Source organism: Streptomyces sp. NPDC050535 (genome assembly GCF_044457665.1).
In the GTDB taxonomy this organism is placed as follows: Bacteria; Actinomycetota; Actinomycetes; order Streptomycetales; family Streptomycetaceae; genus Streptomyces.
On record NZ_JBITHE010000001.1, the window covers coordinates 515491 to 571729 of the forward strand.

The window sequence follows — 56239 nt, forward strand, 5'->3', positions numbered from 1 at the left end:
AACAGAACGGGATGACCGCGCACCCCCTCATAGGCGGCCGAAACCAGCGACCCCGCATCCTGATACGCGGCTAGCACCCGGCCCACCGCCTCGGGGCCGATCCCCGGCTGGTCGACGAGCGACACCAGCACGGCCCGCACCCCCGTGCCCGCCAGCGAGGCGAGCCCCGCGCGCAGCGAGGAGCCCATGCCCTCCTCCCACTCCGGGTTGTCGACCAGCACGCAGCCGGGCAGTGACGTCCGCTCCCGTACGACCTCGGCCTGGGCCCCCAGGACCACATGGACGCGGGTGCAGCCGCCCGCACGCAACACTCCGGCCGCGTGTTCGACAAGCGGTCGCCCCCGATGGGGCAGGAGCGCCTTCGGGCGCCCTCCGAGGCGCCGCCCGCCGCCCGCCGCCAGGAGCAGCCCGGCCACCTGGTCTTTGCTCTCCGTCATGTCCCCTGCATACCCGAACCGGCCGGGTCGCGCTCCGGCCGGGTCGGGGAGGCCGTCCGGTTTTTCTGGACTGAATTTCAGTCCACAGAGTGGCGCCCACCGCGTCGGGTGGCGTTTACTTGCCCGCGTCCCTCGGCGCCCGACCATCGCCACGGGGGCGTCGGAGCGATGTACGAGGGACGCGGGCACGAGGACGTGCGAGGGGGTAGAGCTGTGTTGCGGAGCTTGGGGCAGAGGCCAGTGACCGGCAGGGACGAGGACCCGAGAGTGGCGGAGCTGAGTACCGCCGTCGCTCGGCTGCGCCGTCAACTCGCCGCGCACCCGGTCGAGTTCCCGGACCGGGGCATCGCGGAGGACGAGCTCGCGGCACTTGCCGCGATGGCGGTCAGCGGCATCCCCGAGATCCCGCGCCTGCGTCGCTCCCTGCTGCTGGTCGCGAGCTCGATCGGTTCGGTCAGCGCGCTGGCCGCGAGCCTCGCGGAGGTCCGCAGCGCGGTGGAGCTGTTCGGCCAACCCCCGCGCCGCTGAGCCGGGTCGGCACTCGAACTCCCGCGCCGCTGAGCTGAGCCGGGTCGGCGCTCACGCCACCCAGTGCGGCCGGCCGTTGTCGAGGTGTGCCGAGTCGAGCCCCACGTCCAGAGCGGTCGCCACCCGGCGAACGGCGTCGTCGAGGATCTCCGGCGACAGCACGTAGGGGAAGCGCAACCGCTGTTCGTGTGTGCCGGGATCGGCGCCGAAGCGGGCGCCGCCCTCGATGCGTACCCCCTGGGCCGCCGCCGCGCGAGCCAGCGCCGAAGCGACAGGACGGCCCAGGTCGATCCACAGGGTCAGTCCACCGGACGGCAACTGCCAGCGCCAGTCAGGGAGATGACGGCTCAGCGACTCGGCGAGCGCGTCCCGCTGGGCCCGCAACCGGGGCAGCCGCTCACGCAGTACGTCGTCGGTGCGCGCCAGCAGACCGAGCGCGACCAACTGGTCGAGAACCGGGCCGCCCATGTCGGTGGGGACCCGGGCCGTCGCCAGCTCCGTGATCAGCCGGGAACCCGCCCGCACCCAGCCGACCCGCAGCCCGCCCCAGTGCGTCTTGCTCAACGAGCCCACGGTCACGATCTGTTCGGCCATCCCGCGCGGCGCGAGTGACGCGAAGGGCGCGGGCGCCGGAACGTCCAGCGCGATCTCCGACATCGTCTCGTCGATCAACAGCCAGGTGCCCGTCGCCCGCGCCGACTCCAATACGGCCACGCGCTGTTCGGGCGGCATCAGACGCCCCGTCGGGTTGTGGAAGTCGGGGATCAGATAGGCGATCCGGGGCGCCGCCTGCCGCAGCGCGCAGTCGATCAGGCCCGAGTCCCAGCCGGCCTCCGTGACAGGTACGGGAGTTGTCCGCAGCCCGGCGCGGCGGATCGCGTCGAGGGCGTTCGGATAGGAGGGGTTCTCGACCAGCACCCGGTCGCCGGGCCGCCCGAGCAGACCCAGTGTCAGGGACAGGGCCTGCTGCGCCCCGGCCGTGATGAGGATCTGGTCGGGCAGCGTCGGCAGCCCGCGCCGGGTGAACCGCTCGGCGACCGCGGCCCTCAACTCCGGGATTCCGTAGGGGTGATAGCCCGGGGTCGGCGCGTGCCGGGCCAGCATCGTGCCCGCCGCGGCGACCGCCTCCGCGAGCTCGGCCTCGGGCGCCCCCGGTGCCGCGAAGGCCAGGTTGATCACGCCGTCCTCGGCCGGCAGCCAGGCCACGTTGGTCGGGCGGTGCCCCTCGGGCAGCTCCGTCCAGGTGCCGGCGCCCCGTCGGCTGTGCGCGAACCCGCTCTCGCGAAGCAGGTCGTACGCCGCTGTCACCGTGGCCCGGCTGATCCCCAGTGCCGAGGCCAGCTCACGCTCGGCGGGCAGCCGGATGTGCAGCGCGATCCGGCCGTCGAGGAGCAGCTTGCGTACGCCGTCCGCGAGTGCGCGATAGCCGGGGCGCCCCTCGGTGTGGGGCGCGCTGGTCAGCAGCCCCGCCAGCTGACGGCTGCCCAACGTCCTGTCCACGGAGTGGACCACCTGTCCGTTCGCCATGCCAACTCCCTCGTATTGGCCCTGTAGGGCAGGCCAATCAGCATACAGACTTCACGAGGGCAGCGAATTCGGCCTGGCTGATTGGTCTGGGAAGGGGAGCAGAGTGATGAAAACCGGGAACACCCGAGTCCACGGGGTCTACGGGGTCCATGGGAGAGAACCCGTCGACGTCACCGACCGCCTCGAGCGCGAGCTGCAACGCCGCCAGGAGGAGGGCATGCCCGGCCTGCCCCTGCGGGTCTGGACGCGAGGCCTGCTGGTCAGAGCGCTGAGGCGAGGGGGCGAGCACTGATGGCCGCCGGGAGCGCCGGTGCCGGCGATGGGCGCGTCGTCGTCGGGGTCAGCGGCTCGCTCGCGAGTCTCGCCGCACTCCGGGCCGCCGCCCACACGGCCCGCGAGAGCGGTCGTACGCTCGTCGCCGTCCTGGCCTGGGAGCCGCCCGAGGGCGAGGTCCTGCACGCCAGGAACCCGGACAGCGCCTGGGCCGCCGCCTGCGAAAGCGAGGCCCGTGCCCGGCTCGACCGGGCCTTCGACCAGGCGTTCGGCGGTACGCCCTCGGGAGTCACCGTCCGCCGACGGCTGATCCGCGACCGCCCGGACCGGGCGCTGTGCGCACTGGCCCCTGACCCGGCCGACCTGCTCGTCCTCGGCGCCCGCGCCGCCACCCGTATCGGCATGCGGCGGGCGGCCGTCCGCCGACGGGTCCTGGGGCATGCCCGCTGCCCGGTCCTGACAGTCCCGGCGCCGGTGTTTCCCAGGCGCGAGCGCCGCGCGCTGCGCCACGCCGTGGCGGGGGACTTCGTCGCGTCGGCCTGATGTCCGGTCAGGCCTGCGGGCCCGAACTCGCCAGTGCGGCCGACAGTTCCACCGCGACCTGTTGCAGCACGGGGACGATCCTCTCGGTGGCCGCCTCGGTGACCCGGCCCGCCGGGCCGGAGATCGAAATGGCGGCGGCGGTGGGGGAGTTGGGCACGGAGACGGCGAGGCAGCGGACCCCGATCTCCTGCTCGTTGTCGTCGATCGCGTAGCCGAGCCTGCGCACCTCCTCGAGTGCGGTCAGGAAACCGTCCGGCGTGGTGATGGTCTTCTCCGTCGCGGCGGGCATACCGGTACGGGCGAGGAGCGAGCGCACCTCGTCGGCGGGAGTGTGCGCGAGCAGAGCCTTGCCCACGCCCGTGGAGTGCGGCAGCACGCGGCGGCCCACCTCGGTGAACATGCGCATCGAGTGCTTGGACGGCACCTGGGCGACGTAGACGATCTCGTCCCCGTCGAGCAGTGCCATGTTCGCGGTCTCGCCGGTCTCCTCGACCAGCCGGGCCAGGTAGGGGCGGGCCCAGGTGCCCAGCAGCCGGGCGGCGGATTCGCCGAGCCGGATCAGGCGGGGACCGAGGGCGTACCGTCGGTTGGGCTGCTGGCGCACGTAGCCGCAGGACACCAGCGTGCGCATCAGGCGGTGGATGGTGGGCAGCGGCAGTCCGCTGCTCGCGGCGAGCTCGCTCAGCCCGACCTCGCCCCCGGCGTCCGCCATCCGCTCGAGCAGATCGAAGGCGCGCTCGAGAGACTGGACACCACCGCTCGGCGAGGATGACTTGGCGGCGTCGGTGGTGCTGGCGCTGGACGACGGCACGGGCGTGGTCCTTTCGGGGCTGGCAGACAGTGATGCAGCCTACCGGGCAGTCGGTCGACTCCCTGGTGGTGCATAGTTACGTTCTGCTGGGCGGAATTCTAATTCCACTTTGTGGAAACGTCCAGAGTGGGTGCGAGGAGGCCGGAGTGGGGCGATGTGCCCTTGACGGCGCGTGGGTCGAAGTGAAGACTCTTTCAACAGAACGTTGAATTTCGTTACGCGGAAGTAAACAGCCGCGTCGGGAGTCAACAGGGCAGAGAGAGGGGTCCGGGTGTCCGACGTCGAACTGGTGCTGCGCTCGACACGAGTCATCACTCCCGAAGGGACGCGCGCCGCCTCGGTCGCGGTCTCCGGGGGAAAGATCACGGCCGTACTCGCGCACGACGCGGAGGCCCCGGACGGTGCCCGTGTCGAGGACTTCGGCGACGACGTCCTGCTGCCCGGCCTCGTCGACACCCATGTGCATGTCAATGATCCCGGGCGCACGGAGTGGGAGGGCTTCTGGACGGCCACGCGCGCGGCGGCCGCCGGCGGCATCACCACCCTGATCGACATGCCGCTCAACTCCCTCCCCCCGACGACGACGGTCGACAACCTCCGTACGAAGAAGGACGTCGCCCGCGCCAACGCGCACATCGACGTCGGGTTCTGGGGCGGCGCGCTGCCCGACAACGTCAAGGACCTGCGGCCGTTGCACGACGCGGGCGTGTTCGGCTTCAAGGCCTTCCTGTCGCCGTCGGGCGTCGACGAGTTCCCGGAGCTCGATCAGGAGCAACTAGCCCACTCACTGGCCGAGATCGCCGGCTTCGGCGGCCTGTTGATCGCCCACGCCGAGGACCCGCACCACCTCGCCGCCGCGCCGCAGCGGGGCGGCCGGAAGTACGCCGACTTCCTCGCCTCACGCCCCCGTGACGCCGAGGACACCGCCATCGCGAACCTCATCGCCCAGGCGCAACGCCTCAACGCGCGCGTGCACGTGCTGCACCTGTCGTCGAGCGACGCGCTGCCGATGATCGCCGCGGCGAAGGCGCGGGGCGTACGGCTCACGGTCGAGACCTGTCCCCACTACCTCACACTCACCGCCGAGGAAGTCCCGGACGGCGCCAGCGAGTTCAAGTGCTGCCCGCCCATCCGGGAGGCGGCCAACCAGGACCTGCTGTGGCAGGCCCTCGCCGACGGCACCATCGACTGCGTGGTCACCGACCACTCGCCCTCCACCGCCGATCTGAAGACCGACGACTTCGCGACCGCCTGGGGCGGCATCTCCGGCCTCCAGTTGAGTCTGTCCGCGGTCTGGACGGAGGCCCGCGCGCGCGGGTACGGCCTGGAGGACGTGGTGCGCTGGATGTCGACGCGTACGGCGGAGCTCGCCGGCCTCGGCGACCGCAAGGGTGCCATCGCGGCCGGCCACGACGCCGACTTCGCCGTCCTCGCACCGGACGAGACCTTCACCGTCGACCCGGCCGCGCTCCAGCACCGCAACCGCGTCACGGCGTACGCGGGCAGGACTCTCAGCGGTGTCGTCAGGTCCACCTGGCTGCGGGGCAAACGCATCGTGGCCGACGGCGAGTTCACCGAGCCGACGGGACTCCTGCTGACCCGCCACCCCTAGCGGCACCAGCACGCACCCGCACCACTACGCACCCGCACCGCACCCGCAGCGGCCGACCCCGAAAGGCAGACCTGATCATCGTGACGGCGCAGCAGCCATCCGCCCGTTTCACCGGCGACGCGAACCCCTACGGAGGCGGCGACCCGTACGCGGACTACCGCACCGCCGACTTCCCCTTCACCCAGTACGCCAACCTCGCCGACCGGCAGCTCGGCGCCGGTGTCATCGCCGCCAACGACGAGTTCTTCGCCCAGCGAGAGAACCTTCTGGTGCCAGGTCCCGCCGAGTTCGACCCCGAGCACTTCGGTCACAAGGGCAAGGTCATGGACGGCTGGGAGACCCGCCGCCGGCGCGGTGCCTCCGCCGAGCACCCGTGGCCGACCGCCGAGGACCACGACTGGGCCCTCGTCCGCCTGGGCGCGCCCGGCGTCGTCCGCGGCATCGTCGTCGACACGGCACACTTCCGCGGGAACTACCCGCAGGCGGTGTCGGTCGAGGGCGCGTCCGTCCCCGGCTCACCCTCCCCCGAGGACCTGTTGGCGGACGACGTGAAGTGGACGACGCTCGTCCCGCGCACGGCGGTCGGCGGCCACGCGGCCAACGGGTTCGCGGTGTCGGTGGAGCAGCGCTTCACCCACCTGCGCGTCAACCAGCACCCCGACGGCGGCATCGCGCGCCTGCGCGTCCACGGCGAGGTCGTACCGGACCCCAGGTGGCTGTCCGTGCTCGGCACCTTCGACGTCGTCGCGCTGGAGAACGGCGGCCACGCCGAGAGCGCCTCGAACCTCTTCTATTCGCCTGCCTCGAACACCATCCAGCCGGGCCGCTCCCGCAAGATGGACGACGGCTGGGAGACCCGTCGCCGCCGTGACCATGGCAACGACTGGATCAGCTACCAGCTGGCCGGCCAGTCCCGGATCCGCGCGATCGAGATCGACACGGCCTACCTGAAGGGCAACAGCGCGGGCTGGGCGGCGGTGTCGGTGAAGGACGGCGAGGACGGGGAGTGGCGGGAGATCCTGCCCCGTACCCGCCTCCAGCCCGACACGAACCACCGCTTCGTCCTCGACACCGCCGCGGTGGGCACCCACGCGCGCGTGGACATCTTCCCGGACGGCGGGATCTCGCGCCTGCGGCTCTTCGGCTCCCTGACGGAGGAGGGCACCGCACGACTGGCGGCCCGCCACCAGGAGCTGGGCGGCTGACGGGGGTGCCTCCAGCTTTCAGCCCGTCCGACGTTTGAGGACGAGCGCGAAGCGCGAAAGGGGGGTCTGGGGGCGCAGCCCTCAGATACGGGACGGGAAGGGGCGGAGGGGGCGAGAAAACCCCGCACCTACGCCGCGTGCCCCCCGTCCACGGAGAACTCCGCCCCCGTGACGTACGTGCCCTCGGCTCCCGCCAGATACGCGATCATCGACGCCACCTCCGCCGCCGCACCGAAACGCCCCAGGGCGGTCATCGCCGCCTGGCTCGCCGCGTACGGCCCGTCGGCCGGGTTCATATCGGTGTCGATCGGGCCGGGGTGCACGATGTTCGCTGTGATCCCACGATCACCAAGCTCTCGTGCGAGCGCCTTCGTCAGGCCGATCAGCGCCGACTTGCTCATCGCGTACAGGGTCCCGCCCGGCCCTGGTACCCGCTGGCTCATGCACGTGCCGATGGTGACGATCCGGCCTCCACGCTCCATGCGTGCCGCCGCGGCCTGGGAGGCCAGGAACACCCCGCGGACGTTGACGGAAAGGACCCGGTCGACGTCCGCGAGGGACAGCGAGTCCAGCGGACCCAGCAGCCCGACGCCCACGTTGTTGACCAGCACGTCCAGCCGTCCGAACACCTCGGCGGTCCTGCGCACCGACTCGACGGCCTCCGCGGGGTCCGCCGAGTCCGCCCGCAGAGCGAGACCACGCCTGCCGAGCGCCTCGATCCGCCGTACGACCTCCTCGGCGGCCTCCTTCTCCCGTACATAGGTGATGGCCACATCGGCGCCCTCCTGGGCGAGCCGCAGGGCTGTCGCGGCTCCGATGCCCCGGCTGCCACCGGTCACCAGGGCCGCCGCGCCGGTCATGTTCTCTCGTGAACTCATGGATCCATCCCACCGGACGCGGCGCCCGGTTGCTGGCGGTAAACAGACGACGCGTTTGGCGGCTACCGACCCCGGGGGGCAGGCCGGGAACCCGTCTCTCGTCCGCCACCGTCCGCCACCCAGAACGGTGTAGCCCTCACGCACCTGCGCCGGTACGGTGATCGTTCCCTGTGGGAGCCGCCGACGTCTCCACGCCCGCCGGTCTTCCGAAGACCGCCGAAGTCCGCCGGAGACCGCTGCCATGACGTCGATCGCCCTACCCGGCGCGCTCGTGCCCCGCCGAGCCTGGCTCACCGACCTGCCCGTGCTGTTCGTGGCGGTCGTCTGGGGCGCCAGCTATCTCGCGGCCAAGGACATCACCACCGCGCGGACGGTGATCGCCGTGCTGGTGCTGCGTTTCGCCGTCGTGCTGCCGGTGCTGGTGGTCGCCGGGCGGCGTTCGCTCCGGGCCCTGACCGCCGCGCAGTGGCGGGGCGCCGCCCTGCTCGGACTGATCCTGAGCGGGATCTTCCTGCTGGAGACGTACGGCGTCGTCCACACCTCGGCGACCAACGCGGGCCTCATCATCAGCCTCACCATGGTCTTCACGCCGCTCGCCGAGGCGGCCGTGACCCGCGTCCGGCCGCCCCGGGCCTTCCTCGCCGCGGCCGGGATCTCCGTGCTCGGCGTCGTCCTGCTCACCCAGAGCGGCGGCTTCACCAGCCTCTCGTCCGGCGACCTGCTGATGCTGCTCGCGGCCCTCGCCCGCACCGTTCACGTGCTCGCCATGTCACGCGTCAAGTCCGTCCGGGGCGCGGACGCACTCCCGCTCACCACCGTCCAACTGGGCTCCGCCGTCGCGGTGTTCGCAGTGCTCGCGGTGTTCGCGGGAGGGTCCGGCAGCACACCGTGGCACGCGGCGACCGACTTCGGCGCGCGGGAGTGGGCGGGGCTGCTGTTCCTCTCCGTGTTCTGCACCCTCTTCGCCTTCTTCGTGCAGATGTGGGCCGTACGCCGGACCTCGCCGTCCCGGGTCAGCCTGCTGCTCGGCACCGAGCCGCTGTGGGCCGCCGCGGCGGGAATCGCCCTCGGCGGCGAACGCCTCGGCGCGCTGGGTCTGCTGGGCGGCGCCCTGGTACTCGCAGGGACCGGATGGGGACGCCGGGCGGCGGGCTGATGCCCGGAGAAGTCGTCCTCGGACGTGAAGTGGTCAGGCGGCACTCCAGCGTTGGTTGTCACGGCCGTTGCATTCCCAGAGCACTACCCGGGTGCCGCTCGCGCCGCCGAAGAGGTCCAGGCATTTGCTGTCCGGCCCGGAGACCAACGCCTTGCCGGAGAGGGCGATTCGCTGGGCGGAGGACTGATCGCAGGTGGACAGGACGACCGGGGTCCGGTCCTCGGCTCCGGTGACGGTCGCGCAGAGGCCGCCCTGCCGCAGGCTTCCGGCGGCTCCGGGACTCCAGGACTGGCCTGCCGAACCGTCGCAGGCGGAGGCCACGAGTTCCGATCCCGGTCCCGAGCCGGTCAGACACTTGCCCGCGGCCTCGACGACCAGAGCGACGCCATTCCCCGAGGCCGAGCCGCTGTCATCGCCGCCGCCCGGTCCGGAACCGTCCGATGTCGGCGACGCGCCGGACTTGGCCGAGGCGGCGGCCTCGCTCGGCCGGGGCGAGTCCTGGGCGTTATTGCCCGGTGACGAAGTGGGGACGGCGGAGGGAGGCGTCACCAACGCCGCGTCCGGAACTCCCGGTCGCGGCGACTGGCTGCCGACTCCGCTGTCCCCGCTGTCGGACCCTGGGAGTCCTTCGGCGGGGGCTTCCGCCCGACTGCTGGAGCTGTCGGGGCCCCCGCCGGTCGTTCTGGCCACCCCCGCGACGATGACGCCGACTGCCGCGCCGACCGCCGCGGCCAGGATCCAGTTCCGGCGTCCTGAGAACGCCCAGCGGGGGGAAGCGGCCGGCGACAGCCCGTCAGCCGGCTCCTCGGGTGACCGCGGGAGTCCTGCGCCCGCGAGACGCTGCTCCGACGCGTCGTTGCTTCGTCCGGGTCCGAGTGGCTGTGAGCCGAGGTGCCCGGTGACATCCCGCTCCGGCAGCTCTGACATGCGGTTGTGCTCCTTGAACGTGAGGCGAGCCCGGAGGGCATGCTCCGGAACGAGAGGGCGGCCAACGGATCAGTCCCTATTGAATGGCCGCCCGCGCTGCCAAGGAAGGCGAACACGCCGTAGAGGGAGGCTGGTTGGCGGGCTTGGTTCGCGGAGCGGGTCGCACAGGCCGACGACCTCGATGGGGACGCCGATGGCGAAGTTAACTCCCGGAAAACTCATCGGACTCGGCGGGAGAAATTACTTGACGTGTCCTTGACATGCCTAGGTCTACGCGCGTCATCCTAGGTCCATGAGATTCCCCCCACGCACCACCCGCAAGGGCGCGGTCGTCGCCCTCATGTCCGCCCTGCTGGTCGGCGGTGCCGCCGCGGTACCGGCCGACGCGGCGGCCACCGCCGTGGGCAGCGTCTGCTACGGAGCGCTGCCGTCGCAGGCCTACACCACGCTCCGCCTGATCGACTCGGGAGGACCCTTCCCGTACTCGCAGGACGGAGCCGTCTTCCAGAACCGGGAAGGCATCCTGCCCTCGCAGTCCACCGGCTACTACCACGAGTACACGGTCGTCACGCCCGGCTCCTCGACACGCGGTGCCCGCCGCGTCGTCACCGGCAACAAGACGAACGAGGACTACTACACCGCGGACCACTACGTCACGTTCAGGCTGATCAACTACAACTGCTGAACCGAGGACGATCCGGGGTGACCCGGATGACCCGGATGACCCGGATGACCCGGATGACCCGGATGGCCCGGGTGATCCGGTTCGCCCTCGCCGGAGGTCCGGTCGGTGCTCAGCCGGGCTTCCGGCTCTCCGCGGCGGCGAACAGCGCGAACGACAGCACGAGCAGAGTGACACTCACGTAGATCTCGGAACCGTCGAAAACACCGAGCCGCTGCACGAGGCCCCACCCCCGTGGCCAGCCGGTGATCGTGTGCAACAGGCCCAGAGCGCCCTGGACCAGGGCGACAAAGCCGAGAACCTCCAGAAACTGCTTCATGGAGAAGATCCTCGCCCCGCGGACCCCCCGAGCTCATCGGCCGCGGGGCGAGGCATGCCCGACCTAAGTGCGGGCCGCGCGGGCGGGCGCGGGACCAAAGTCTGAAGCGGTACGACTTTGGTCGGTGATCCCGGTCGCTGGGAGGTGGGCGGAGGCATGGCTGCGTAGATTTGTCGACCATGAGTGGTGACGGTCCGGCGCGTGCGCCAGGAGATCTTTCCCGATCGGCGGCGGCGCCGCAGACGCGGGCGCCCGCCGGGTCGGCGGCGGCCGTGTCCGGAGCCTCCGGCGGGTCGAGCGCGGGGGTGTCCGAAGGCCTGGGCGCCAGTGTGGGTACGGCGGTGTCGGGGAACCTGGGCGTCGGTGAGGCCCCGGCCGGGGCGCGGTGGCTGCCGGGGCGGCCCTGGTTGCTGCCGTCGGCGGTCGCGACGGAGTTCGGTCAGGTGCGGGTCGACGGGAAGGGGCGCCCGCGGCGCACCGCACGCGACTGGGCCGTGGACTTCAGCTGCTTTGTGATCGCCGTCGTGATCGGCCTGCTCGGCGCGGACGCGACGTCCGGCGACCCGAACATCCCGCACGTCCTTCAGGTCGCCGACCAGTGGATCGGCGCCTTCGCCTGTGCTGCCGTGTGGCTCCGCCGGCGCTGGCCGGTCGGCCTCGCGGTGGCGATGGTCCCCGTCGGTTTCATCTCGAACACCGCCGGTGGCGCCGTTCTGGTCGCCCTCTTCACGGTCGCAGTGCACCGGCCCTTCAAGTACGCGGCCTGGACCGGCGGCGCCTCCGCCGCGCTGAGCTTCGTCTTCTTCTGGCTGCGCCCCGACCCCGACCTGCCGTACGGCTGGGTCGTCGCCCTCACCGTGCTGCTCAGCGGCTGCGTGGTCGGCTGGGGCATGTTCGTACGGTCCCAGCGGCAGCTCATGCTGAGTCTGCGGGACCGGGCGCGGCGGGCCGAGACGGAGGCGGCGCTGCGGGCCGAGCAGGCGCAGCGGCTCGCCCGCGAGGAGATCGCGCGCGAGATGCACGACGTGCTCGCGCACCGGCTCACCCTGCTGAGCGTGCACGCGGGGGCGCTGGAGTTCCGGCCGGACGCGCCCCGCGAGGCTGTGGCACGGGCGGCCGGGGTGATCCGGGAGAGCGCGCACGAGGCCCTGCAGGATCTGCGGGAGATCATCGGGGTGCTGCGGACGGGGGACTCCGACGAGGCGGGGCGGCCGCAGCCCACCCTCGCCGCGCTGGACGGGCTGGTCTCCGAGTCCCGCTCGGCGGGCATGAAGGTCGCCCTCGACAACCGGGTCGGTGATCCGGCGACCGTCCCCGCGTCCGTCGGCCGCACCGCGTACCGGATCGCCCAGGAGGGACTGACGAACGCGCGCAAGCACGCGCCGGGCGCGGAGGTGACGGTGTCTCTCTCGGGCGTTCAGGGGGAGGGCCTCACAGTGGTCGTGCACAATCCGGCGCCGCCGGGGGAGGTTCCTCATGTTCCCGGATCGGGGCAGGGGCTGATCGGACTGACCGAGCGGGCGACGCTCGCGGGTGGGCGGCTTTCGCACGGGGGTGTGGGGCGTGGGGGGTTCGAGGTGCGGGCGTGGTTGCCGTGGGCGGCCTGACGCTGGGTGGGCCTGCCGGTGGGCGCCCGCCCGGCCGGTGGTGTGGCGGGGGCGTGCCGGTAAGTCCCCACCCGTCGCCGCCGGATCAGACGTCGGGCGAGCACGAGGGCCGTCCGGTGACGCGAACGTACGCGACGGGCATGTGGACGTACCGGCACGCCCCCTTCCGCCGTCGTGCGGTCGCGGGCGTTGAACTGCCCTGCCGCGTCACTACGGTTGGGCCATGACTGTGATCCGACTGGTTCTTGTCGACGACGATCCGCTGGTGAGGGCCGGGCTGTCCTTCATGATGGGGGGCGCCGACGACATCGAGATCGTCGGCGAGGCCGCTGACGGGAGTGAGGTGGCGGCGGTCGTCGACCGCTGTCGGCCGGACGTCGTCCTCATGGACATCCGGATGCCGAAGGTGGACGGACTCACCGCCACCGAGGAGTTGCGCGCCCGCGAGGACGCTCCCCAGATCATCGTGCTCACCACCTTCCACGCCGATGAGCAGGTACTCCGGGCGCTGCGCGCGGGTGCGGCCGGGTTCGTTCTGAAGGACACCCCGCCGACGGAGATCCTCGCGGCGGTACGACGGGTCGCGGCCGGCGATCCCGTGCTGTCGCCCACCGTCACCCGCCAGTTGATGGCCCACGCCGCCGGATCCTCCCTCGACACCCGCCGTTCCGGGGCCCGCACGAGGATCGCCGCGCTGAACGACCGCGAGCGCGAGGTCGCCGTGGCGGTCGGGCAGGGCAGGGCGAACGCCGAGATCGCCACCGGGCTCTTCATGAGCGTCGCCACCGTCAAGACCCACGTCTCGCGCATTCTGGCCAAGCTCGGCCTCAACAACCGTGTGCAGATCGCCCTGTTGACGTACGACGCCGGGTTGCTCGACGAGGAGGAGGAAAGGGGCGGGCACTAGCCGGGCGGCCGGGGCGTTGCAGGAGTGGAGGGGGAGACTTATGGCGGAAGTGATCGATCTGGGGGAGTACGGGGCGCGGTTCAGGGAGGATCCGCATCCGGTGTACGCCGAGTTGCGGGCGCTCGGACCGGTGCACCGGGTGCGGTTGCCGGTCCTCGACGCGCACCACGAGACCTGGCTCGTCGTCGGCTATGAGGAGGCGCGCGCCGCGCTCGCCGATCCGCGACTGGCCAAGGACGGGGAGAAGATCGGGGCCAGGTTCCTCGACGAGGAGCTGATCGGGAAGTACCTGCTGGTCGCGGACCCGCCGCAGCACACGCGGCTGCGGGCACTCATCGCGCGCGAGTTCACCATGCGCCGCGTGGAGACACTGCGGCCGCGCGTCCAGGAGATCACCGACGAACTGCTGGACGCGATGCTGCCGCGCGGGGGCGCCGACCTCGTGGACTCGCTCGCCTATCCGCTGCCGCTCACCGTCATCTGCGAGTTGCTGGGCGTCCCCGAGGTCGACCGGGCAGCGTTCCGCGCGCTGTCGTCCGAAGCGGTCGCGCCCACCAGCGCGAGTGGTGAGTACGAGGCCTTCGTCCAACTGGCCGCGTATCTGACCGACTTGATCGAGGACAAGAGGTGTTCCGCCCCGGCCGACGATCTGCTCAGCAGTCTCATCCGCACGACCGCGGAGGACGGCGACCGGCTCTCGCCGCAGGAGTTGCGAGGCATGGCCTTCGTGCTGCTCGTCGCCGGACACGAGACGACCGTCAACCTCATATCGAGCGGCGTCCACGCGCTGCTCACCCACCCCGGCCAACTGGCCGACCTGCGCGCCGACATGACGCTCCTGGACGGCGCGGTGGAGGAGACGCTCCGCTACGAGGGCCCGGTGGAGAACGCGACGTTCCGGTATGCCGCCGAGCCCTTCGACATCGGCGGCACCGTCATCGGAGCGGGCGACGCGGTGATGATCGGCCTCACCGCCGCCGACCGCGACGGGGTGCGGTATCCGGCGCCGGACCGCTTCGACATCCGGCGCGACACCCGCGGTCACCTCGCCTTCGGGCACGGCATCCACTACTGCCTGGGCGCGCCGCTGGCCCGCCTGGAAGGCCGTGTCGCCCTTCGCTCCCTGCTGGAGCGCTGCCCGGACCTCGCACTCGACGGTCCGCCCGGCGACTGGCTGCCCGGCATGCTGATGCGGGGCGTGCGCAGCCTCCCCGTGCGCTGGTGAGCCCAAGGGGTGCCCGCCCCTCGGTGCGGCTGCCTACGCCCGAGGGACCCGCGGTCAGTCCCGTCCGCCGGGAATCTCCGCCAGCCGCACCATGCGCCGTTCGGCCCGTGAGAGCTCGCACGCCTCGGCGATGCGCAGGGCGTGCAGGGCCTCACGGCCGTCGCACGGGTTGGAGCGTTCGCCGCGGACGACCTCCACGAAAGCGGCGAGTTCGGCCTCGTAGGCGGGGCCGAAGCGCTCCAGGAAGCCCATCCACGGCTTGTCGGCGGCCGGCGGCCCGTCCGGTTCCGTGGAGGTGATCGGCGTACGGTCGTCCAGGCCGACGCCGATCTGGTCCAGCTCGCCGGCGAGCTCCATGCGCACGTCGTACCCCGCGCCGTTCAACCGGGTCGCCGTGGCCGTGGCGAGGGTGCCGTCGTCGAGGGTGAGGACGGCGGCGGCGGTGTCGATGTCCCGGGCCTCGCGGAACATCGCGGGTCCGGCGTCCGACCCGGTCGCGTACACCTCGACGACCTCCCGGCCGGTGACCCAGCGCAGTATGTCGAAGTCGTGGACGAGGCAGTCCCGGTAGAGGCCGCCGGAGAGCGGGAGATAGTCGGCCGGTGGAGGTGACTGGTCGGACGTCATCGCCCGGACGGTGTGCAGCCGCCCAAGCTGTCCGGACCGCACCGCCTCGCGCGCCGCCGCGTAGCCCGAGTCGAAGCGACGCTGGAAGCCGAGCTGGAGTACGGTTCCGGCCGCGTCGACCTCGGCGAGCGCGGCCAGCGTGCCCGGCAGGTCCAGGGCGATGGGCTTCTCGCAGAAGACCGGCAGTCCGGAGCGTGCCGCCCGGCCGATCAGTTCGGCGTGTGCGGAGGTCGCCGCGGTGATGACCACGGCGTCCACCCCCCAGGTGAAGATCTCGTCGACGCTGGGGGCCGCTGTGGCACCCAGACGATCCGCGAGCTCCTGAGCCCGTGCGGAGTCCGCGTCCGTGACGATGAGAGAGCCGACCTCGCGGTGGCGGCTCAGGGCGGTCGCGTGGAATGTACCGATACGACCCGTTCCGATGAGTCCGATGCGCATGGCTACAAACTGACGGTGGACCCGGCATGCTGTCAATGGTTTGTCCGGACAATCGAACTTCACAACTTCCCGTCAACATCTCACGGAGCTACGCTCGGGCCGTGCCGAAACCAGATGTGGATCCGACCGTGTCGCTCCAGCTCAGCGTCGACCGCAGCAGCCCCGTTCCGCTCTACTTCCAGCTGTCCCAGCAGCTCGAAGCGGCGATCGAGCACGGAAAGCTGACCCCGGGCAGTCTGCTGGGCAATGAGATCGAGCTCGCCGGACGCCTCGGGCTGTCCCGGCCCACGGTCCGCCAGGCCATCCAGTCCCTCGTCGACAAGGGCCTGCTCGTGCGGCGCCGAGGCGTCGGTACCCAGGTCGTACACAGCCAGGTCAAGCGCCCCCTGGAACTGAGCAGCCTGTACGACGACCTGGAGGCCGCCGGGCAGCGTCCGGCGACCCGGGTGCTCGTCAACATCGTCGAACCGGCGTCCGCCGAGGTCGCGGGCGCTCTGGCGGTGGCCGAGGGCAGCGACGTGCACCGCGTCGAGCGGCTGCGGCTCGCACACGGGGAGCCGATGGCGTACCTCTGCAACCATCTGCCGCCGGGGCTGCTGAAGCTCGACTCCGCCCAGCTGGAGGCCACCGGCCTGTACCGCATGATGCGGGCCACCGGCATCACCCTGCACAGTGCCCGCCAGTCCATCGGTGCCCGCGCGGCCACCGCGGTGGAGGGCGAGCGGCTCGGCGAACCCGCCGGGGCGCCGCTGCTCACCATGCAGCGCACCACCTTCGACGACACCGGCCGCACGGTCGAGTTCGGGTCCCACACCTACCGGGCCTCGCGCTACTCGTTCGAGTTCCAGCTCCTCGTACGACCGTGACCCGCGGCCGGGACGCGGGGCCGGGACGCGGGGCGGGCGGGGAATCCCGGGACTCGCTTCGGCCAAGAGCCAATCTCAATCGTAAGAATGTTCTGACAATTTCATTGACTGGTGCGCTGACCCGGAGCTAGAACTCCCCACAGCCGCAAAGGGGCGGCGGGAGAGAGGGTGGTCCCACCATGCGTACAGCCCGAACAGCAGCAGCGCTGATAGCTGTGATCGCGCTCGCGGCCGGGTGCAGCAGCTCCGGCGGCAAGGACTCCGAGGACTCGGCGAGCGGCAGCTCCGGCGGCAAGGCCGCGGGCACGCCCCGCCTGAAGATCGCCATGGTCACTCACTCCGGTGAGGGCGACACCTTCTGGGACATCGTCCAGAGCGGTGCCAAGCAGGCGGCGAGCAAGGACAACGTCGAGTTCCTGTACTCGAACGACAAGGAGGCCAACGGGCAGGCCCAGCTCGTCCAGGCCGCGATCGACAAGAAGGTCGACGGCATCGTCGTCACCCTGGCCAAGCCCGAGGCCATGAAGGACGTCCTCGCCAAGGCCGCGCAGGCGGGCATCCCGGTCGTCACGATCAACTCCGGCGCGGAGTACTCGAAGGAGTACGGGGCGCTCGTGCACTTCGGCCAGGACGAGTCGGTCGCCGGCGAGGCCGTGGGCGAGGAGCTGAACGGGCGCGGTCTGAAGAAGGCCGTCTGCGTCATCCACGAGCAGGGCAACGTCTCCCTCGAGCAGCGCTGCGCGGGCGTGAAGAAGACCTTCAAGGGTTCCCTGGAGAACCTGAACGTCGACGGCACCAACGCCCCCGCCTCCCAGTCCTCCATCGAGGCCAAGCTCCAGGCCACCGCCGACATCGACGCCGTCGTCACACTGGGCGCGCCGGTCGCCGCCATCGCGGTGAAGGCCAAGGAGGACGCCGGCAGCAAGGCAGAGATCGCGACCTTCGACCTCAACGCCGAGGTGGTCAAGCGTCTGAAGGCCAAGGAGGTCGGCTTCGCCGTCGACCAGCAGCCCTACCTCCAGGGCTACGAGGCCATCGACGAGCTGTGGCTCTACCAGACCAACGGCAACGTGCTCGGCGGCGGCCAGACCGTCCTCACCGGGCCGGCGATCGTCACCGAGAAGGACGTACCGCAACTGGAGAAGTACACCGCGCGCGGGACCCGCTGATGGGGTGCATGATCCCCGTGGTCGATACTTGGTCGTTCGGTGCCGGCGACATGCCGGCCCCCGGGGCCTACGGGACGGCCCGCCGGGCCGCTCCGCGGGCCCCGGCGCACCAAGCGGCACAGCAAGAAGGGCACGGCCTCGTGGCACGGACTCGGACCTGGGTAGGCATCGCGCTCGCAGGGGCACTGGGAGTGTCCCTCGCGGGATGCAGCAGCACCGGCGGCAAGCGGGCCGAGAACGCCCGCGAGGCGGCGTCGGCCCAGGGCAAGGCCGCGGTGAACACGCCCGAGTGGACCTTCGCGATGATCACCCACTCGGGTGATGGCGACACCTTCTGGGACATCGTCCAGAGCGGTGCGAAGCAGGCCGCCGTCAAGGACAACATCAACTTCCTGTACTCGCACGACGACGAGGCACAGCAGCAGGCGCAGCTCGTCGACGCCGCGGTCGACAAGAAGGTCGACGGCATCATCGTCACGCTCGCCAAGCCCGACGCCATGAAGGCGGCACTCGCGCGAGCCGAGAAGGCCGGCATCCCCGTGATCACGGTGAACTCCGGCTCCGAGGAGTCCAAGGAGTTCGGCGCGCTCACCCACATCGGCCAGGACGAGACCATCGCCGGTGAAGCGGTGGGCGACGAGCTCAACGAGCGGGGCAGGAAGAAAGCCCTGTGCATCCTGCACGAGCAGGGCAACGTCGGCCACGAGCAGCGCTGCGCGGGCATCAAGAAGACCTTCGAGGGCACCATCGAGAACCTCTACGTCACCGGCACGAGCATGCCCGACGTGCAGTCCTCCGTCGGCGCCAAGCTCCAGGCCGACAAGTCCATCGACACCGTCGTCACGCTCGGCGCCCCCTACGCGGACACCGCGGTCAAGGCCAAGGCGGACGCGGGCAGCAAGGCCGAGATCGACACCTTCGACCTGAACGCGAAGGTGGCGACGGAGCTCAAGGACGGCACCCTCGGCTTCGCCGTCGACCAGCAGCCCTACCTCCAGGGCTACGAGGCCGTGGACCTGCTCTGGCTCTACAAGTACAACGCCAACGTCCTCGGCGGCGGCCGGCCGGTCCTCACCGGACCGCAGATCATCACCAAGGACCAGGCCGCCGAGCTGGAGGAATACACCGAGCGGGGAACCCGATGACCGCTACAGCACCCGCGCCCACGCCGTCGCCCGGCGCGAAGACCGACGAACGCCTCCTCAAGAGCTCGCCGCTGCGCAAACTCATGGGCCGCCCCGAGCTGGGCTCGGTGGTCGGCGCGATCGCGGTCTTCCTCTTCTTCGCGATCTTCGCGGACAGCTTCGTACGGGCCGCCAGCCTCAGCACGGTCCTGTACGCCTCCTCGACCATCGGCATCATGGCCGTACCGGTCGCACTGCTGATGATCGGCGGCGAGTTCGACCTGTCCGCGGGCGTCATGGTGACGTCCTCCGCACTCGTCTCCTCGATGTTCAGCTACCAGATGACCACCAACGTCTGGGTCGGCGTCTTCGTCTCGCTGGTCGTCACCCTGGCGATCGGCGTCTTCAACGGCGTCCTGCTGACCCGCACCGACCCGCCCAGCTTCATCATCACGCTCGGCACCTTCCTGATGCTGACCGGCATGAACCTCGGCTTCACCAAGCTGATCAGCGGCACGGTCTCCACCAAGTCGATCTCCGACATGGAGGGCTTCTCCTCCGCCAAGGACGTCTTCGCCTCGACGATCACCATCGGAGGCGTCGACTTCAAGGTCACCATCCTGTGGTGGCTGGCCCTGATCGTCGTCGCCACCTGGATCCTGCTGCGTACCCGCATCGGCAACTGGATCTACGCGGTCGGCGGCGGCGAGGAAGCGGCCCGCGCGGTCGGCGTGCCGGTCAACAAGACGAAGATCGGCCTCTACATGGGCGTCGCCTTCGGCGCCTGGATCTCCGGCCAGCACCTGCTGTTCTCGTTCGACGTCGTACAGTCCGGCGAGGGCGTCGGCAACGAACTGACGTACATCATCGCGGCCGTCATCGGCGGTTGCCTGATCACCGGCGGCTACGGGTCCGCGGTCGGCGCGGCGGTCGGTGCCCTGATCTTCGGCATGGTCAGCAAGGGCATCGTGTTCGCCGAGTGGAACCCGGACTGGTTCAAGTTCTTCCTGGGAGTGATGCTGCTCCTGGCGACCCTGCTCAACCACTGGGTCCGCAAGCGCGCGGAGGCGACGAAATGACGACGGACGCGGAAAAGAAGACGGACGCGGCCGCCACGGAACGTGCGGCACTCGTCGAGCTCGACGACGTCAGTAAGTACTACGGCAACATCCGCGCCCTCGAAGGCGTCTCCCTGGAAGTCCACGCGGGCGAGATCACCTGCGTGCTCGGCGACAACGGCGCGGGCAAGTCGACACTCATCAAGATCATCGCGGGTCTGCACCAGCACGACGCGGGCACGCTGCGCATCGAGGGCGAGGAGACGCGTCTCTCGTCCCCGCGCGAGGCCCTGGACCGCGGTATCGCCACGGTCTACCAGGACCTCGCCGTCGTCCCGCTGATGCCGGTCTGGCGGAACTTCTTCCTCGGCTCCGAGCCGTCCAAGGGCGTCGGCCCCCTCAAGCGCATGGACGTCGAGTTCATGCGCCGGACGACCCACGCGGAACTCCTGCGCATGGGCATCGACCTGCGCGACGTCGACCAGGCCATCGGCACTCTTTCCGGCGGCGAACGCCAGTGCGTGGCGATCGCCCGCGCCGTCTACTTCGGCGCCAAGGTCCTCGTCCTCGACGAGCCCACCGCTGCCCTCGGTGTGAAGCAGTCCGGGGTGGTCCTCAAATACGTGGCCGCCGCACGGGACGCCGGCCTGGGTGTCGTCCTGATCACCCACAACCCGCACCACGCGTACCTCGTGGGTGACCGCTTCGTGCTGCTGAAGCGGGGCGCGATGTCCGGCAGTCACCTGCGTGACGAGATCACACTCGACGAACTGACCCGCCAGATGGCGGGCGGGAACGAGCTGGACGACCTGCGTCACGAGCTGGAACGCACCACCTAGGGAGGCACGGGGGCCGCGCGACCGGCCGCAGCGGGCCCGCGGTGTACGGATCGGCCCAACGCCTCCACGGTCTCCCACCGTGCAGGCCAGCGCGAGCGTAGGGCAGAATCGGCGCGATGAGCACCTACCGCGACCTCGCACACCGCGGCTCCGCGCGGGCCACCGTCCTGCGGACCGTGGGAACGCGCGAGCGCCGTTCCCACCTGACGGCCCCCCGCGTTCCCACCGTCGGCATCGACATCGGCGGCACGAAGGTGATGGCCGGTGTCGTCGACGCCGACGGCAACATCCTGGAGAAGCTCCGCGCCGAGACGCCGGACAAGTCCAAGAGCCCCAAGGTCGTCGAGGACACCATCGTCGAGCTGGTCCTGGACCTCTCCGACCGGCACGACGTGCACGCGGTCGGCATCGGCGCGGCCGGCTGGGTCGACGCCGACCGCAACCGCGTTCTGTTCGCCCCGCACCTGTCCTGGCGCAACGAGCCCCTCCGGGACCGTATCTCCAGCCGCCTCGCCGTCCCCGTGCTGGTCGACAACGACGCCAACGCCGCCGCCTGGGCCGAGTGGCGCTTCGGCGCGGGCCGCGGCGAGGACCACCTCGTCATGATCACGCTGGGCACCGGCATCGGCGGCGCGATCCTGGAGGACGGCCAGGTCAAGCGCGGCAAGTTCGGCGTGGCGGGCGAGTTCGGCCATATGCAGGTCGTGCCCGGCGGACACCGCTGCCCGTGCGGCAACCGCGGCTGCTGGGAGCAGTACAGCTCCGGCAACGCGCTGGTCCGCGAGGCCCGCGAGCTCGCCGCCGCCGACTCCCCGGTGGCGTACGGAATCATCGAGCACGTCAAGGGCAGCATCGGCGACATCACCGGACCGATGATCACCGAACTGGCCCGCGAGGGCGACGCCATGTGCATCGAGCTGCTCCAGGACATCGGACAGTGGCTGGGCATCGGCATCGCCAACCTGGCCGCCGCCCTGGACCCCTCCTGCTTCGTGATCGGCGGCGGTGTCAGCGCGGCCGACGACCTGCTGATCGTCCCGGCGCGGGACGCGTTCCGCAGGCACCTCACCGGTCGCGGCTACCGCCCCGAGGCCCGCATCGCCCGCGCCCAGCTCGGCCCCGAGGCCGGCATGGTCGGCGCCGCCGACCTCGCCCGGCTCGTCGCCCGCCGCTTCCGCCGCGCCAACCGCCGCAGAGTGGAGCGCTACGAACGGTACGAGCGTTACGTGGACTCCCTCCGTACGTCGCAGGACTCGCTGTGACGGCCTCCCTGCCGCGCCAGGCCTCGCCGCCCGACGAGCCCGGACGTCCGCCGGAGGACCCGCGCCACAAGTTCCGCCGCCGCGCGCTCACCCTGCTCATCATCGGGCTGCTCATCGGCGTCCCGGCCGGCTATCTGGTGATCTCCGCCAACCAGAGCCGCGACGCGGGCAAGCAGAAGGAGAAGAAGTACTCGGCGACCGGCCTCACCATGGGCTGGCCGTCGCGCGTCCAGCGCCGCCTCTACCAGGTCACCATCCCGGGGAAGTCGACCGACGTCGCCTACTACGAGACGAACAACTGGAAGACCAGCCGCCTGTACGTCCAGTTCGGCACCACCAGCGCGGGCCTGGACAGGTTCCTGGGCTACGTCGGTACCACCCGCGCCGCCCTCCAGACGGACGAACTCACCATCAACGCCCGCGACCAGGAGGTCGTCGGCTGGAAGTTCACCGGCCCCGGCCCGTGGTCGAGTCTCGTCCACAAGCAGAAGGCCCCGGCACCCACCCAGGACATCGTCGTGAACCTGGCCAACCCCGAGCACCCCATGGTGTACGTGGTCTCGCGCACCACTCCCTGACGGGTGCCGCCGCTCACCGGCGCTGTCGCCGAGGCCGACTGTCAGACCCCGCCCGTAGAGTCGAAGACAGCTGATTCGACCGAAGGGCGGGAGGTGACCGGGCGTATGAGGGACGGAACGGACACGGCTGCCCAGCGGGCCGTCCCGGTGCGGCTCGCCGCCGTCTTCCTGCCCGCGCCGCTGCCGCGCGAGGGGCGGGTCGCCTTCTGGGATCCGGAGGGTGAGCCGCTGCCGGCCGGCGCGGGCGCCGACGGACGGCCGTCGTACGCCGGAAGCACCGAGTGGGGAGCGTCCGGCGAGCCGGCCGAGCTGACGGTCGTACGGGCGCACGGCTCCGGAGCCCGCAGAGGCACCGTCCCCGCCCTTACCCTGCCGATCGCCGACGCCCTGCCGCTGCTCGCAGGGGCGCGCCGCCACCCCGCCGCGCATCCCGCCACGGCCTGCTGGGGTGCGGCCGCGCTGCACGCCCTGCGGCTCGTCGCGCGCGGGCGGCTGCTGCCGGGCCTGACCGCCGACGGCTTCGACGCCTGGCGCGCGGGCCCGCTGGACCCGGACGACATCGCCCACCTGAGGGCGGTGGCCGCGGCCCTGCCCCACGAAGGGCATGCCGTCCCCCTCCCCGGCAAGGGCCCACTCCGGCTGCCGGAACCGGAAGCGCTGATGCGGTCCTTCCTGGACGCGGTCGCCGACACCCTGCCGCGCACCCCGGCCGCGCAGTACACCTCGGGCAAACCGTTCGCGGCCATGGCACCGCAGCGGCTGCCCGGCGGCCACGACTGGGCGGCGGAGGTCGCCGCCGGCATGGACGCGGGCGTGCGGATCTCGCTGCGCCTGGACCTGTCCGCGTACCAGCTCTTCGACGACGGCGAGGGAGCGCGCCGCGCGGGTGCCGCCGTCGTGCAGGTGCACAGCCTCGCCGACCCCACCCTCGTCGTCGACGCCGCGGCACTGTGGGCGGGCGAGGCGGACGCGGTGTTCGGCGCCCGCGCGCGCGTCGACGCCGCCCTGGCCGTCCGTCGGGCGGCCCGCGTCTGGCCGCCTCTCGACCGGCTGTCCGAGCAGGACGTACCCGACGTACTCGCCCTCTCCGAAGAGGAGTTGTCCGACCTGCTCGGCGTCGCCGCTAACCGGCTCGGTGCGGCCGGAGTCGCCGTGCACTGGCCCAGGGACCTCGCCCACGACCTGAGCGCGGCGGCCGTGGTGCGCTCGGCACCCGGATCGGCCACGGACGGCACCGGGTTCTTCGAGAGCGAGGAACTGCTCCAGTTCCGCTGGCAGTTGGCCCTCGGCGGCGACCCGCTCACCGAGGCCGAGATGGACACACTGGCCGAGGCCCACCGTCCTGTCGTACGACTGCGGGACCAGTGGGTGCTGGTCGACCCGGCCCTCGTCCGTAAGGCCCGCAAACGTGAACTGGGCCTGCTCGACCCGGTCGACGCGCTCTCCGTCGCGCTCAGCGGCACCGCCGAGGTGGACGGCGAGACGGTCGAGGCGGTGCCGGTAGGCGCACTGGCCGTGTTGCGCGACCGTCTCACCGCCGGCGTGACCCCCGTCGAGCCACCCCCCGGTCTCAACGCGCGGCTCCGGGACTACCAACTCCGGGGCCTCGGCTGGCTGGACCTCATGACCTCCCTCGGCCTCGGCGGCTGCCTCGCCGACGACATGGGGCTCGGCAAGACCGTCACGCTCATCGCGCTGCATCTGCGCCGGGCCCGCAGCGCACCGACCCTGGTCGTCTGTCCGGCCTCGCTGCTGGGCAACTGGCAGCGGGAGATCACCCGTTTCGCGCCAGGTGTCCCCGTCCGCCGTTTCCACGGACCCGACCGCACCCTGGAGGACCTCGACGGCGGCTTCGTCCTCACCACCTACGGCACGATGCGGTCGGCCGCCGCCCACCTCGCCCAGCAGAGCTGGGGCATGGTCGTCGCGGACGAGGCCCAGCACGTCAAGAACCCCTACTCGGCGACGGCGAAGGCGCTCCGGACCATCCCGGCCCCCGCGCGCGTGGCGCTGACGGGCACCCCCGTGGAGAACAACCTCTCCGAACTCTGGGCCCTGCTCGACTGGACGACCCCCGGTCTGCTCGGTCCCCTCAAGTCCTTCCGCGCCAGGCACGCGCGTGCCGTGGAGAACGGCGAGGACGCGGAGGCGGTGACCCGTCTGGCCCGGCTGGTCCGTCCCTTCCTGCTCCGCCGCAAGAAGTCGGACCCCGGCATCGTCCCCGAACTCCCGCCCAAGACGGAGACGGACCACCCGGTCCCGCTGACCCGCGAACAGGCCTCGCTCTACGAGGCGGTGGTCCGCGAGTCGCTGCTCGCCATCGAGACCGCCGACGGCATCGCGCGACGGGGCCTGGTCCTGAAACTCCTCACCTCCCTCAAGCAGATCTGCAACCACCCGGCGCTGTATCTGAAGGAGGACGCCCGCGCGGCCGCTCACGGACCCGCCGCCCGCTCAGGCAAACTCGCCCTGCTCGACGAGCTGTTGGACACACTGCTCGCCGAGGACGGCTCGGCACTCGTCTTCACGCAGTACGTGGGCATGGCTCGCCTGATCACCGCCCACCTGGCCGCCCGCGCGGTCCCCGTGGAACTCCTGCACGGCGGAACCGCGATCCCCGAGCGCGAGCACATGGTGGACCGTTTCCAGAGCGGTTCGACACCGATCCTGGTGCTCTCCCTCAAGGCCGCGGGCACCGGCCTGAACCTCACCCGGGCCGGCCATGTCGTCCACTTCGACCGCTGGTGGAATCCGGCCGTCGAGGAACAGGCCACCGACCGCGCCTACCGCATCGGCCAGACCCAGCCCGTCCAGGTCCACCGGCTCATCACCGAGGGCACGGTGGAGGACCGCATCGCCGAGATGCTCGAAGCGAAGCGGGCCCTCGCGGACGCGATCCTCGGGTCCGGCGAGGCGACTCTCACCGAGCTGACCGACCGCGAGCTGTCGGACCTGGTGTCCCTTCGGAGGTCCGAGTGAACGCCGACGAGGAGGAGACGACCCCGGGGGCCGAGGCCGCGGGCACGGATCAGTCGCCCCCCGCGGAGGGGACACGCCCTGCCGACGCGGCCCGCCGGGCTCTGCGGGCCGCGCGGGAGCGTGAGGTTCGGGGGGAGGGGTCGGCCGACGCTGAGCAGGGGCGACCGGGCCGGCCGGAGGAGTCGGATGAGGTGGTTGGGCGGGGCCCGGTCGATCCGCGCCCTTCACAGGTGTCCTCCCCGGGGGCTCGACCGGGGGATGTGGCACGTGAGGCTCTGCGGCGGGCCACGGCGGCGGCGACGCCGGCAGGGAGGCGTATGGGTGCGGATGAGGTGGCGGGATCCGAGGGAGCCACTGCGGACTCCGGCCAGATGCCGCCTCCCGCCGACGGGCCTTCTGCCGGGGCAGGGACCGACACCGGGACCGGGACCGGGACCGGGATCGGGACCGAGGCCGGGGGAGAGGCCGGGGGAGAGGTCGATGCGGGGGCAGAGGTCACCCCGACGGGTGGTCCTGCCGCAGGGGGGTCGCGTCCGGGAGACGTCGCGCGTGAGGCGTTGCGCGCCGCGCGGGGTGCGACCGCGGCGAGGCAGGCGCGGGCAGGCGCGGCCGGATCGAAGAGAGTAACCAGCCCTGACAGCAGCGGAGTTGAGGCAAGGCGCCGGTCCACCGACCCCACGACCGCCCCCTCCAGGGCTGGGCGGAACACTCGCGATCAGAACCGCCGAACCCAGGCGCAGGACCTACGCGATCTACTCGCCGGAGCCTTCCAACTGCCCTCCGACGCGGACCTGTCCGACGTGGCACCGCTCGACGCGGCAGGGTCCGAAGCGGCATGGTCCGACGAAGCACGGCCCGACCCGGCATCACCCGACGCGCCGGCCACCGACGCATTCGCCCTCGACGCCGGCCAGGCGGCGAGACGCCCTGGAGTGCCGGCGCATGACCAGCCCGAGGCAGGCTCAAGTCCAGGCGCGGCGGAGCTCGATGCCGGAGCCGCCGTGCCCCCGGAGACGTGGCCGCCGTCCGAGCGGGGAACAGCGGACCGGCGTTCGGCTCGATCGGGGGAGGCGTCGGTCGGGCTCCCGGACGCGTCGCCACTGCCCGTGCGGGGAGTTGTCGCGGACCGGCGTCCGGCCCAGCCCGGGGACGCGTCCGGCGCCCACCCGGATTCGCCGCCCCCACCCGACCGCGAAACGCTTCCGGACCGGGCCCCGGCGCAACCCGGAGACGCGGCCGGCGTCTCCTCGGGCGCACCGGCCTCGCCCGCGCGGGCGGCGACGCCGGACCCGTATGCCGCACAGGCCGCCTCGCCCGAGCGGCCCGCGGGCATCGCCACTCGGCTCCCGCGGTCCATGGGATCCCCGGGCCGCGACGGCGAGTTGCGGCGTACGTTCGAGGCCTTTCCGGCGCGGGCGTCGGATGCTGACGGCTTCGCGGAGACGTGGTGGGGGAACGCGTGGGTGCGCTCGCTGGAGGAGGGAGCGCTCGATGCCGCGCGGCTCGCGCGGGGGAGGACGTACGCCGGGCGCGGACACGTGGACGCGATCACGGTGACGCCGGGACTGGTGCTCGCGTACGTGCACGGGAGCCGGCCGCGGCCCTACCGCGTCCAGGTCGGGGTGGGGACGCTGTCCGACAGTGACTGGGACCGTTTCCTCGACGCGGTCGCCGAGCGGCCCGGGGACATCGCCGCGCTGCTCGACAAGGAGATGCCCAAGTCGCTGGCCGAGTGCGGGGTCGCCCTGCTCCCCGGCCCCGGCGAGCTCGAACCGCACTGCGGCTGCCCCGACTTCGGGCACCCCTGCAAGCACGCGGCCGCCCTCTGCTACCAAACCGCGCGGCTGCTGGACGAGGACCCCTTCGTGCTGCTCCTGCTGCGCGGGCGCGGCGAACGCGAGCTGCTCGACGAGCTGTCCCGCCGCAACGCGGCCAGGATCGCCCGCGCCGCCCAGGACCAGGAACCCGCCCCCCTCCCCGGTGTCCGCGCCCGCGACGCCCTCGCCCGGCGCGTACTGCCGCCTCTCCCGGCGCCGCTCCCGCCGCCCGCGCACCCCGAGCAGCCGCCGACCTACCCCGGCGCGCCGGGCGGGCCGGACCCGTTCGCGCTGGACCAGCTGGCCACCGACGCGGCGGCTCGCGCGCACGCGATGCTCACCGCGGGCCGCGATCCGGTCGCGGAGCTGACGCTCTGGCAGGACGCGGTGCGCCTCGCCGCCGCCCGGCCCGGTTCCGGTCTCACCGCCACGACCCGCACCCTCTACGCCTCACTCGCCACCGCCGCCGGACGGACCCGGGCCGACCTGGCGCGGGCGGTCGCCGCCTGGCGGCAGGGCGGCTTCGAAGGGCTCGCCGTCCTCGAAGAGCCGTGGGACCCGCCCGCGGGCCGCTTCGACCGGGCCCGCCCGCTGCTCCTCGCCGCCGACCTCCCCGCCTTCCGCCCCTGGCGCAACCACCTCACCCACCCACGAGGCCACGCCCAGCTCCGCCTCGGCCACAGCGGTCTCTGGTACGCCTACGAATCCGAACCGGGCCAGGACGACTGGTGGCCCCGCGGCACCCCTGACCTCGACCCGGTCGGCGCGCTCACGGGCCTCGGCGCATCCGGCGACCTCTGAGCGCCTCCCCGACATGGGCGCTCCTCCCGCACGCCCTGCCCGCCCCGCACCCGCCGCCCACCAGTTGCCGCTCCAGAACACCGACTGCATTGATTCCCCGGCGAGTTGGCGGCCGGGCTCGTACCATGGCGTTCATGTTCCTCAGCGACCACCGCCCCGCCCCGCGGTCCCGCGCGCGTTCGTCGCGCGGTTGTTGTTGTTGCTGATCCTCGCCAAGGACTCCGTCCTTGGCACGGCCGTCGTGGTCCCACTGCCGACGCCGTAGTTCCTTCGCGGTTCCGGCGCCCCCGGGTGCCGTCCCCCTCGCACGGTCGCGGCAGGCCCCGCCGTGTCCCGCGCGCTCGCCTCCCGCCCCGAAAGGCAGGGCCCTTCCATGCCCCGGACGCCTCACCTCCCGCACGACGAATCCGCCTACGACCGTCGCAGACTCCGCCAATGGCTGGCGGGAGACGCCCGGGCCGACGGAGTGGACCGCCGCGACCTGCTCAGGCTGCTCGCCGCGGCCGGACTCACCGCGACCGTGCCCTCGGCGTTCGGCGCGCCCGCCGCGGCCGCCGCCGGGACGTCGGTGACTCCCGCCGCGACCGTTCCCGGCATCGTGAAACCCCTCCCGGACGACTGGTTCACGGCCCGCGGTACCAACGCCGAGACCAAGTTCGCGTCCCTCGCGGGCACCGGCTACCACACCCCCAACGACCACTTCTTCGTACGCAACCACACGGCCACGCCCCTCCTGGACGCCAAGACATGGACCCTCACACTCTGGGGAGACGGGCTCGCACGCGAGGAGCCGGTCGAGTTCACCCTCGGCGACCTGAAGCGGCTCCCCGCCACCACCCGCACCGCGTTCGTGGAGTGCGCGGGCAACGGCCGCAGCTTCTTCACGACGCAACAGGGCCAGCCGGTCAGCGGCACCGCGTGGACGCTCGGCGCGATCGGCACGGCCCGCTGGAAGGGCGTACGGCTGGCCGAGGTACTGCGCAGGGCCGGGCTCACGGACCGGGCCGTCGACGTCCTGCCGCGTGGCCTGGACGCCGAGTACGTCACCGCCGACGGCACCAACCTCGGTCATGTCCGCCGCCCGCTGCCGCTCTCCAAGGCGCTGGACGACGTACTGCTCGCCTACGAGATGAACGGCGAACCGCTGCCCGCGGACCACGGGCACCCCGTTCGCGTCCTCGTGCCCTCCTGGGTGGGAATCGCCTCGATCAAGTGGGTGGGCGACATCGAGGTGTCCGCCCAGCCGCTCTACTCGCCCTGGAACACCGACTTCTACCGGTTGTTCGGCGCCGCCCACCCCGAAGGCGGCAGCGCGCCCCTCACCCGGCAGACCCTCAAGAGCGCCTTCGAACTCGGCTGGAACGCGAGCCTGGCCGCCGGTACCCGGCATCGGCTCACCGGCCGTTCCTGGTCCGGCGGCCGTGGCGTCGTGCGCGTCGAGGTGAGCACCGACGGCGGCGCGAACTGGCGGCGGGCCCGGCTGTACGACGCCCCGAGCCGCACCGGCTGGGTCCGCTGGTCCACCGACTGGCGTCCGGCGACTCCAGGGGCGTACACCCTGCTGGCCCGCGCGACCGACACCACGGGCCGCACCCAGCCGGAGACGACCGTCCCCAACACGCAGGGCTACCTCTTCGACGCGGTGGTCCGGCATCCCGTCCAGGTGTCCTGACCGCGAGTGGCCGTCCCGTCACCGGAGGCGGAAACAGGTACGAATAGGTACGTGACAAGGGGGAATCCGTCGTTGAGAAGCCACGACGAGAGGCACGCCTGCGATGCTCGAACCTGATCCGATGCTCCTGCGGATTCTCCTCGCGCGCTACGCGGAGGCCCGCTTCGCGCACGCGCACAGCGTGAACGCGCGCACCGCCGCGGCCCTCGACGAGGTCGCCCACACGCTGTGTGCGGCGACCGCGTCGGCCACGGTGGAGGAGGCCATCGCCGCCGCGGACGCGGTTCTGGAATCCGCCCGGAACGGCAGCCGCGCCCTCGCGGAAAACCCGCGGGCCGAGCTCGCCGCGACCTGAGAGCCGGCGGCTCAGCAACTCCTCGACGGCTCCCCGACATGTGCGGCTGAGTCACGCCGGAGTCGTTCCGACCGCATGGCCCGGATCATGAGGGCCTTCGAAGCCTTCGAACGCTACGCGGCCGTCGCCGACGACCTGACGTCGGTGAGCGGCAAAGCCTCCCGGACCATCCCGCGTCGAGGACGTGGCCGGTGACATCGTGGGCCATGAGCCGCACCTGGGACTCGTTGCGGTCAACGATGAAGGCGGAGTCGCCAAGCCCGTGGAGGTCCGGCACGACGACGGTGTACCGCGGCGTCGGCTTCGGGACGAGGTGCCGCCGGTGGCAGCCGGTCCTGGGGACCGACCCCGTGCAGCAGCACCACCGCGGGGCCGGACCCGGCAGTCCGGTAGCGCAGGCTCGTCCCGTTGACGGCGGCGCGACCCGTCCGGACCGGGTCTCCGCGGTGGTCGAGAATCATTGTCCCGTCCGGTCAGTCGCGTCGGGATCCGACAGCTCGACGACAAGCCGGCCGAGCTCGCCGCCCCCAACCGCCGTACGGACACGGGAGGTGTTCGGGCGCAGGACGACGTTCTCCGGGTAGAGCCGGCCGAGCAGCGCGAGGACGACGAGGCCGTCCTGACCAGTGGCGTCCAGGGTGACCTCGCCGCTCCGCGTCCACACCAGCCCCGGGGCGCGAAGTGCCGGCCGGAGATGGGCGGTTCGGGATCCGGGGTCGGCGGGCGCACCGTCCGCGGTCACCTCCTGGCGGCGGGTGACGCGACGGGCGAAACGATGGCCGCGCAGGGCCTGGCCGAGGTCGACACGGGCCATGGTGCCGTCGTCGTCGGTGACTTCGAGGTGGGCGGTGCGGGCCCCGTCGGCGACCGGCCCGAGGACGGTACGGGCGGTGAGCGGCCCCGCCCCGGCGGTCGCGGGCGGCAGCTCCTCGACGGGCGTGCGCGGTGCGGAGTAGTAGTCCTGTACCCCGGGCAGGTACGAGACGGTCTCCTCGACCGTCGTGCCTGGGCGCCAAGTCAGCAGGTATCGGGACGCGTTGAGGGCAGGCTGATCGAGGACGGCGGGCAGGACGGTGCCGCCGGCCGTGTCGAAGCCGTAACTCGCCGGGCGGATGCCGCCGGTGCCGCCGGTGACGGCGTGACGGGCGAAGTCGACGACGCTGCTGTGCCGGATCTGCCGGACCAGGAGTTCGGTGAGGAACCCGTCGCGGGCGGGTTCGAGGTGCCGCAGCCCGGCCGGGGTGATGCGCAGGGGGACGTCCTGCCAGTTGGTGAAGGGCAGCAGAGCGTCGCGCAGCAGGACCACTTGGTGCAGCCACTCGTTGTAGAGCTGCATCGTGACCGGTCCGCCGCGCCGGCGGAGGAGCAGATCGGCCGCGGCAGGGGTGAGGAGATGGCCGTAGCAGTGGCTGCGCACGACCAACGGGCCCGCGGGCAGCGGTATCCGCTCGGTGAGCAGCCGTTCCAGGGCGGCGGTCGCCCAGGACGCGAGCTCCCGCCCGACCGACTCGGCCTGCGCGCCTAGTTCGCGCGCGGCCGGGGCACTCTCGGGGCCCACGGCCAGCGGTAGGGAGGTCTCCCGGGTGCCGAGTCCGAGCGTCGCGCGGATCTGGGCCTCCAGCACCTCGCCGTCGGCGCTCGTGAGGGCGTTGTCGTCGATGACGCCCTGGAGCAACGGCTCGGTGGCGGTGAAGAACTGACGGGCCGTCATGCTGCTGCCGGCCGCGGGAAAGGTGTTCCAGCGACTGCCGCCGAGGGCGGGAGTGGTCAGGGATGGTGCGGGGGGCATGGGGCCTCCGTCGTCGTTCGAGAAGGGGTGGGTGCCGCCGGACCCCGTACCTGCTCGGGATCCGGCCGCTTTTCTGGATCGTGCGATACAGATTCTGGGCGCGAAAAAATCAGTCGAGGGCGCCCAGGGCGACCTCCACGAGGGGTTCGAGAGCGCGGACGTCGGGCGAGATCTTCGAGGAGACCAGCAGCCCGTTGAGGAACGTGACGAGGAAGCCGGCCAGGGTGTGGGCGTCGTGCCGCACCGTGACCTCGCCCCGCCCCTGCGCCACACGCAGCACGTCGGCGAGCGCGTCCCGGCCGGCGTCCTGCATTTCCCGGACGGTGCGCCGCGTCGTCGGATCCCGCGGCAGGCGCTCGCACGCGGCGTTGACCGCCAGGCAGCCCCGGCCGTCGCCTTCGGCGGCGATCCGGACCCGTTCGACCAGCATCGTGCGGATCGCCGACCTGGCGTCCGCTCCTTCCTCCAGGCTGCGCAGGGCGGCCGCCGCCAGGGTCGTGCGGTAGTGCTCCAGGGCGGCTCGGTAGAGGCCGTCCTTGTCGCCGAAGGCGGCGTACAGGGATCCCTGGCCGATCCCCAGGTGCTGCGTCAGGTCGCGCACCGACGTCGCCTCGTAACCCCGCGACCAGAACAGCTCCATCGCGCGGCTCACCGCCGCTTCGGTGTCGAACTCCCGGGTCCTCGCCATGAGCCGACCGTAACCTATCTGGATCGTACGTTCAAGAAAAGGCGTCCTCCACCCTGTCAGACGTACTCCCGAATCTGACCGACGAACTCCCGAACTGCCGGAATCCCGTGCGCTCGTACGACAAAATCCTCAACGGAACGCCGGCTCGTCGTCCGCTGAAAGGACTTCCCCCATGCGCACCGTGCTCCGTCCCGGGCTCGCGGCAGCAGCGGCCCTCTGTCTCTCGCTCGTCGCCGGCCCCGCCCACGCGACACCTCCCGGCCCGGGAGTCACCGGCAGGGAGATCGCGCGGACCACCGTCGGCGACACGGACTACATCCTGCGGGAGATCACCGTCCCGGCGGGCCGGAGCACCGGCTGGCACTATCACGACGGCACGCTGTACGGCCTCGTCGAGGAGGGCACCCTGAGTCACTTCGACTCGGACTGCGCGCCCGACGGCGTCTACCGCGCCGGCGCCACCCTCACCGAGCCCTCCGGCGCCGGCCACGTGCACATCGGCCGCAACCTCGGGACCACCCCGCTGGTCCTGGACGTCCTCTACGTCCTGCCGCACGGCGCACCCCTGTCCGAGGACGCCCCCAACCCGGGCTGCGACTTCCAGTGACACCGGACGTGGAGGATCTGCGTCCAGCCGCCGAAGCCTGGAGAGGTTTCGCGAGCGTCGCGACCCCCTCCTGTGAGGAAATGTGAGATGTGGGAGCGTGAGCGGGTGAGTGATACGAACACCGAAACCCTGCAATACCGCTTTGACGGGCCGGAAAACGCCCCGGTCCTGATCCTGGGCCCGTCCCTCGGCACCACCTGGCACATGTGGGACCGGCAGGTTCCGGAGCTGGCGAAGCACTGGCGGATCTTCCGCTTCGACCTGCCAGGACACGGCGGCGCGCCCGCCTACCCGGCCGGTTCGGTCGCCGAACTCGCCGAGCGGCTGCTGGTCACGCTCGACGGGCTCGGCGTGCAGCGCTTCGGTTACGCGGGGTGCGCCTTCGGTGCCGCCATCGGGATCGAGCTGGCGCTGAGCCACCCGGAGCGGCTCGCCTCGCTCGGGGTGATCGCCGCCTCGCCGCGTTTCGGTACGGCGGACGAGTTCCGGCAGCGCGGTGTGATCGTACGTACGAACGGGCTCGACCCGATCGCCCGGATGTCGCCCGAGCGCTGGTTCACGGAGGGGTTCGCCGCCACTCAGCCCGCGATCACCGAGTGGGCCGTGCAGATGGTGCGCACCACCGACCCCGGCTGCTACATCGCCGCCTGTGAGGCGCTCGCCGCGTTCGACATACGGGCCGAACTCGCCCGCATCGGAGTGCCGACCCTCGTCCTCGTCGGCTCGGACGACCAGGTCACCGGGCCGGCCGAGGCCCGCACCCTGGTCGCCGGAATACCGGACGCCCGGCTCGCCGTCGTACCCGGCGCCTCGCACCTGGTTCCCGTGGAGCAGCCGGCCGCGGTCACCGACCTCCTCGTACGGCATTTCTCCAGTGCCTGGCAGGCCGCCTTCGGCACCTCGACGGGCCAGACGGCGATCCCGGCGGCCCCGGTCAAGCAGGTCCTCTCGCCGGCTCCGTCGGCGTCGCCCGTGGCGGAGATCGCGCCGCCCGTCGCACCGGCCGAGGGCCTGGGGCGGCCCGATCCGTACGACGCCGGGATCAAGGTGCGCCGCGAGGTGCTCGGCGACGCGCATGTGGACCGGGCACTCGCCTCGGCGGACGAGTTCTCCGGGGACTTCCAGGAGTTCGTCACCCGGTACGCCTGGGGCGAGATCTGGGACCGGCCCGGGCTCGACCGGCGCTCGCGCAGCTGTGTCACGCTCACCGCGCTGGTCGCGGGCGGTCACCTGGACGAACTCGGCTTCCACATCCGCGCCGCCCTCCGCAACGGCCTCACCCCGGTGGAGATCAAGGAGGTGCTCCTCCAGACGGCCGTCTACTGCGGCGTACCCGCCGCGAACAGCGCCTTCAAGGTGGCCCAGCAGGTCATCCGCGAGGAGACCACGCCCGAGGAGTGACCGCGCCCGTGATCTTCATCCTGGCAGCGGGACCACCAGCCTGAGCGGCCCGTCGCCGCGCCGACGGGGGCAGGATGGAGTCATGACCATCATGAAACTCACCAAGAAGACGCACGCCTGCGTCCGCCTCGAGAAGGACGGGCGCACGCTCGTCATCGACCCGGGCACCTTCAGTGAGGAGGACGCCGCGGTCGGCGCGGACGCGATCCTGATCACCCACGAGCACCTCGACCACTTCAACGAGGAGCGGCTGCGGGCCGGTCTCGAGGCCAACCCGGGCGCCGAGCTCTGGACACTGAAGGCGGTCGCCGACCAGATCTCGGCGGCGTTCCCGGGGCGCGTGCACACGGTCGGACACGGCGACACGTTCACCGCCGCGGGCTTCGACGTCCAGGCGCACGGCGAACTGCACGCCGTGATCCACCCGGACATCCCGCGCATCACCAACGTGGGCTACCTCATCGACGGCGGCCGCGTCTTCCACCCGGGCGACGCCCTCACGGTCCCCGACCACCCGGTCGAGACGCTGATGCTCCCGGTCATGGCCCCCTGGAGCAAGATCTCCGAGGTCATCGAGTACGTCCGCGAGGTCAAGCCGCAGCGCGCGTACGACATCCACGACGCCCTGCTCACCGACCTCGCCCGGCCGATCTACGACAACCAGATCGGCGCGCTGGGCGGCTCCGAGCACCTGCGGCTCACGCCGGGAGCGTCGGCGGAGGTCTGAGCCGGTCGGAGCGGTCGCCGTGCGGCACCTCCGGGCCCGTTGTCGTACCCGCCCGGTAGGTTGTGAGTCATGCGCATCGCCACCTGGAACGTGAACTCGATCACCGCCCGCCTCCCGAGGCTGCTGGCCTGGCTGGAGAGCAGCGGCACGGACGTGCTGTGCATCCAGGAGACCAAGACCACCGCCGAGCAGTTCCCCACGGACGAGCTGCGAGAGCTGGGCTACGAGTCGGCGGTGAACGCCACGGGGCGGTGGAACGGCGTGGCGGTGGTCTCCCGAGTGGGCCTCGAGGACGTCGTCAAGGGCCTGCCCGGCGATCCCGGGTTCGACGGTGTCCAGGAGCCCCGCGCGGTCTCCGCGACCTGCGGCGCGGTCCGCGTGTGGTCGGTGTACGTGCCGAACGGACGCGAGCTGGACAACCCCCACTACGCGTACAAGATCCAGTGGTTCGAGGCACTCAAGGCGGCGATCGCGGGCGACGCGGCGGGCAGCCGGCCGTTCGCGGTGCTGGGGGACTACAACGTCGCGCCGACGGACGAGGACGTCTGGGACATCGCCCTCTTCGAAGGCGCCACCCACGTCACCCCGGCCGAGCGCGCCGCCCTCGCCGCCCTGCGCGAGACGGGCCTCACCGACGTGGTCCCGCGCCCCCTCAAGTACGACCACCCGTTCACCTATTGGGACTACCGCCAGCTCGGCTTCCCGAAGAACCGCGGCATGCGCATCGACCTGGTCTACGGGAACGAATCGTTCTCGAAGGCCGTCACCGACGCGTACGTGGACCGCGAGGAGCGCAAGGGCAAGGGCGCCTCGGACCACGCCCCGGTCGTGGTGGACCTGGACGTGTGAGTGGGCCGTCCACGGCCTTCGGCGGCTGATCTCCCTTGCTCGGACGGGCACTTGGGGCGGGGGCTGCGCGGCAGGGAACGCCTCTCGAACAGGCGACCCCGCGCGCCTGTGGTGCGCACGGTGACGTGAATGACACGCTGGGCTGATGAACATCCCTTTCCTCGGCAACTGGCGCAAGAAGCGTGACCCCGCCTTCGGCGTCGCGGTGTTCTCCGACGGAGAGACCGACTCCGAGGGAGTCTCCGAACTCCTCTCCGAATGCGATCTGCTGCGCTCCCAGGCGGAGTTGGCGGGAGTCGAACTCGACGACTCCGTCGCCTCGTTGGAGGCGCTCGACCAACTCCTGCCCCGCTGGCGGGACGACGAGGAGAGCCTGCCGTGGCTCGGCAACGACGCCGGTCTCTACGTCGGCACGGTGATCGTGCGCACCGTCCCCGGAGCCGTCTGGCAGATCTGGCCCAACGGCCATCCCGTGGTGCGGCTGACGTCCGGCCGCGAGTTCGACGTGGTCGCCTCCGGCCACACCTGGGCGTCCAGTGGCGAGCCCGAACTCTCGCAGCTGTACGCGGAGGTGTCCGAGGGGTAACCGCACAATACGGCTAATGCCCGGAAAGTGCGTGTCGCGCAGTAAGTCCATTGTTGTCCGGATAGTTTGCGGCAACCGCGACACAGCTGAGAGTGGGTAGGGCCGGGCATGGCTGTCGATCCGTTGATCGAGCTGCATGACGTGAACAAGTACTTCGGGGAGTTGCATGTCCTTCAGGACATCAACCTCACCGTCGGCAAGGGGGAGGTGGTCGTCGTCATCGGCCCGTCGGGGTCGGGCAAATCGACACTGTGCAGGGCGATCAACCGGCTGGAGACCATCGCGTCGGGGACGATCAAGCTCGACGGCAAGCCCCTCCCGGAGGAGGGCAGGGCCCTCGCCCAGCTCCGCGCGGAGGTGGGCATGGTCTTCCAGTCCTTCAACCTCTTCGCCCACAAGACGATTCTGCAGAACGTCTCGCTCGCCCAGGTCAAGGTCCGCGGCCGGAAGCGGGAGGAGGCCGACAAGCGCTCCCTGGAGCTCCTGGACCGCGTGGGCCTCGCCTCGCAGGCCCCGAAGTACCCCGCGCAGCTCTCCGGCGGACAGCAGCAGCGCGTGGCCATCGCCCGCGCCCTCGCCATGGATCCCAAGGCCCTGCTGTTCGACGAGCCGACCTCGGCGCTCGACCCCGAGATGATCAACGAAGTCCTCGAGGTCATGCAGCAGTTGGCGCGCGAGGGAATGACGATGGTCGTCGTCACCCACGAGATGGGCTTCGCGCGCTCCGCCGCCAACCGCGTCGTCTTCATGTCCGACGGCCGCATCGTCGAGGACCGCGCCCCGGAGGAGTTCTTCACCAGTCCGCGCAGCGAGCGCGCCAAGGACTTCCTCTCCAAGATCCTCAAGCACTGAGCGGGGGAGCGCACCGCATGATCCGTACGACACGTGTGTGCCGTGCCCTCGTGGCGCTCACGGCACTGATCGCCACAGCCGTGGCCTGCGGCAAGGAGGGCAGCCCGCCCGCCAAGGGGCCCGCCGCCGGCGAACTGCCCGACTACCAGGTCGTCCAGGGCTTCCAGCTCCCCTCCTCGCCCACCTGGGAGCGCGCCAGGAAGCGCGGCCACCTCACCGTCGGTGCCAAGGAGGACCAGCCCTATCTGGGCGAGAAGGACCCGGCGAGCGGCGCCTACTCCGGCTTCGACATCGAGATCGCCAAGATGATGTCGGCCTCCCTCGGCTTCGCCCCCAGGTCGGTCCACTTCAGGACGATCGCCTCCGCGAACCGCGAAACCGCCCTGCAGAACGGCCAGATCGACTACTACGTCGGCACCTACACCATCAACGACCTGCGAAAGAAGCTGGTCGGCTTCGCGGGCCCGTACTACATGGCGGGCCAGTCCCTGCTGGTGCGCACGGACGAGAACGACATCCACGGGCCCCAGGACCTCGCCGGCAGGACCGTCTGCTCGGCGGCCGGATCGACCCCGTACCAGCGCATCAAGTCGGACTACCCGAAGGCGAAGCTCGTCTCGTACGACACGTACTCGGTCTGTGTCGACAACCTGCTCACCTATCAGGTCGACGCCGTCACCACCGACGACGCCATCCTGATCGGCTACGCGGCGAAGGTGCCCGACGAACTCAAGGTCGTCGGCAAGCCGTTCTCCGAGGAGCCGTACGGCATCGGCGTGCCGCGCGGCGACAACGCGCTGCGGTTCGCGCTCGACGACGCGTTGGAGGCCCGCGAGAAGAACGGCGACTGGAAGAGGGCGTACGAGGCGACGCTCGGCCTGTCCGGCGTGCCGGCGCCCACCTCGCCCAAGATCGACCGCTACCAGGGGGGTTGAGGCCGTCGTGAACGTACTGACAGACAACTTCTCCACGTTCGGCGACGGGTTCCTCGGCACCGTCGAACTCACCGTCTACGCCTCGGTGCTGGCCCTCGCGCTCGGCTTCGTGATGGCGTCGTTCCGGGTCGCCCCGGTCGGCTCCCTGCGGGCCCTGGGCACGGCGTGGGTGACGGTGCTGCGCAACACCCCGCTCACCCTGCTGTTCTTCGCGGTGCTGCTCGGCCTGCCGCGCTTCGGACTCGTGCTGCCCTTCGAGGTGTTCGCGATCCTGGCGCTCGGCTGCTACACCTCGGCGTTCATCTGCGAGGCCCTGCGGTCGGGCATCAACACCGTGCCCAAGGGGCAGGGAGAGGCGGCCCGCAGCCTCGGTATGACGTTCAGCCAGACCCTGTCTTTGGTGGTGCTGCCCCAGGCCTTCCGTTCGGTGATCCCGTCGGTCGGCTCCACCCTCATCGCGCTGGCCAAGAACTCGGCGATCGCGGGGGCGTTCAGCGTCACCGAACTGCTCGGCACGTACAAGATCCTCAGCGAACTCGGCTACAGCATCGTCTGGACCTTCGTCTGGATCGCCGTCGGCTACCTGATCGTCACCCTTGCCATCAGCGCGGTTTTCAATGTCCTCGAAAAGCGCTGGGGAGTCGCCCGATGACCGCCACCGCCACCGAATCCACCGCCCTCTACGACATCCCGGGGCCCAAGACCCGTCAACGGCACCGGATGTACGGGATCCTGTCCACCGCCGTGATCCTGGGGCTCATCGGCTGGATCCTGTATCTCCTGTTCGACACCGACCAGTTCACGTACACGAAGTGGATGCCCTTCGAGTACAAGGGCATTCAGGAGCTGCTGCTGAAGGGTCTCGGAAACACGCTCAAGGCCTTCGCGATCGCCGCCGTGCTGTCGCTCGTGCTGGGCACGGTGCTCGCGACCGGCCGGCTGTCGGACCACCGGCCGGTGCGCTGGGTCTCCACGCTGCTCGTCGAGTTCTTCCGTGCCATGCCCGTACTGGTGATGATCTTCTTCATCTTCGTGGCGCTCAAGGTGCAGCCGCTGCCGGCGCTGGTCGCCGGGCTGACGCTCTACAACGGCTCGGTGCTCGCCGAGGTCTTCCGTTCGGGTGTCAACGCCGTCGAACGCGGCCAGCGGGAGGCGTCGTTCGCGCTCGGCATGCGCAAGAGCCAGGTCATGTCGTACGTCCTCGTGCCGCAGGCCGTACGGTCCATGCTGCCCACCATCATCAGCCAGCTGGTGGTGGCCCTCAAGGACACCTCGCTCGGCTATCTGATCACCTATGAGGAGTTTCTCCATGCCGGGAAGCTCATCGCGTCGAACCTCGACTACGATTTGCCGTTCATCCCCGTGGTGATGGTGATCTCGCCGATCTACATCGGGATGTGCATGCTGCTCAGCTGGTTCGCCCAATGGGTGTCCCGGCGGGAGCAGCGCAGTCCCAAGACCGAGGCCGTGGACGTGGCACCGGCCGAACCAGGGACGCTGCTGCCGGGTGGGGGTCCCCCCACAGCCCCGAGGAAGTAGGGGAGCAGCAGCTCACAGGGCCAGACCCGACCGGCGGCAGCCGGAGATCACTTGCGCAGGGGCACCGACACATACGACGGGTCGTGCTCCGGCGAGGAGAAGGTCAGCTGCGCGCCGGACGGGTTGTGCTCGATGTAGAGCGGGTCGACCGTGTCGACGACCAGGGCGAGACGATGCCCTGCCGGGATGTCGTAGGCCGTGGAGAAAAGCTCCAGGTCGACGCCGAACGGCTTGCCGGGCGTCTGCCCGTGGAAGGTGTACGGCGCGTTGCTGACCAGCTTGCCGAGGCCGAGCGGGCCCACGTCGTAGAGGTACGCGACGAGGGTTCCGCTCTCCTTGGTGCCGGTGACCGTGGTGTGCAACTCGGCGGTGCCGCGCACCTCTTGGACACTCGTGTACCTCTCCGACTGCCAGACGGCCGCCCAGCGGCGCGGGAGCAGCGGGATCGACGCCGTCGGGGGCGACTGGGCGAGCTGGTCGAGGATGCTGGAGAGGAAGACGACGCCGCCGTTCGCGCCCGAGTCGACGTTCGCGCGGATCGTGGTCGTGCCGGCCAGGGCGATCTTCCTCGAGGTCGCGCCGACCGACTTCCAGTCCGGGTAGCCCTCGTAGCCGCCTGTGGAACGGGACTTGAGCCGGACCGGCTGCTCTCGGTCGATTCCGTTGTCCTCGCCCTTGAGGTAGTGGTCGAACCAGCGGCCGGTGTCCGTCCACACGTCGTTGGGGAGTCCGAGGAGGCCGGTCGCCTCGGCGGTGGCGTGGTCGCCGGGGCGGAACTCCAGGCGCTTGGGGCCCGTCAACCGCTCGTAGAACGAGGCGTATTGGTTGGGCGGGAAGATCGTGTCGCCCCAGGCGTTGGCCATCATGATCGCGGCGCCGTTGGCGTTGATCCGGTCGACGTAGGTTTCGGGGGAACGTTTCTTCCCCCAGTCGAGGATCGCCTGTTCCCTGGAGAGGTCGGAGGCGAAGAAGTCCTTGAACACCTGCTGGAGTTCGGCGCTGGGGCGGCCGGTGAGCGAACCCGCGCCGTTGAGCAGGGCGGCCGCCTGGGAGTGCTGGGTCCGGCCCGAGTAGATCGAGTCGATCAGGTCGGCCCAGCCGCTGAGGGCGGCGACCGCCTTGATCCGCTTGTCGTGCGCGGCGGCGAGCAGGCTGATGCCGGCGCCGTACGACACGCCCGCCATGCCGACCCTCGCCGCGTCCGCCGGGGTGTTCGCGAGCGCCCAGTCGATCACCTTGGACGCGTCGGCCGTGTCCGGTGGGCCCGCCACCTCTATCTCCCCGCCGGACTGCCAGAAGCCGCGGACGTTGTAACTGACCACCACATAGCCCGCGTTCGCCAGCTTCTGGGCCTGTGCGAGGTACTCGACCTGGGGCAGGCCCCAGCTCGTGGGCAGCACGAGGAGCGGGTAGGCGCGGGCGTCGTCGGCGCCCGCCGGGGTGACGACGTTGGCCTTGAGGAGCGTGCCGCCGTCGCCGGCGATGTCGACGAAACGGACACCCGCCGTGGTGGAGGCCTGGGCGGCGGGGGCCAGGCCGAGGGTGGTGCCGGCGATCAGGGTCGCCGAGACGACACCGGTGGCGGTGGTACGCAGGGCTTTGCGGGGGTGTCCCACGGTCACTCCTCACTCGTGTAAGTGGAAAGTGACCCGACGGTAACCTCGGGCTCTTACCGCAGGTAACCCGTCGGTAAGTTACGTGCCAGTAACGATCGTTGAACAGTGATCGGGACTAGGAGGTGCGAAGCGATCGGGCCTAGGAGGCGCGATGGGAGTTCTTGGCCGAGGTCGCCTCCGGAATCGGGGTCTGCGCCGCGCGCGTCACGTCCGCGACGAGCTCGACGACGTCGGGGCCGTACGCCTGCGAGTTCACGATCTTCAGGAGCAGCACGAAGGAGTTGTTGCCGTGCTTGCGGGCGAGCCGCTCATGGTTGCGGGCCAGATAGCGGGAGGCCGCCTGGTTGGTGATCGCCCGCTGGCCGCAGAACAGGAACACGGGCCGCGCCGTGTTGCCCGCGGTGAGCCGGGCCAGGATCGCGTACTCGCCCCTGCCCGCCTCCAGCCGGTAGCGCTCGGTGCCGACCTGGAAAGCGCCGCGGTCCGGGCCGGGTTCGGCGTCGGTGTTGACGCGTATACCCGGCAGCAGGGAGTGCAGATGCGCGGCCATCCGGCGGTTCGACGACGGTCCGCCGACACAGAACTCGGTGCGTTCCCCGAAGCCCTGCTGCGCCGCGTCGTGCGCGATCACCTGCGCGTGCGCGCCGCAGTCCTTGATCAGGGCGGAGAGTTCGAGCAGGGCGAACACGTCGTGGCGCATCACGGTGAGCTCGGGGCCGCCCGCCTCGCGGTTGACCACCAGGAGCGACTCGGAGTTGGCGGGGAGTCCGAAAAAGGCCTGCTTGCGGCGGAGTTTGCGCTTCCACAGGTACGTACGGGCGAGCCAGCCGAGCGCGGCGCTGATGCCGGCGGCGAGCACGCCCAGGACGAGGTTGCGCACGTCGTCATTCATGGGCGCGCATGCTAGCGGGAATGCGGAATGGTGTTCGAGGGGGTCCTGACGGGAACGCCGCCCTGAAGTTACGCTGCGCGGACGGCTGTTGACTGGAGGTACGGATGCGTCGCCCTGTTGCGCGGAATCTGGCGGTCTTGGCGGTTTCGGCCGCGGTGGTGTCGGTCGGCGCGGCAGCACCGCCGTCCGCGACCGGCGGCGAGGGCGCGGTGAAGAAGGTGCCGGTCGCCGTCGGCTACGGCGGTGCGGTGGCCAGTGTCGACGCGGACGCCTCCGCCGCCGGTATCGAGGTCCTGAGGAAGGGCGGCAACGCGGTGGACGCCGCGGTCGCCACGGCGGCGGCCCTCGGGGTCACCGAGCCGTACTCGTCGGGCATAGGCGGGGGCGGCTACTTTGTCTACTACGACGCCAAGTCCCGCAAGGTGCACACCATCGACGGCCGGGAGACGGCCCCGCTGACCGCCGACTCGGGGCTCTTCCTGGAGAACGGGCAGCCGATCGCCTTCGCGGACGCCGTCACCAGCGGACTGGGTGTGGGCACGCCGGGCACGCCCGCGACCTGGCAGAGGGCGCTGGAGAGCTGGGGCAGCGAGCGGCTCGGTACGGTGCTGAAGCCCGCCGAGCGCCTCGCACGCGACGGCTTCACCGTCGACGCCACCTTCCGCTCGCAGACCGAGTCCAACGAGGCCCGGTTCAGGAACTTCCCCGACACCGCCGAGCTGTTCCTTCCCGGCGGCTCGCTACCGGTGGTCGGCTCGACCTTCAGGAACCCCGATCTGGCCCGCACGTACAAGGAGTTGGGCAGGAAGGGCGTCGACGCGATCTACGACGGCGACCTCGGCCAGGAGATCGTCGACACGGTGAACAAACCGCCGGTGGACCCGGGTTCGGGCTACAACGCCCGGCCCGGCGAACTGTCGCTCGACGACCTCGCGGCGTACGAGGCGAAGCGGCAGGCGCCGACGAGGACCTCGTACCGCGGTCTGGACGTCTACTCGATCGCCCCGTCCTCCTCCGGCGGCACCACGGTCGGCGAGGCGCTCAACATCCTTGAGCGGACCGACCTCTCGAAGGCGAGCGAGGCGGAGTACCTGCACCGCTTCATCGAGGCGAGCCGGATCGCGTTCGCCGACCGGGGGCGCTGGGTGGGGGACCCCGCCTTCGAGGACGTACCGACGAGGGAACTGCTGTCGCAGAAGTACGCCGACTCGCGGGAGTGCCTGATCAAGGACGACGCGACCCTGACGAGCCCGCTGGCGCCGGGCGACCCGCGTCACCCGGCGGCCTGCTCGACGGCCGGTACGGCGGCCCCGACGACGTACGAGGGCGAGAACACCACGCATCTGACGGTGGCCGACAAGTGGGGCAACGTCGTCGCGTACACCCTGACCATCGAGCAGACCGGCGGCAGCGGCATCACGGTCCCCGGCCGCGGCTTCATCCTCAACAACGAGCTGACGGACTTCTCCTTCGCCCCGGCGAGCCCGGCGGTGCCCGACCCGAACCTGCCGGGTCCCGGCAAGCGGCCGCGCTCCTCCATCTCGCCGACGATCGTGCTCGACCAGCACGGCAAGCCGGTCGTGGCGCTCGGTTCGCCGGGCGGCGCGACCATCATCACGACCGTGCTCCAGACCCTGACGGGTGTCGTCGACCGTGACCAGCCGCTGGTGGACGCGATCGCCGCGCCGCGCGCGAGCCAGCGCAACCAGACCACCACCGAACTCGAACCGGGCCTGTGGAACAACCCGTTGAAGGCTCAGCTGGAGTCGGTCGGCCAGGCCTTCCGGCAGAACCCCGAGATCGGCGCGGCGACGGGCGTACAACGGCTGCCGAACGGGAAGTGGCTCGCGGCGGCCGAGACGGTACGGCGGGGCGGCGGGTCCGCGATGGTGGTGCGGCCGGCGTCGTAGAGGAGCCGAGGCGGTGGGGCGGGGCGGTCGGCGCCCGCCCCGCTGTCGCGACCGCCCTCAGCGCGCCGTCAGGATGCGGGGGCCCGCGTCCGTGATCGCCACGGTGTGTTCCGCGTGGGCCGCGCGGGAGTGGTCGTTCGTGCGGAGGGTCCAGCCGTCGGGGGCCGCGTGGAAGCCGTCGGTGCCGCCGCCGATGAGCATGGGCTCGATGGCGATGACCATGCCGTGGCGCAGCGGGAGCCCGCGGCCGGGGCGGCCTTCGTTCGGGACGGGCGGGTCCTCGTGCATACGGCGGCCCACCCCGTGGCCGCCGAAGCCCTCCGGGATGCCGTACCCCGCGGTGCGGCACACCGTGCCGATGGCGTGCGCGATGTCCCCGATGCGGTTGCCGACCACGGCGGCCTCGATGCCCGCCGCGAGGGCGCGCTCGGCTGCCTCGATGAGGCGTACGTCGGCGGCGCGCGGCGTCCCGACGGTGAAGCTGATCGCCGAGTCGCCCACCCAGCCGCCCAGTTCGGCGCCGAAGTCGATGGAGACCAGGTCGCCGTCGCGCAGCCGGTAGCCGGTGGGGATGCCGTGCACGATGGCGTCGTTCACGGAGGCGCAGATGACCGCGGGGAACGGGACGGGCGCGAACGAGGGGTGGTAGTCGAGGAAGGGGGAGCCCGCGCCCGCGTCGCGCAGGACCTGGTGTGCGATCTCGTCCAGTTCCAGGAGTGAGACGCCCACGTCGGAGGCCTCCCGCACCGCTGTCAGGGCCCGGCCGACCACCTGGCCCGCCTCGTACATCTCGTCGATCGACGTGTCCGTCTTCAGTTCCACCATGCCAATTACTATACCGGGATTAGAATGGGGGCATGGTGCGTAACCCCTTGACCCCCGAAGAGCACGAGCGCGGCGAGCGGCTCGGGCGGCTGCTGCGTGAGGCTCGCGGTGGGCGGAGCATGGCGCAGGTCGCGGCGCACGCCGGGATCTCCGCCGAGACGCTCCGCAAGATCGAGACCGGACGGGCGCCCACTCCCGCCTTCTTCACCGTGGCGGCGCTCGCCCGTGCGCTCGGGCTGTCCATGGACGAACTCGCGGGGGAGTGCGTGCCGGCCGTGGTGTGACCCGTCCGCCGTCGCCACCTGGCATCGGATGCCCGGGCAGACCGGGAAATCGCCTCAACTCCCCTTGAGGTCACAGCACTCTGCGTCCGGTCCGAAAACTCCTCGTAGCCGTTCCGTAACACGGAGGGTGTTTTCTACCGGATCAGAACACTCCAGTCTGGCGGGAGTTGTGTGATGGCTGTGGAACAACTCCCGTTGCAGGTGGGGGAGTTCGCTGGGTTTCTGAACGCGCTGATGGAACGGCTCGACCAGGGCGGTGGTTGGTGCGGAGTTTTCTGGCAGCGTGATCCGGACGGCATGCGGGCCTGCCTCGGCGGGTGGGAGGTGCCGCCGTGGGATGTCGTGGAGGCGCTCCTCCAGGATGTCGCGGCCGAGTACGGAGACCGTGCCGCCGCCCAGGAGAGCGAGCGGGCCCGCGCCCTGCACGGTGCCTCGCTCGCCGCGTACGACGCCAGGCCCGGCGGTCGCGACGCGCTCAGCGACCGCCTCGACGTCGTTCTCCGCGAACAGCGCTACGCCGCCGAGCGCCAGGCGGAGCTGAACCGGCTGCTCCGCTCGGCCGGCTCCCGGCAGGACGTCGAGTCGATCCGCCTCGACCTCGCCTGGGCCCACGACGACCACGAACGCGCCACCGCACGCTGCGCGGAGATCCGCCGCCGAATGGAGAGCCTCGACCGGAGTGCCCTGGACTTCACGACCGGTTCCGGCGGCTCCGGGAACCAGGCGGGCCGGGACGGCGCGGAACAGCCGTCCGGCCCGGCCGTTGTCCGGCAGGGGGACGGGGAGCGGCCCTCCGAGGCGAGTCGCGGGGTGCTGGGATCCGGGCGGGCGGCTCGGCGCCGCTCGAGGGTCCCGGAGCAGGCGGGGCCGCGGTCGCCGTCCGCCGATCCCGGGACCCAGGACGCCGACCGGGCGGCCTCCCGCGCCGACGCGTACGGCTCCACCACGAACACTCCCGCCGCCGGGAACCCGAATGCGCACGCCCCGCACGACCAGCACGAAGCCGCGTACGCCCCCGGCACGGGCGGTCACTCGCAGCACGACGCCGGGTACGCCAGTGACGGCGCCGGCCCAGACGCGTACTTCCGGCGCGAAGGCGCGTACGCCACTGACGGCGCCGGCCCGGGCGCGCAAGCCCACCGCGACGCCGTGTACGCCACCATCGCCCGCCCCGACGACGGGCCCCGCCTCGACGACGGCCGCCGCGCCGCCGCTTACGCCCCCACCCCCCGCCCCGACGACGGGCCCCGTCTCGACGACGGTCGCCGCGCCGACCCCGCGCGGCGCGACGGCGTACACGCCTCCGCCGCCCAGGCCGGCACCTCCCGCGAACCCGCCGCGGAGTCCGACGGCCCCGAGCCCCCGGCCGAGGACCCCGCGCCCCCCACCGCCAAGCAGCGCTCGAAGCGCCGTACCCGAGGCAGTGCCCGTTTCGCCGGAATGTTGGAGCCGGAGGCGGAGGCGGCTGCCGGGGGCGTCCCGGAGACGGGGGTGCCCGCCGTGCCCGCACGGGCCGCGAAAGGCCGTCGTACTCCCCGTGGGGCCCGTTTCGCGGGAGTCGCCGCGGAGGGGGAGCCGCCGCGGCGGGTGCCGCTGGACGACGACACCCGGCGGGACACCGTCGAGACGGTGGGAAGGCTGGTCCGGCTCCGGAACGAGCGCCGTAGCGGCGAGGCGCACGCCGTGCTCGTGGAAGCCGCGGGCTGGCCGGCCGCCCGGTTCCCGCTGCTCGCCGCCGAACTGCACCGCGCCGGCCTCGACGCCGACTGGGCCACCCTGCTCTGGGAGGCCGCGTCGCTGCCCGCCGACCGGCTGGTCGCCGCCGCCGACGCGCTCGTCGCGGCAGGCCGCACCGCCGACGGGCAGCAGATGCTGCGCCAGGGCGTCTCCCGGCCCGCGCCGGAGATCGGCGCCGCCGTACTGCGTCTCACCGAGCAGGCCCGCCACCGGGAGATCCGCGCGCTCCTCGGCGCGTACGTGCGGATGCGCACCCCGGAGGAGTCGGCCCGTAGCGCGGAAGCGGATCCACAGCGGCTGGTGCCGCTCCTTCTGGAGGCCGCGAAGGGGGTGTCCGAGGAGCGGCACCGGGATGTCGTGCACGCCCTGCGGGTCGCCGGGTTCACCGCCTGACCGGTCCGGCGCGCTCACCCACAAGGGGTGCGAAACGTGATCGACTCAGCGGGTTAACGACGATGGTCTTGGCAACGCTGTTCAGTGGGCTTACTTTCGAGCCTCTACCGCCTTTGTCTACGGGCGTAGAAGCTCTCTGACATCCCTGTCGAAGGAGCAGCTCATGGCCAACGTCGTACGCGCCGCTCTCGTCCAGGCCACCTGGACCGGCGACACCGCATCCATGGTCGCCAAGCATGAGGAGCACGCCCGCGAGGCGGCCCGGCAGGGCGCCAAGATCATCGGCTTCCAGGAAGTCTTCAACGCCCCCTACTTCTGCCAGGTCCAGGAACCCGAGCACTACAGCTGGGCGGAGCCCGTGCCCGACGGGCCCACCGTCACCCGGATGAAGGAGCTCGCGCGCGAGACCGGCATGGTCATCGTCGTGCCCGTCTTCGAGGTCGAGCAGTCCGGCTTCTACTTCAACACCGCGGCGGTGATCGACGCCGACGGCAGCTACCTCGGCAAGTACCGCAAGCACCACATCCCCCAGGTCAAGGGCTTCTGGGAGAAGTACTACTTCAAGCCGGGGAACCTGGGCTGGCCCGTCTTCGACACCGCGGTGGGCCGCGTCGGCGTCTACATCTGCTACGACCGCCACTTCCCCGAGGGCTGGCGGCAGCTCGGTCTCAACGGCGCCCAGCTCGTCTACAACCCGTCGGCGACCTCCCGCGGCCTCTCCTCCCACCTCTGGCAGCTGGAGCAGCCCGCCGCGGCCGTCGCCAACGAGTACTTCATCGCCGCGATCAACCGGGTCGGGCAGGAGGAGTACGGGGACAACGACTTCTACGGCACGTCGTACTTCGTCGACCCGCGCGGGCAGTTCGTCGGCGAGACGGCGAGCGACAAGACCGAGGAACTCGTCGTCCGCGATCTCGACTTCGACCTGATCGAGGAAGTGCGCCAGCAGTGGGCGTTCTACCGCGACCGGCGCCCCGACGCGTACGAGGGGCTGGTGCGGCCGTGACCGACCTCTACGCACGCCACCAGGCCGTCCTGCCCGACTGGCTGGCCCTCTACTACGAGGACCCGATCGAGATCACCCACGGCGAGGGCCGGCACGTCTGGGACGCCAAGGGCAACAAGTACCTCGACTTCTTCGGCGGCATCCTCACCACGATGACCGCGCACGCGCTGCCCGAGGTGACGAAGGCGGTGAGCGAGCAGGCGGGGCGGATCATCCACTCCTCCACGCTGTACCTCAACCGCCAGATGGTCGAACTCGCCGAGCGCATCGCCCAGTTGTCCGGCATCCCGGACGCGCGCGTCTTCTTCACGACCTCCGGCACGGAGGCCAACGACACGGCCCTGCTGCTCGCCACCGCCCACCGCCGCAGCAACCAGATCCTGGCGATGCGCAACAGCTACCACGGCCGTTCCTTCACCACGGTCGGCATCACCGGCAACAAGGGCTGGTCGCCGACCTCGCTCTCGCCGCTCCAGACACTGTACGTCCACGGCGGCGTCCGCACCCGCGGCCCGTACGCCGCTCTCAGCGACGCCGAGTTCATCGCTGCCTGCGTCGCCGACCTGGAGGACCTGCTCGGTCATGTGCGGCCGCCCGCCGCCCTGATCGCCGAGCCCATCCAGGGAGTCGGCGGTTTCACGGCACCGCCCGACGGTCTGTTCGCGGCCTTCCGCGAGGTGCTCAAGGAGCGCGGCATCCTCTGGATCTCCGACGAGGTACAGACCGGCTGGGGGCGGACGGGCGAGCACTTCTGGGGCTGGCAGGCGCACGCGGCCTCCGGCCCGCCGGACATGCTCACCTTCGCCAAGGGCATCGGCAACGGCATGTCCGTCGGCGGCGTCGTGGCGCGCGCCGAGATCATGAACTGCCTGGACTCCAACTCCATTTCGACCTTCGGCGGCTCGCCGGTCACGATGGCGGCGGGCCTGGCGAACCTCTCGTACCTCCTCGAACACGACCTCCAGGGCAACGCCCGGCGCGTCGGCGGTCTGCTCATCGAGCGGCTGCGGGCGATCACCGCGCGACTGGACGGCGTACGGGAGGTCCGGGGCCGCGGGTTGATGATCGGCATCGAGCTGGTCAGGCCCGGCACGGACGAGGCGCATCCCGAAGGCGCCGCGGCCGTGCTCGAAGCGGCCCGCGCGGAAGGCCTGTTGATCGGCAAGGGCGGCGGTCACAACACCAGCGTGCTGCGGATCGCTCCGCCGCTGACCCTCACCGTCGCGGAGGCGGAGGAGGGCGCGGCGATCCTCGAGCGCGCGCTGAGGTGTCTCACCCCGTAGGACCGAGTAAGGGAACGCCGCCATGACCACCGCCCTGGAACCAGCCCTCTCGGTACGCCAGGTCCTCACCATGGACCGGGTGCTCGCCGGAGAGCCCGAGGTGGTGGCCGGCGCGAGCCATCTCGACCGGCCCGTGCGCTGGGTGCACGTCGCCGAGGCCGCCGACGTCGGTGTGATGCTCACGGGCGGCGAGATGGTGCTCACCACCGGAGTGCTGCTCGCGGGCGACCCGGAGGCGCAGGCCGAGTACATCCGCTCACTGCACCGCGCGGAGGCCGCGGCCGTCGTCCTCGGACTCGGCCGGGCCTTCCCCACGCCGCCGGACGTGATGCGCAGGGCGGCCGAGCGGTGCGGGCTGCCGATGGTGGTGCTCCACCGGCCCTTCCCCTTCGCCGAGTTGACGGAGGAGGTCCAGTCCCGGCTGATGCGGAGCAAGTTCGCGGCGGTGAGCCTGTCCGAGGCGGTACGGACCGCGCTGACCGGACTCATCACCTCGGGAGCGCCGCTGCAACGGATGCTCGACGAGATCGCCGGGCACGCCGCCTGTCCCGTCGTCGTCACCAACCTCGCCCACCGGGTCCTCGCCACGGCGGGGGAGCGGTCCGCCGTGGACGACGTGCTGCGCGACTGGGAGCGCATCTCCCGCCAGGCGGGCGGCAGCGAGGGCGACGGGTGGATCAGGGCGGAGCTGGGTGGGCGCGGCGAACGCTGGGGCCGGATCGTGCTGTGCGGCCACCGGGGTGAGGCCGCCACCGGGCGGCTGCTCGCCGACCGGGCCGCCGAGGCGCTGGTCCTGCACCGGATGCTCGGCGGCTCCACGCACACCTGGGAGGAGCAGTCCGCGCAGAGCCTGCTGACCGATCTGGTGAGCGGTGTCGTACCGGCCAGGCAGCTGTTGCCCAGGGCGCGGGCGGCCGGGCTGCCCGTCAACCGGCGCACGTTCGTGCCGCTGGTGGTGCGGGACGGCGACCCGGCCCAACTCGACCGCGTACTCAGGCTGCTGGGGCTTCCCGGGCTGGTCGCCGAGCTCGCGGACGGGGCCACCGCCGTGCTGCTCAGCCTCGCCAGGGACCAGGACGCGGAGGCGCTGACCACGCACCTCGCCGCACGGCTGCGGCACGAGACCGGGGCTCCCGCGACCGTGGCCGCCGCTTCCCCCCGTACCGACTGGGACGACGTGTGCGCGGGCCTGCGCGAGGCCCTGCACGTCGCCGAGGCCGCCGCCGACGCGCCCGCCGGGCTGGACCAGCCGGTGCTCGTGCGGCTGCGTGACGTCCATCTGCGCGGCCTGGTGCGGCTGTTGCGCGACGACCCGCACGTACAGTCCTTCGCCGAGCGGGAGTTGGACGGGCTGCTGTGCGGTGCCGACGCCGAGGCGGAGCTGCTGCCCGTGCTGCGGACGTATCTCGCGACCGGCCGCAACAAGTCGCGCACCGCGCAGCTCCACCATGTCAGCAGGCCCGCGCTCTATCGCCGGCTGGAGGCCATAGAGGCCCGGCTCGGCGTCGACCTCGACGACTTCGAGCAGGCCGCCTCCGTCCACATCGCGCTGCTCGCGCACGACGCCCAACAGAGGTGAAACGCCGTGGAAAAGTGCGGGAAACACCCGCGTACGGGCCGGGGTGACACGGTGCAACGCCCGGCGTCCGCAGACGTGACACGGTGCAACTCAACCCCGGCCCCAGGACTTCCTAGGCTCCTCGCACACCGAGCGACCGGAGGTCCCGATGAGCAGAGTGATCCGAGCCGCTGTCTTCCAGACCGCGTGGACCGGCGACAAGGAGTCGATGATCCAGGTCCACGAGCAGGCGGCCCGCGACGCGGCCGCGCAGGGCGCACAGGTCCTGTGCTTCCAGGAGCTGTTCTACGGACCGTACTTCTGCCAGGTCCAGGACAAGGCGTTCTACGCGTACGCCGAGCAGATCCCCGAAGGCCCGATCGTCCGGCGCTTCCAGGCGCTGGCCAAGGAACTGGGCATCGTCCTCGTCCTGCCGATGTACGAGGAGGAGCAGCCCGGCGTCCTCTACAACACCGCGGCGGTGATCGACGCCGACGGCTCCTACCTGGGCAAGTACCGCAAGACCCACATCCCCCAAGTGCCGGGATTCTGGGAGAAGTTCTACTTCCGGCCGGGCAACTCCGGCTGGCCGGTCTTCGACACCGCCGTCGGGAGGATCGGTGTCTACATCTGCTACGACCGGCACTTCCCGGAGGGCTGGCGTGCGCTGGGGCTCGCGGGCGCCGAGATCGTCTTCAACCCCTCGGCCACCTCGCGCGGTCTGTCCGGCTACCTGTGGCAGCTGGAGCAGCCGGCCGCGGCCGTCGCCAACGAGTACTTCGTGGGCGCGATCAACCGGGTGGGCGTCGAGGAGTACGGCGACAACGACTTCTACGGGACCTCCTACTTCGTGGACCCGGAAGCCCAGTTCGTCGGCGAGGTGGCCGGCGACAAGGAGACGGAGCTCGTCGTCCGGGACCTGGACCTGGCCAAGCTCCGCGAGGTGCGCGACCGGTGGCAGTTCTACCGGGACCGCGCGCCGGGCGCGTACGGGCCGCTGACGGCTCCGTAGCCGCTTCGGACCCCGCGGGCCCGGCTCACGGGGGGCCGGGCCCGCGGCACCGACTTCGTTGTGCGGAAACAGCGTTGACCTCAGCCATTAACAGCTGCGGTATTCCCTCAGTGCACGCACGACCGGAAGGAGAGGGAGCATGAGCCGAACCGTCATCAGGGGTGGACTCGTCGTCACCGCGTCCGACGAGATCCACGCCGACGTCCTGATCGAGGACGGCCGGATCGCCGCCCTCGCCGCGACCGGCACCCCGGCGGCCGACGCGTGGACGGCCGAGCGGGCCATAGACGCCACCGGGAAGTACGTCATCCCCGGCGGTGTCGACGCGCACACCCACATGGAGCTGCCCTTCGGCGGCACCTTCGCCTCCGACACCTTCGAGACGGGCACCCGGGCCGCGGCCTGGGGCGGCACCACCACCATCGTCGACTTCGCGGTGCAGAGCGTGGGCCACTCCCTGCGCGAGGGCCTCGACGCCTGGAACGCCAAGGCCGACGGCAAGTGCGCCATCGACTACGCCTTCCACATGATCGTCTCCGACGTCAACCAGGAGACGCTCAAGGAGATGGACCTGCTGGTGGAGGAGGGCGTCACCTCCTTCAAGCAGTTCATGGCCTACCCCGGCGTCTTCTACAGCGACGACGGCCAGATCCTGCGCGCCATGCAGCGCTCCGCCGAGAACGGCGGCCTGATCATGATGCACGCCGAGAACGGCATCGCGATCGACGTCCTGGTCGAGCAGGCGCTCGCGCGGGGGGAGACCGATCCCCGCTTCCACGGCGAGGTCCGCAAGGCGCTTCTGGAGGCCGAGGCCACCCACCGCGCCATCAAGCTCGCGCAGGTGGCCGGCGCTCCCCTGTACGTCGTGCACGTCTCGGCGCAGCAGGCTGTCGCCGAGCTGGCCCGGGCGCGCGACGAGGGCCTGAACGTGTTCGGCGAGACCTGCCCGCAGTACCTGTTCCTGTCGACGGACAACCTGGCCGAGCCCGACTTCGAGGGCTCGAAGTACGTGTGCAGCACGCCGCTCCGGCCCAAGGAGCATCAGGCGGCCCTGTGGCGCGGACTGCGCACGAACGACCTCCAGGTCGTCTCCACCGACCACTGCCCCTTCTGCTTCGTGGGCCAGAAGGAGCTCGGACGCGGCGACTTCTCGAAGATTCCCAACGGGCTCCCCGGTGTGGAGAACCGGATGGACCTGCTCCACCAGGCGGTCGTCGACGGGCACATCTCGCGCCGCCGCTGGATCGAGATCGCCTGTGCGACGCCGGCCCGGATGTTCGGCCTGTACCCGAAGAAGGGCACCATCGCGCCGGGCGCCGACGCCGACATCGTCATCTACGACCCGCACGCCGAGCAGGTCATGTCGGTCGAGACCCACCACATGAACGTCGACTACTCGGCGTACGAGGGCAAGCGCGTCACCGGCCGGGTCGAGACGGTGCTCTCGCGCGGCGAACTCGTCATCACCGAGCGGGAGTTCACCGGGCGCGCGGGACACGGCGCCTACACCCCCCGGTCCACCTGTCAGTACCTTCTCTGAGCGACCAGGAGCGGCGCCATGGACTTCGGACTCGTCCTGCAGACAGACCCACCCGCCTCCCGCGTCATCGACCTGATGAAGCGGGCCGAGGCCAACGGCTTCACGTACGGCTGGACCTTCGACTCCGCCGTGCTGTGGCAGGAACCCTTCGTGATCTACAGTCAGATCCTCGCGAACACCGAGAAGTTGACGGTCGGCCCGATGGTCACCAACCCGGGCACCCGTACCTGGGAGGTCACCGCCTCCACCTTCGCGACGCTCAACGACATGTACGGCAACCGCACGGTGTGCGGCATCGGACGCGGTGACTCGGCGATGCGCGTCGCCGGACGCAAGCCCAACACCCTGGCCCGCATCAGCGGCGCCATGAAGGTCATCCGGGCCCTCGGGCGTGGCGAGGAGGCCGACCTCGGCGGCACCGTCATCAAGTTCCCCTGGGTCAAGCCCGGCGCCGAACTCCCGGTCTGGATGGCCGCGTACGGACCCAAGGCCCTGAAGATGACCGGCGAGGAGGCCGACGGGTTCATCCTCCAGCTCGCCGACCTGTACCTCACCGAGTACATGGTCAAGACGGTGAAGGACGCGGCAGCCGAGGCGGGCCGCGACCCGTCCGACGTCAAGATCTGTGTGGCCGCGCCCGCCTACATCACCGCGGACGACTCACCCGAGGCGCTCGCCCACGCCCGCGAACAGTGCCGCTGGTTCGGCGGCATGGTCGGCAACCACGTCGCCGACCTCGTGTCCAAGTACGGGGAGCACTCCGCCGCCGTACCCGACGAACTCACCGACTACATCAAGGCCCGTGAGGGATACGACTACTCGCACCACGGCCGCAGCGACAACCCCGACACCAAGTTCGTGCCCGACGAGATCGTCGACCGGTTCTGTCTGATCGGCACCGCCGAGCAGCACATCGAGAAGCTGAACGCGCTGCGCGCGCTGGGCGTGGACCAGTTCGCGGTGTACGACATGCACGACGCGCAGGAGGCCACCATCGACGCCTACGGGACGAAGGTCATCCCCGCCCTCAACGCACTCTAGAAGCAGGGCCGTTGAGGCCCGCGAGCAATTCCCCCGTTCTCCCCTTCCCGCCGTCCCGGGAAGGGGATCAGGGCGCTTCCCCGGTGCCCCCCCCAAGTCGCCCCGCACGGCCTTTCCCGCCACTCCTCACTTGATTGGCCTGCCCATGACCGACACCGTCCCCACCGACAGTCCGCCGCCCGCCGCCCAAGTCACGCTCCCCGACGGCCGGGTGGAGATAGCCCCCGGCGCGCCCGTGCCCAGCGGTCCCTACGCCAACGAGGACCTGCTGCCGGTCCCGATAGAGAAGCGCACCTGGACCACGTACAACTTCTCGGCGCTCTGGGTCGGCATGGCCCACAACACCGCTTCCTGGACTCTGGCCTCCGGTCTGATCGCCGTCGGCATGGACTGGAAACAGGCCGTGTTCACCATCGCGCTGGCCAACCTGATCGTGCTGGTCCCGATGCTGCTCACCGGGCACGCGGGACCCAAGTACGGCATTCCGTTCCCGGTCTTCGCCCGTGCCTCCTTCGGTGTCCGGGGCGCCAACCTGCCCGCTGTCGTAAGGGCGTTGGTGGCCTGCGGTTGGTTCGGCATCCAGACCTGGATCGGCGGTGAGGCGATCTTCTTCCTCGCCGGGAAGCTCTTCGGCGACAGCTGGGCGAACGCCGGCCACATCGGCGGCTACGCCTGGACCATGTGGCTGTCCTTCGCGATCTTCTGGGTGCTCCAGGTCGCCATCATCTACCGGGGCATGGAGACGATCCGCCGCTTCGAGAACTGGGCGGCGCCCTTCGTGCTCGTCGGCGCGGGCGTGATGCTGTGGTGGATGAGCGACAAGGCGGGCGGCTTCGGACCGTTGCTCGACCAGCCGTCCAAGCTCGGCTGGGGGCCCGACTTCTGGACGCTCTTCGCCCCCGCCCTCATGGGCATGATCGGCTTCTGGTCCACGCTGTCGCTGAACA

52 protein-coding genes and 1 pseudogene (2 of these 53 running past the window's edge) are annotated in these 56239 nt (G+C 71.2%); 40 read left to right on the forward strand and 13 right to left on the reverse strand.

The features are described 5' to 3' along the window. A protein-coding gene (locus ACIBLC_RS02150) for an NTP transferase domain-containing protein (protein ID WP_399208685.1) crosses the window boundary here: on the reverse strand, positions 1-437 show its 5' portion. 163 nt of this gene lie to the left of the window's left edge; 437 of the gene's 600 nt are visible here — the first part of the coding sequence; the start codon lies at positions 435-437; its stop codon lies beyond the left edge, outside the window. A gap of 213 nt (positions 438-650) precedes the next feature. Between ACIBLC_RS02150 and ACIBLC_RS02155 the strand changes: the two genes are divergently transcribed. Further along, positions 651-965 carry a DUF5955 family protein gene (locus ACIBLC_RS02155; RefSeq protein ID WP_399208686.1) on the forward strand — a complete coding sequence of 105 codons (315 nt, stop codon included), beginning with the start codon at positions 651-653 and terminating at the stop codon, positions 963-965. A gap of 51 nt (positions 966-1016) precedes the next feature. Here ACIBLC_RS02155 and ACIBLC_RS02160 read toward each other — a convergent pair whose 3' ends face one another. After that, positions 1017-2492, reverse strand: coding sequence for a PLP-dependent aminotransferase family protein (locus ACIBLC_RS02160; RefSeq protein ID WP_399208687.1), 1476 nt, complete (start codon positions 2490-2492; stop codon positions 1017-1019). 106 nt (positions 2493-2598) lie between these two features. On the opposite strand from ACIBLC_RS02160, the gene ACIBLC_RS02165 reads away from it, so the two are divergent. Together ACIBLC_RS02165 and ACIBLC_RS02170 are read left to right on the forward strand one after the other, a co-directional pair. After that, positions 2599-2784 (forward strand): hypothetical protein, encoded by a 186-nt coding sequence (locus tag ACIBLC_RS02165; protein ID WP_399208688.1) that lies wholly within the window; start codon positions 2599-2601, stop codon positions 2782-2784. Beyond that, positions 2784-3308 carry a universal stress protein gene (locus ACIBLC_RS02170; protein ID WP_399208689.1) on the forward strand — a complete coding sequence of 175 codons (525 nt, stop codon included), beginning with the start codon at positions 2784-2786 and terminating at the stop codon, positions 3306-3308. Before ACIBLC_RS02165 ends, ACIBLC_RS02170 begins: the two co-directional genes overlap by 1 nt. A gap of 7 nt (positions 3309-3315) precedes the next feature. Here the strand turns inward: ACIBLC_RS02170 and ACIBLC_RS02175 are convergent, their stop codons facing one another. Continuing rightward, positions 3316-4119 carry an IclR family transcriptional regulator gene (locus ACIBLC_RS02175; protein WP_399208690.1) on the reverse strand — a complete coding sequence of 268 codons (804 nt, stop codon included), beginning with the start codon at positions 4117-4119 and terminating at the stop codon, positions 3316-3318. Between the two features lie 271 nt (positions 4120-4390). Here ACIBLC_RS02175 and allB point away from each other — a divergent pair, with 271 nt between their 5' ends. Next, positions 4391-5731 (forward strand): allantoinase AllB, encoded by a 1341-nt coding sequence (gene allB, locus ACIBLC_RS02180; RefSeq protein WP_399208691.1) that lies wholly within the window; start codon positions 4391-4393, stop codon positions 5729-5731. A gap of 80 nt (positions 5732-5811) precedes the next feature. After that, positions 5812-6936 (forward strand): allantoicase, encoded by a 1125-nt coding sequence (alc, locus tag ACIBLC_RS02185; RefSeq protein WP_399208692.1) that lies wholly within the window; start codon positions 5812-5814, stop codon positions 6934-6936. Positions 6937-7064: 128 nt separating this feature from the next. On the opposite strand, the gene ACIBLC_RS02190 is transcribed toward alc, so the two are convergent. Continuing rightward, positions 7065-7814, reverse strand: coding sequence for a 3-oxoacyl-ACP reductase family protein (locus ACIBLC_RS02190; protein ID WP_399208693.1), 750 nt, complete (start codon positions 7812-7814; stop codon positions 7065-7067). Between the two features lie 241 nt (positions 7815-8055). Between ACIBLC_RS02190 and ACIBLC_RS02195 the strand changes: the two genes are divergently transcribed. After that, complete coding sequence (locus tag ACIBLC_RS02195; protein ID WP_399208694.1) at positions 8056-8970, forward strand: DMT family transporter; 915 nt, start codon at positions 8056-8058, stop codon at positions 8968-8970. 33 nt (positions 8971-9003) lie between these two features. Here the strand turns inward: ACIBLC_RS02195 and ACIBLC_RS02200 are convergent, their stop codons facing one another. Beyond that, positions 9004-9897 carry a ricin-type beta-trefoil lectin domain protein gene (locus ACIBLC_RS02200; protein WP_399208695.1) on the reverse strand — a complete coding sequence of 298 codons (894 nt, stop codon included), beginning with the start codon at positions 9895-9897 and terminating at the stop codon, positions 9004-9006. Positions 9898-10189: 292 nt separating this feature from the next. Here ACIBLC_RS02200 and ACIBLC_RS02205 point away from each other — a divergent pair, with 292 nt between their 5' ends. After that, positions 10190-10582 carry a ribonuclease domain-containing protein gene (locus ACIBLC_RS02205; protein ID WP_399208696.1) on the forward strand — a complete coding sequence of 131 codons (393 nt, stop codon included), beginning with the start codon at positions 10190-10192 and terminating at the stop codon, positions 10580-10582. A 109-nt stretch (positions 10583-10691) separates the two neighbouring features. Here ACIBLC_RS02205 and ACIBLC_RS02210 read toward each other — a convergent pair whose 3' ends face one another. Next, positions 10692-10898: a hypothetical protein gene (locus tag ACIBLC_RS02210; protein ID WP_399208697.1), complete on the reverse strand. Its 207-nt coding sequence runs from the start codon at positions 10896-10898 to the stop codon at positions 10692-10694. A gap of 341 nt (positions 10899-11239) precedes the next feature. Between ACIBLC_RS02210 and ACIBLC_RS02215 the strand changes: the two genes are divergently transcribed. From ACIBLC_RS02215 to ACIBLC_RS02225, 3 genes are all read left to right on the forward strand, one after another. Beyond that, a complete protein-coding gene (locus ACIBLC_RS02215) occupies positions 11240-12505 on the forward strand; it encodes a sensor histidine kinase (RefSeq protein WP_399209255.1) in 1266 nt (421 codons plus the stop codon). A gap of 223 nt (positions 12506-12728) precedes the next feature. Then, complete coding sequence (locus ACIBLC_RS02220; RefSeq protein ID WP_399208698.1) at positions 12729-13412, forward strand: response regulator; 684 nt, start codon at positions 12729-12731, stop codon at positions 13410-13412. A 40-nt stretch (positions 13413-13452) separates the two neighbouring features. Then, positions 13453-14637, forward strand: coding sequence for a cytochrome P450 (locus ACIBLC_RS02225; RefSeq protein WP_399208699.1), 1185 nt, complete (start codon positions 13453-13455; stop codon positions 14635-14637). 54 nt (positions 14638-14691) lie between these two features. Here ACIBLC_RS02225 and ACIBLC_RS02230 read toward each other — a convergent pair whose 3' ends face one another. Next, positions 14692-15702 carry a Gfo/Idh/MocA family oxidoreductase gene (locus ACIBLC_RS02230; protein WP_399208700.1) on the reverse strand — a complete coding sequence of 337 codons (1011 nt, stop codon included), beginning with the start codon at positions 15700-15702 and terminating at the stop codon, positions 14692-14694. 128 nt (positions 15703-15830) lie between these two features. Here ACIBLC_RS02230 and ACIBLC_RS02235 point away from each other — a divergent pair, with 128 nt between their 5' ends. The 11 genes from ACIBLC_RS02235 to ACIBLC_RS02285 all read left to right on the forward strand — a co-directional run bounded on the left by ACIBLC_RS02235 (position 15831) and on the right by ACIBLC_RS02285 (position 30222). Next, positions 15831-16568, forward strand: coding sequence for a GntR family transcriptional regulator (locus tag ACIBLC_RS02235; RefSeq protein ID WP_399209256.1), 738 nt, complete (start codon positions 15831-15833; stop codon positions 16566-16568). A 179-nt stretch (positions 16569-16747) separates the two neighbouring features. Beyond that, a complete protein-coding gene (locus tag ACIBLC_RS02240; protein ID WP_399208701.1) occupies positions 16748-17737 on the forward strand; it encodes a sugar ABC transporter substrate-binding protein in 990 nt (329 codons plus the stop codon). Positions 17738-17877: 140 nt separating this feature from the next. Next, positions 17878-18882 (forward strand): sugar ABC transporter substrate-binding protein, encoded by a 1005-nt coding sequence (locus ACIBLC_RS02245; protein ID WP_399208702.1) that lies wholly within the window; start codon positions 17878-17880, stop codon positions 18880-18882. Beyond that, the gene (locus tag ACIBLC_RS02250; protein WP_399208703.1) at positions 18879-19940 is read left to right on the forward strand and encodes an ABC transporter permease; all 1062 of its coding nucleotides are present in this window, start codon (positions 18879-18881) and stop codon (positions 19938-19940) included. The genes ACIBLC_RS02245 and ACIBLC_RS02250 overlap by 4 nt, the downstream gene beginning before the upstream one ends. Continuing rightward, entirely contained in the window at positions 19937-20758 is an 822-nt protein-coding gene (locus tag ACIBLC_RS02255) for an ATP-binding cassette domain-containing protein (protein ID WP_399208704.1), read from the forward strand. Before ACIBLC_RS02250 ends, ACIBLC_RS02255 begins: the two co-directional genes overlap by 4 nt. Positions 20759-20874: 116 nt before the next feature. Beyond that, positions 20875-22020 carry an ROK family glucokinase gene (locus ACIBLC_RS02260; protein ID WP_399208706.1) on the forward strand — a complete coding sequence of 382 codons (1146 nt, stop codon included), beginning with the start codon at positions 20875-20877 and terminating at the stop codon, positions 22018-22020. Next, entirely contained in the window at positions 22017-22598 is a 582-nt protein-coding gene (locus ACIBLC_RS02265) for a sugar kinase (protein WP_399208707.1), read from the forward strand. The genes ACIBLC_RS02260 and ACIBLC_RS02265 overlap by 4 nt, the downstream gene beginning before the upstream one ends. A gap of 105 nt (positions 22599-22703) precedes the next feature. Continuing rightward, positions 22704-25577, forward strand: a complete 2874-nt coding sequence (locus ACIBLC_RS02270) for an SNF2-related protein (RefSeq protein WP_399208708.1) — start codon at positions 22704-22706, stop codon at positions 25575-25577. Positions 25578-25948: 371 nt separating this feature from the next. Beyond that, a complete protein-coding gene (locus ACIBLC_RS02275; protein ID WP_399209257.1) occupies positions 25949-28195 on the forward strand; it encodes an SWIM zinc finger family protein in 2247 nt (748 codons plus the stop codon). A 373-nt stretch (positions 28196-28568) separates the two neighbouring features. Further along, positions 28569-29867, forward strand: coding sequence for a sulfite oxidase (locus ACIBLC_RS02280; protein ID WP_399208709.1), 1299 nt, complete (start codon positions 28569-28571; stop codon positions 29865-29867). Between the two features lie 103 nt (positions 29868-29970). After that, positions 29971-30222 carry a DUF5133 domain-containing protein gene (locus ACIBLC_RS02285; protein WP_399208710.1) on the forward strand — a complete coding sequence of 84 codons (252 nt, stop codon included), beginning with the start codon at positions 29971-29973 and terminating at the stop codon, positions 30220-30222. 220 nt (positions 30223-30442) lie between these two features. Here ACIBLC_RS02285 and ACIBLC_RS02290 read toward each other — a convergent pair. The 3 genes and pseudogenes from ACIBLC_RS02290 to ACIBLC_RS02300 all read right to left on the reverse strand — a co-directional run. Then, positions 30443-30683 (reverse strand): annotated as a pseudogene (locus ACIBLC_RS02290) (alpha/beta fold hydrolase); the annotation flags it as partial. After that, positions 30680-32011, reverse strand: a complete 1332-nt coding sequence (locus ACIBLC_RS02295) for a hypothetical protein (RefSeq protein WP_399208711.1) — start codon at positions 32009-32011, stop codon at positions 30680-30682. The gene ACIBLC_RS02295 and the pseudogene ACIBLC_RS02290, both read right to left, overlap by 4 nt. Before the next feature lie 109 nt (positions 32012-32120). Further along, positions 32121-32699: a TetR/AcrR family transcriptional regulator gene (locus ACIBLC_RS02300; protein ID WP_399208712.1), complete on the reverse strand. Its 579-nt coding sequence runs from the start codon at positions 32697-32699 to the stop codon at positions 32121-32123. A 172-nt stretch (positions 32700-32871) separates the two neighbouring features. Between ACIBLC_RS02300 and ACIBLC_RS02305 the strand changes: the two genes are divergently transcribed. The 9 genes from ACIBLC_RS02305 (at position 32872) to ACIBLC_RS02345 (ending at position 40195) form a co-directional block, all read left to right on the forward strand. Continuing rightward, on the forward strand, positions 32872-33306 hold the full coding sequence (locus ACIBLC_RS02305) for a cupin domain-containing protein (RefSeq protein ID WP_399208713.1): 435 nt from the start codon (positions 32872-32874) through the stop codon (positions 33304-33306). 87 nt (positions 33307-33393) lie between these two features. Beyond that, on the forward strand, positions 33394-34707 hold the full coding sequence (gene pcaC / locus ACIBLC_RS02310) for a 4-carboxymuconolactone decarboxylase (RefSeq protein WP_399208714.1): 1314 nt from the start codon (positions 33394-33396) through the stop codon (positions 34705-34707). A gap of 91 nt (positions 34708-34798) precedes the next feature. Then, positions 34799-35434 (forward strand): MBL fold metallo-hydrolase, encoded by a 636-nt coding sequence (locus ACIBLC_RS02315; protein WP_399209258.1) that lies wholly within the window; start codon positions 34799-34801, stop codon positions 35432-35434. Positions 35435-35503: 69 nt separating this feature from the next. Next, complete coding sequence (locus tag ACIBLC_RS02320; protein ID WP_399208715.1) at positions 35504-36283, forward strand: exodeoxyribonuclease III; 780 nt, start codon at positions 35504-35506, stop codon at positions 36281-36283. Positions 36284-36428: 145 nt separating this feature from the next. Beyond that, on the forward strand, positions 36429-36869 hold the full coding sequence (locus ACIBLC_RS02325) for a DUF6278 family protein (RefSeq protein WP_399208716.1): 441 nt from the start codon (positions 36429-36431) through the stop codon (positions 36867-36869). A gap of 108 nt (positions 36870-36977) precedes the next feature. Next, positions 36978-37721: an amino acid ABC transporter ATP-binding protein gene (locus tag ACIBLC_RS02330; protein WP_399208718.1), complete on the forward strand. Its 744-nt coding sequence runs from the start codon at positions 36978-36980 to the stop codon at positions 37719-37721. Positions 37722-37738: 17 nt separating this feature from the next. Then, the gene (locus ACIBLC_RS02335; RefSeq protein WP_399208720.1) at positions 37739-38656 is read left to right on the forward strand and encodes a glutamate ABC transporter substrate-binding protein; all 918 of its coding nucleotides are present in this window, start codon (positions 37739-37741) and stop codon (positions 38654-38656) included. A 7-nt stretch (positions 38657-38663) separates the two neighbouring features. Continuing rightward, positions 38664-39308: an amino acid ABC transporter permease gene (locus ACIBLC_RS02340; RefSeq protein WP_399208721.1), complete on the forward strand. Its 645-nt coding sequence runs from the start codon at positions 38664-38666 to the stop codon at positions 39306-39308. Next, on the forward strand, positions 39305-40195 hold the full coding sequence (locus ACIBLC_RS02345; RefSeq protein WP_399208722.1) for an amino acid ABC transporter permease: 891 nt from the start codon (positions 39305-39307) through the stop codon (positions 40193-40195). The genes ACIBLC_RS02340 and ACIBLC_RS02345 overlap by 4 nt, the downstream gene beginning before the upstream one ends. A gap of 47 nt (positions 40196-40242) precedes the next feature. Here the strand turns inward: ACIBLC_RS02345 and ACIBLC_RS02350 are convergent, their stop codons facing one another. Together ACIBLC_RS02350 and ACIBLC_RS02355 are read right to left on the reverse strand one after the other, a co-directional pair. Continuing rightward, positions 40243-41811, reverse strand: coding sequence for an alpha/beta fold hydrolase (locus ACIBLC_RS02350; RefSeq protein ID WP_399208723.1), 1569 nt, complete (start codon positions 41809-41811; stop codon positions 40243-40245). 139 nt (positions 41812-41950) lie between these two features. After that, positions 41951-42703: a hypothetical protein gene (locus tag ACIBLC_RS02355; protein ID WP_399208724.1), complete on the reverse strand. Its 753-nt coding sequence runs from the start codon at positions 42701-42703 to the stop codon at positions 41951-41953. A gap of 104 nt (positions 42704-42807) precedes the next feature. Between ACIBLC_RS02355 and ggt the strand changes: the two genes are divergently transcribed. Continuing rightward, a complete protein-coding gene (ggt, locus tag ACIBLC_RS02360; RefSeq protein ID WP_399208725.1) occupies positions 42808-44613 on the forward strand; it encodes a gamma-glutamyltransferase in 1806 nt (601 codons plus the stop codon). Between the two features lie 57 nt (positions 44614-44670). On the opposite strand, the gene map is transcribed toward ggt, so the two are convergent. Then, positions 44671-45438, reverse strand: coding sequence for a type I methionyl aminopeptidase (map, locus tag ACIBLC_RS02365; RefSeq protein ID WP_399208726.1), 768 nt, complete (start codon positions 45436-45438; stop codon positions 44671-44673). Between the two features lie 32 nt (positions 45439-45470). On the opposite strand from map, the gene ACIBLC_RS02370 reads away from it, so the two are divergent. The 9 genes from ACIBLC_RS02370 to ACIBLC_RS02410 all read left to right on the forward strand — a co-directional run. After that, on the forward strand, positions 45471-45722 hold the full coding sequence (locus ACIBLC_RS02370; protein WP_399208727.1) for a helix-turn-helix domain-containing protein: 252 nt from the start codon (positions 45471-45473) through the stop codon (positions 45720-45722). Positions 45723-45896: 174 nt separating this feature from the next. Next, a complete protein-coding gene (locus ACIBLC_RS02375) occupies positions 45897-47852 on the forward strand; it encodes a hypothetical protein (RefSeq protein WP_399208728.1) in 1956 nt (651 codons plus the stop codon). Positions 47853-48015: 163 nt separating this feature from the next. Beyond that, entirely contained in the window at positions 48016-48858 is an 843-nt protein-coding gene (locus ACIBLC_RS02380) for a nitrilase-related carbon-nitrogen hydrolase (protein WP_399208729.1), read from the forward strand. After that, positions 48855-50141: an aspartate aminotransferase family protein gene (locus ACIBLC_RS02385; RefSeq protein WP_399208730.1), complete on the forward strand. Its 1287-nt coding sequence runs from the start codon at positions 48855-48857 to the stop codon at positions 50139-50141. Before ACIBLC_RS02380 ends, ACIBLC_RS02385 begins: the two co-directional genes overlap by 4 nt. A gap of 22 nt (positions 50142-50163) precedes the next feature. Beyond that, entirely contained in the window at positions 50164-51720 is a 1557-nt protein-coding gene (locus tag ACIBLC_RS02390) for a PucR family transcriptional regulator (protein WP_399208731.1), read from the forward strand. Between the two features lie 148 nt (positions 51721-51868). Next, entirely contained in the window at positions 51869-52711 is an 843-nt protein-coding gene (locus ACIBLC_RS02395; protein WP_399208732.1) for a nitrilase-related carbon-nitrogen hydrolase, read from the forward strand. Between the two features lie 139 nt (positions 52712-52850). Next, positions 52851-54251, forward strand: coding sequence for a dihydropyrimidinase (gene hydA / locus ACIBLC_RS02400; protein ID WP_399208733.1), 1401 nt, complete (start codon positions 52851-52853; stop codon positions 54249-54251). A gap of 18 nt (positions 54252-54269) precedes the next feature. Further along, a complete protein-coding gene (locus ACIBLC_RS02405; protein WP_399208734.1) occupies positions 54270-55292 on the forward strand; it encodes a TIGR03842 family LLM class F420-dependent oxidoreductase in 1023 nt (340 codons plus the stop codon). Positions 55293-55437: 145 nt separating this feature from the next. Further along, positions 55438-56239, forward strand: the 5' portion of a protein-coding gene (locus ACIBLC_RS02410) for an NCS1 family nucleobase:cation symporter-1 (protein WP_399208735.1). 728 nt of this gene lie beyond the right edge of the window; only the first 802 of its 1530 coding nucleotides appear in the window; it begins with the start codon at positions 55438-55440; the stop codon falls past the right edge of the window.

Bases quoted from the DNA above. Each gene is read 5' to 3' on its own strand.
- ACIBLC_RS02325 (WP_399208716.1), top strand. From the start codon at position 36,429: ATGAACATCCCTTTCCTCGGCAACTGGCGCAAGAAGCGTGACCCCGCC.
- ACIBLC_RS02220 (WP_399208698.1), top strand. From the start codon at position 12,729: ATGACTGTGATCCGACTGGTTCTTGTCGACGACGATCCGCTGGTGAGG.
- ACIBLC_RS02205 (WP_399208696.1), top strand. From the start codon at position 10,190: ATGAGATTCCCCCCACGCACCACCCGCAAGGGCGCGGTCGTCGCCCTC.
- ACIBLC_RS02335 (WP_399208720.1), top strand. From the start codon at position 37,739: ATGATCCGTACGACACGTGTGTGCCGTGCCCTCGTGGCGCTCACGGCA.
- ACIBLC_RS02240 (WP_399208701.1), top strand. From the start codon at position 16,748: ATGCGTACAGCCCGAACAGCAGCAGCGCTGATAGCTGTGATCGCGCTC.
- ACIBLC_RS02370 (WP_399208727.1), top strand. From the start codon at position 45,471: ATGGTGCGTAACCCCTTGACCCCCGAAGAGCACGAGCGCGGCGAGCGG.
- ACIBLC_RS02315 (WP_399209258.1), top strand. From the start codon at position 34,799: ATGAAACTCACCAAGAAGACGCACGCCTGCGTCCGCCTCGAGAAGGAC.
- ACIBLC_RS02285 (WP_399208710.1), top strand. From the start codon at position 29,971: ATGCTCGAACCTGATCCGATGCTCCTGCGGATTCTCCTCGCGCGCTAC.
- ACIBLC_RS02320 (WP_399208715.1), top strand. From the start codon at position 35,504: ATGCGCATCGCCACCTGGAACGTGAACTCGATCACCGCCCGCCTCCCG.
- ggt (WP_399208725.1), top strand. From the start codon at position 42,808: ATGCGTCGCCCTGTTGCGCGGAATCTGGCGGTCTTGGCGGTTTCGGCC.
- ACIBLC_RS02190 (WP_399208693.1), bottom strand. From the start codon at position 7,814: ATGAGTTCACGAGAGAACATGACCGGCGCGGCGGCCCTGGTGACCGGT.
- ACIBLC_RS02250 (WP_399208703.1), top strand. From the start codon at position 18,879: ATGACCGCTACAGCACCCGCGCCCACGCCGTCGCCCGGCGCGAAGACC.
- ACIBLC_RS02160 (WP_399208687.1), bottom strand. From the start codon at position 2,492: ATGGCGAACGGACAGGTGGTCCACTCCGTGGACAGGACGTTGGGCAGC.
- ACIBLC_RS02270 (WP_399208708.1), top strand. From the start codon at position 22,704: ATGAGGGACGGAACGGACACGGCTGCCCAGCGGGCCGTCCCGGTGCGG.
- ACIBLC_RS02300 (WP_399208712.1), bottom strand. From the start codon at position 32,699: ATGGCGAGGACCCGGGAGTTCGACACCGAAGCGGCGGTGAGCCGCGCG.
- ACIBLC_RS02375 (WP_399208728.1), top strand. From the start codon at position 45,897: ATGGCTGTGGAACAACTCCCGTTGCAGGTGGGGGAGTTCGCTGGGTTT.
- ACIBLC_RS02195 (WP_399208694.1), top strand. From the start codon at position 8,056: ATGACGTCGATCGCCCTACCCGGCGCGCTCGTGCCCCGCCGAGCCTGG.
- ACIBLC_RS02230 (WP_399208700.1), bottom strand. From the start codon at position 15,702: ATGCGCATCGGACTCATCGGAACGGGTCGTATCGGTACATTCCACGCG.
- ACIBLC_RS02330 (WP_399208718.1), top strand. From the start codon at position 36,978: ATGGCTGTCGATCCGTTGATCGAGCTGCATGACGTGAACAAGTACTTC.
- ACIBLC_RS02165 (WP_399208688.1), top strand. From the start codon at position 2,599: ATGAAAACCGGGAACACCCGAGTCCACGGGGTCTACGGGGTCCATGGG.
- ACIBLC_RS02380 (WP_399208729.1), top strand. From the start codon at position 48,016: ATGGCCAACGTCGTACGCGCCGCTCTCGTCCAGGCCACCTGGACCGGC.
- ACIBLC_RS02395 (WP_399208732.1), top strand. From the start codon at position 51,869: ATGAGCAGAGTGATCCGAGCCGCTGTCTTCCAGACCGCGTGGACCGGC.
- ACIBLC_RS02280 (WP_399208709.1), top strand. From the start codon at position 28,569: ATGCCCCGGACGCCTCACCTCCCGCACGACGAATCCGCCTACGACCGT.
- pcaC (WP_399208714.1), top strand. From the start codon at position 33,394: ATGTGGGAGCGTGAGCGGGTGAGTGATACGAACACCGAAACCCTGCAA.
- ACIBLC_RS02170 (WP_399208689.1), top strand. From the start codon at position 2,784: ATGGCCGCCGGGAGCGCCGGTGCCGGCGATGGGCGCGTCGTCGTCGGG.
- ACIBLC_RS02225 (WP_399208699.1), top strand. From the start codon at position 13,453: ATGGCGGAAGTGATCGATCTGGGGGAGTACGGGGCGCGGTTCAGGGAG.
- ACIBLC_RS02200 (WP_399208695.1), bottom strand. From the start codon at position 9,897: ATGTCAGAGCTGCCGGAGCGGGATGTCACCGGGCACCTCGGCTCACAG.
- map (WP_399208726.1), bottom strand. From the start codon at position 45,438: ATGGTGGAACTGAAGACGGACACGTCGATCGACGAGATGTACGAGGCG.
- ACIBLC_RS02355 (WP_399208724.1), bottom strand. From the start codon at position 42,703: ATGAATGACGACGTGCGCAACCTCGTCCTGGGCGTGCTCGCCGCCGGC.
- ACIBLC_RS02295 (WP_399208711.1), bottom strand. From the start codon at position 32,011: ATGCCCCCCGCACCATCCCTGACCACTCCCGCCCTCGGCGGCAGTCGC.
- ACIBLC_RS02405 (WP_399208734.1), top strand. From the start codon at position 54,270: ATGGACTTCGGACTCGTCCTGCAGACAGACCCACCCGCCTCCCGCGTC.
- ACIBLC_RS02345 (WP_399208722.1), top strand. From the start codon at position 39,305: ATGACCGCCACCGCCACCGAATCCACCGCCCTCTACGACATCCCGGGG.
- ACIBLC_RS02260 (WP_399208706.1), top strand. From the start codon at position 20,875: ATGAGCACCTACCGCGACCTCGCACACCGCGGCTCCGCGCGGGCCACC.
- hydA (WP_399208733.1), top strand. From the start codon at position 52,851: ATGAGCCGAACCGTCATCAGGGGTGGACTCGTCGTCACCGCGTCCGAC.
- ACIBLC_RS02305 (WP_399208713.1), top strand. From the start codon at position 32,872: ATGCGCACCGTGCTCCGTCCCGGGCTCGCGGCAGCAGCGGCCCTCTGT.
- ACIBLC_RS02210 (WP_399208697.1), bottom strand. From the start codon at position 10,898: ATGAAGCAGTTTCTGGAGGTTCTCGGCTTTGTCGCCCTGGTCCAGGGC.
- ACIBLC_RS02255 (WP_399208704.1), top strand. From the start codon at position 19,937: ATGACGACGGACGCGGAAAAGAAGACGGACGCGGCCGCCACGGAACGT.
- ACIBLC_RS02275 (WP_399209257.1), top strand. From the start codon at position 25,949: ATGCCGCCTCCCGCCGACGGGCCTTCTGCCGGGGCAGGGACCGACACC.
- ACIBLC_RS02390 (WP_399208731.1), top strand. From the start codon at position 50,164: ATGACCACCGCCCTGGAACCAGCCCTCTCGGTACGCCAGGTCCTCACC.